At 65.0% G+C, this 53,816-nt stretch carries 61 protein-coding genes (1 of these 61 running past the window's edge); 38 read left to right on the top strand and 23 right to left on the bottom strand.

Going from position 1 to position 53,816, the window contains the following annotated elements; all coding sequences use genetic code 11:
• From NCR35_RS28885 to NCR35_RS28875, 3 genes are all read left to right on the top strand, one after another.
• Positions 1–304, top strand: the final stretch of a protein-coding gene (locus NCR35_RS28885) for an EAL domain-containing protein (RefSeq protein WP_250537324.1). It extends 2,117 nt beyond the left edge of the window; only the last 304 of its 2,421 coding nucleotides appear in the window; its start codon lies beyond the left edge, outside the window; the stop codon is at positions 302–304.
• Positions 282–1,052, top strand: coding sequence for an iron-containing redox enzyme family protein (locus NCR35_RS28880; RefSeq protein ID WP_502800131.1), 771 nt, complete (start codon positions 282–284; stop codon positions 1,050–1,052). Before NCR35_RS28885 ends, NCR35_RS28880 begins: the two co-directional genes overlap by 23 nt.
• An 87-nt stretch (positions 1,053–1,139) precedes the next feature.
• Positions 1,140–1,868: an OmpW/AlkL family protein gene (locus tag NCR35_RS28875; RefSeq protein ID WP_250537323.1), complete on the top strand. Its 729-nt coding sequence runs from the start codon at positions 1,140–1,142 to the stop codon at positions 1,866–1,868.
• A 43-nt stretch (positions 1,869–1,911) separates the two neighbouring features.
• Here the strand turns inward: NCR35_RS28875 and NCR35_RS28870 are convergent, their stop codons facing one another.
• From NCR35_RS28870 to NCR35_RS28850, 5 genes are all read right to left on the bottom strand, one after another.
• Entirely contained in the window at positions 1,912–2,202 is a 291-nt protein-coding gene (locus NCR35_RS28870; protein ID WP_250537322.1) for a DUF3072 domain-containing protein, read from the bottom strand.
• 59 nt (positions 2,203–2,261) lie between these two features.
• Positions 2,262–3,647, bottom strand: coding sequence for a hypothetical protein (locus NCR35_RS28865; RefSeq protein ID WP_250537321.1), 1,386 nt, complete (start codon positions 3,645–3,647; stop codon positions 2,262–2,264).
• Positions 3,644–4,630, bottom strand: coding sequence for an alpha/beta fold hydrolase (locus tag NCR35_RS28860; protein WP_250537320.1), 987 nt, complete (start codon positions 4,628–4,630; stop codon positions 3,644–3,646). Before NCR35_RS28860 ends, NCR35_RS28865 begins: the two co-directional genes overlap by 4 nt.
• Before the next feature lie 68 nt (positions 4,631–4,698).
• Positions 4,699–5,565: an MBL fold metallo-hydrolase gene (locus NCR35_RS28855; RefSeq protein ID WP_206469731.1), complete on the bottom strand. Its 867-nt coding sequence runs from the start codon at positions 5,563–5,565 to the stop codon at positions 4,699–4,701.
• A gap of 37 nt (positions 5,566–5,602) precedes the next feature.
• On the bottom strand, positions 5,603–5,794 hold the full coding sequence (locus tag NCR35_RS28850) for a hypothetical protein (protein WP_250537319.1): 192 nt from the start codon (positions 5,792–5,794) through the stop codon (positions 5,603–5,605).
• A 206-nt stretch (positions 5,795–6,000) separates the two neighbouring features.
• On the opposite strand from NCR35_RS28850, the gene NCR35_RS28845 reads away from it, so the two are divergent.
• From NCR35_RS28845 to NCR35_RS28825, 5 genes are all read left to right on the top strand, one after another.
• Positions 6,001–6,828: an OBAP family protein gene (locus tag NCR35_RS28845; RefSeq protein WP_250537318.1), complete on the top strand. Its 828-nt coding sequence runs from the start codon at positions 6,001–6,003 to the stop codon at positions 6,826–6,828.
• Between the two features lie 36 nt (positions 6,829–6,864).
• A complete protein-coding gene (locus NCR35_RS28840) occupies positions 6,865–7,137 on the top strand; it encodes a hypothetical protein (protein WP_250537317.1) in 273 nt (90 codons plus the stop codon).
• Positions 7,138–7,187: 50 nt separating this feature from the next.
• Positions 7,188–7,409: a DUF2795 domain-containing protein gene (locus tag NCR35_RS28835; protein ID WP_175943669.1), complete on the top strand. Its 222-nt coding sequence runs from the start codon at positions 7,188–7,190 to the stop codon at positions 7,407–7,409.
• Between the two features lie 80 nt (positions 7,410–7,489).
• Positions 7,490–7,951 carry a DUF3597 domain-containing protein gene (locus tag NCR35_RS28830; protein ID WP_250537316.1) on the top strand — a complete coding sequence of 154 codons (462 nt, stop codon included), beginning with the start codon at positions 7,490–7,492 and terminating at the stop codon, positions 7,949–7,951.
• 101 nt (positions 7,952–8,052) lie between these two features.
• Positions 8,053–8,352, top strand: a complete 300-nt coding sequence (locus NCR35_RS28825) for a DUF6723 family protein (RefSeq protein ID WP_241270027.1) — start codon at positions 8,053–8,055, stop codon at positions 8,350–8,352.
• Between the two features lie 25 nt (positions 8,353–8,377).
• On the opposite strand, the gene NCR35_RS28820 is transcribed toward NCR35_RS28825, so the two are convergent.
• From NCR35_RS28820 to NCR35_RS28805, 4 genes are all read right to left on the bottom strand, one after another.
• Entirely contained in the window at positions 8,378–9,085 is a 708-nt protein-coding gene (locus NCR35_RS28820) for an MgtC/SapB family protein (protein WP_250537315.1), read from the bottom strand.
• Between the two features lie 585 nt (positions 9,086–9,670).
• The gene (locus tag NCR35_RS28815) at positions 9,671–10,765 is read right to left on the bottom strand and encodes an L-dopachrome tautomerase-related protein (RefSeq protein ID WP_350029239.1); all 1,095 of its coding nucleotides are present in this window, start codon (positions 10,763–10,765) and stop codon (positions 9,671–9,673) included.
• 17 nt (positions 10,766–10,782) lie between these two features.
• Complete coding sequence (locus tag NCR35_RS28810; protein WP_250537314.1) at positions 10,783–11,808, bottom strand: SDR family oxidoreductase; 1,026 nt, start codon at positions 11,806–11,808, stop codon at positions 10,783–10,785.
• A gap of 73 nt (positions 11,809–11,881) precedes the next feature.
• Positions 11,882–12,787, bottom strand: coding sequence for a LysR substrate-binding domain-containing protein (locus tag NCR35_RS28805; RefSeq protein WP_250537313.1), 906 nt, complete (start codon positions 12,785–12,787; stop codon positions 11,882–11,884).
• 100 nt (positions 12,788–12,887) lie between these two features.
• Between NCR35_RS28805 and NCR35_RS28800 the strand changes: the two genes are divergently transcribed.
• The 4 genes from NCR35_RS28800 to NCR35_RS28785 are packed head-to-tail and all read left to right on the top strand — an operon-like array spanning position 12,888 to position 16,592.
• Entirely contained in the window at positions 12,888–14,036 is a 1,149-nt protein-coding gene (locus NCR35_RS28800) for an NAD(P)/FAD-dependent oxidoreductase (protein ID WP_250537312.1), read from the top strand.
• Entirely contained in the window at positions 14,029–14,322 is a 294-nt protein-coding gene (locus NCR35_RS28795) for a (2Fe-2S)-binding protein (RefSeq protein WP_244851269.1), read from the top strand. Before NCR35_RS28800 ends, NCR35_RS28795 begins: the two co-directional genes overlap by 8 nt.
• A complete protein-coding gene (locus NCR35_RS28790; protein ID WP_250537311.1) occupies positions 14,319–15,767 on the top strand; it encodes an FAD/NAD(P)-dependent oxidoreductase in 1,449 nt (482 codons plus the stop codon). Before NCR35_RS28795 ends, NCR35_RS28790 begins: the two co-directional genes overlap by 4 nt.
• A gap of 27 nt (positions 15,768–15,794) precedes the next feature.
• Complete coding sequence (locus NCR35_RS28785; RefSeq protein ID WP_502801736.1) at positions 15,795–16,592, top strand: ABC transporter substrate-binding protein; 798 nt, start codon at positions 15,795–15,797, stop codon at positions 16,590–16,592.
• A gap of 23 nt (positions 16,593–16,615) precedes the next feature.
• Here NCR35_RS28785 and NCR35_RS28780 read toward each other — a convergent pair whose 3' ends face one another.
• Positions 16,616–17,029, bottom strand: a complete 414-nt coding sequence (locus NCR35_RS28780; RefSeq protein WP_250537310.1) for an NUDIX domain-containing protein — start codon at positions 17,027–17,029, stop codon at positions 16,616–16,618.
• A gap of 180 nt (positions 17,030–17,209) precedes the next feature.
• Between NCR35_RS28780 and glpD the strand changes: the two genes are divergently transcribed.
• On the top strand, positions 17,210–18,757 hold the full coding sequence (glpD, locus tag NCR35_RS28775; protein ID WP_250537309.1) for a glycerol-3-phosphate dehydrogenase: 1,548 nt from the start codon (positions 17,210–17,212) through the stop codon (positions 18,755–18,757).
• Here the strand turns inward: glpD and NCR35_RS28770 are convergent.
• Together NCR35_RS28770 and NCR35_RS28765 are read right to left on the bottom strand one after the other, a co-directional pair.
• The gene (locus NCR35_RS28770) at positions 18,697–19,161 is read right to left on the bottom strand and encodes a hypothetical protein (RefSeq protein ID WP_250537308.1); all 465 of its coding nucleotides are present in this window, start codon (positions 19,159–19,161) and stop codon (positions 18,697–18,699) included. The two genes, glpD and NCR35_RS28770, sit on opposite strands and share 61 nt — an antisense overlap.
• A gap of 26 nt (positions 19,162–19,187) precedes the next feature.
• On the bottom strand, positions 19,188–19,394 hold the full coding sequence (locus NCR35_RS28765; protein WP_284503367.1) for a zinc ribbon-containing protein: 207 nt from the start codon (positions 19,392–19,394) through the stop codon (positions 19,188–19,190).
• Positions 19,395–19,508: 114 nt separating this feature from the next.
• On the opposite strand from NCR35_RS28765, the gene NCR35_RS28760 reads away from it, so the two are divergent.
• The 3 genes from NCR35_RS28760 to NCR35_RS28750 all read left to right on the top strand — a co-directional run bounded on the left by NCR35_RS28760 (position 19,509) and on the right by NCR35_RS28750 (position 21,542).
• Positions 19,509–20,015 (top strand): ferritin-like domain-containing protein, encoded by a 507-nt coding sequence (locus NCR35_RS28760; protein WP_175943696.1) that lies wholly within the window; start codon positions 19,509–19,511, stop codon positions 20,013–20,015.
• Between the two features lie 283 nt (positions 20,016–20,298).
• On the top strand, positions 20,299–21,174 hold the full coding sequence (locus NCR35_RS28755) for a manganese catalase family protein (protein WP_244851279.1): 876 nt from the start codon (positions 20,299–20,301) through the stop codon (positions 21,172–21,174).
• A 113-nt stretch (positions 21,175–21,287) separates the two neighbouring features.
• On the top strand, positions 21,288–21,542 hold the full coding sequence (locus NCR35_RS28750; RefSeq protein WP_175943701.1) for a DUF378 domain-containing protein: 255 nt from the start codon (positions 21,288–21,290) through the stop codon (positions 21,540–21,542).
• A 51-nt stretch (positions 21,543–21,593) separates the two neighbouring features.
• Here the strand turns inward: NCR35_RS28750 and NCR35_RS28745 are convergent, their stop codons facing one another.
• Both NCR35_RS28745 and NCR35_RS28740 read right to left on the bottom strand, forming a co-directional pair.
• Positions 21,594–22,823, bottom strand: coding sequence for a phosphatidylserine decarboxylase family protein (locus NCR35_RS28745; protein ID WP_250537306.1), 1,230 nt, complete (start codon positions 22,821–22,823; stop codon positions 21,594–21,596).
• 70 nt (positions 22,824–22,893) lie between these two features.
• Positions 22,894–24,240 carry an MmgE/PrpD family protein gene (locus NCR35_RS28740; protein ID WP_250537305.1) on the bottom strand — a complete coding sequence of 449 codons (1,347 nt, stop codon included), beginning with the start codon at positions 24,238–24,240 and terminating at the stop codon, positions 22,894–22,896.
• Between the two features lie 194 nt (positions 24,241–24,434).
• Here NCR35_RS28740 and NCR35_RS28735 point away from each other — a divergent pair, with 194 nt between their 5' ends.
• Positions 24,435–25,031 (top strand): hypothetical protein, encoded by a 597-nt coding sequence (locus tag NCR35_RS28735; RefSeq protein WP_244851284.1) that lies wholly within the window; start codon positions 24,435–24,437, stop codon positions 25,029–25,031.
• 69 nt (positions 25,032–25,100) lie between these two features.
• Positions 25,101–25,685 carry a hemerythrin domain-containing protein gene (locus tag NCR35_RS28730; RefSeq protein WP_250537392.1) on the top strand — a complete coding sequence of 195 codons (585 nt, stop codon included), beginning with the start codon at positions 25,101–25,103 and terminating at the stop codon, positions 25,683–25,685.
• A 92-nt stretch (positions 25,686–25,777) separates the two neighbouring features.
• Here the strand turns inward: NCR35_RS28730 and NCR35_RS28725 are convergent, their stop codons facing one another.
• The 3 genes from NCR35_RS28725 to NCR35_RS28715 all read right to left on the bottom strand — a co-directional run bounded on the left by NCR35_RS28725 (position 25,778) and on the right by NCR35_RS28715 (position 27,727).
• Positions 25,778–26,275, bottom strand: coding sequence for a YciE/YciF ferroxidase family protein (locus NCR35_RS28725; protein ID WP_250537304.1), 498 nt, complete (start codon positions 26,273–26,275; stop codon positions 25,778–25,780).
• A gap of 84 nt (positions 26,276–26,359) precedes the next feature.
• Positions 26,360–27,205 carry an NAD(+) synthase gene (nadE, locus tag NCR35_RS28720; RefSeq protein WP_250537303.1) on the bottom strand — a complete coding sequence of 282 codons (846 nt, stop codon included), beginning with the start codon at positions 27,203–27,205 and terminating at the stop codon, positions 26,360–26,362.
• 21 nt (positions 27,206–27,226) lie between these two features.
• Positions 27,227–27,727 (bottom strand): CinA family protein, encoded by a 501-nt coding sequence (locus tag NCR35_RS28715; protein WP_250537302.1) that lies wholly within the window; start codon positions 27,725–27,727, stop codon positions 27,227–27,229.
• Positions 27,728–27,894: 167 nt separating this feature from the next.
• On the opposite strand from NCR35_RS28715, the gene coxB reads away from it, so the two are divergent.
• The 7 genes from coxB (at position 27,895) to NCR35_RS28680 (ending at position 35,672) form a co-directional block, all read left to right on the top strand.
• Positions 27,895–28,851: a cytochrome c oxidase subunit II gene (coxB, locus tag NCR35_RS28710; protein WP_250537301.1), complete on the top strand. Its 957-nt coding sequence runs from the start codon at positions 27,895–27,897 to the stop codon at positions 28,849–28,851.
• A complete protein-coding gene (gene ctaD / locus NCR35_RS28705; RefSeq protein ID WP_250537300.1) occupies positions 28,848–30,809 on the top strand; it encodes a cytochrome c oxidase subunit I in 1,962 nt (653 codons plus the stop codon). Before coxB ends, ctaD begins: the two co-directional genes overlap by 4 nt.
• Positions 30,806–31,450, top strand: coding sequence for a cytochrome c oxidase subunit 3 (locus NCR35_RS28700; protein WP_244851294.1), 645 nt, complete (start codon positions 30,806–30,808; stop codon positions 31,448–31,450). Before ctaD ends, NCR35_RS28700 begins: the two co-directional genes overlap by 4 nt.
• 9 nt (positions 31,451–31,459) lie before the next feature.
• Positions 31,460–31,786 carry a hypothetical protein gene (locus NCR35_RS28695; protein ID WP_250537299.1) on the top strand — a complete coding sequence of 109 codons (327 nt, stop codon included), beginning with the start codon at positions 31,460–31,462 and terminating at the stop codon, positions 31,784–31,786.
• A complete protein-coding gene (locus NCR35_RS28690; RefSeq protein ID WP_250537298.1) occupies positions 31,765–32,763 on the top strand; it encodes a cytochrome c oxidase assembly protein in 999 nt (332 codons plus the stop codon). Before NCR35_RS28695 ends, NCR35_RS28690 begins: the two co-directional genes overlap by 22 nt.
• Position 32,764: 1 nt before the next feature.
• Positions 32,765–34,093 (top strand): cytochrome c, encoded by a 1,329-nt coding sequence (locus tag NCR35_RS28685; protein WP_502801735.1) that lies wholly within the window; start codon positions 32,765–32,767, stop codon positions 34,091–34,093.
• A gap of 322 nt (positions 34,094–34,415) precedes the next feature.
• Complete coding sequence (locus NCR35_RS28680; protein ID WP_250537297.1) at positions 34,416–35,672, top strand: glycosyltransferase family 4 protein; 1,257 nt, start codon at positions 34,416–34,418, stop codon at positions 35,670–35,672.
• Between the two features lie 58 nt (positions 35,673–35,730).
• On the opposite strand, the gene NCR35_RS28675 is transcribed toward NCR35_RS28680, so the two are convergent.
• Positions 35,731–36,840 carry a nucleoside hydrolase gene (locus tag NCR35_RS28675; protein ID WP_250537296.1) on the bottom strand — a complete coding sequence of 370 codons (1,110 nt, stop codon included), beginning with the start codon at positions 36,838–36,840 and terminating at the stop codon, positions 35,731–35,733.
• A 161-nt stretch (positions 36,841–37,001) separates the two neighbouring features.
• On the opposite strand from NCR35_RS28675, the gene NCR35_RS28670 reads away from it, so the two are divergent.
• From NCR35_RS28670 to NCR35_RS28645, 6 genes are read left to right on the top strand one after another with little or no spacing between them, the layout of a single operon-like run.
• Positions 37,002–37,358 carry a CidA/LrgA family protein gene (locus NCR35_RS28670; RefSeq protein ID WP_250537295.1) on the top strand — a complete coding sequence of 119 codons (357 nt, stop codon included), beginning with the start codon at positions 37,002–37,004 and terminating at the stop codon, positions 37,356–37,358.
• Positions 37,355–38,089: an LrgB family protein gene (locus tag NCR35_RS28665; protein WP_250537294.1), complete on the top strand. Its 735-nt coding sequence runs from the start codon at positions 37,355–37,357 to the stop codon at positions 38,087–38,089. Before NCR35_RS28670 ends, NCR35_RS28665 begins: the two co-directional genes overlap by 4 nt.
• 41 nt (positions 38,090–38,130) lie before the next feature.
• Entirely contained in the window at positions 38,131–38,550 is a 420-nt protein-coding gene (locus NCR35_RS28660) for a hypothetical protein (RefSeq protein ID WP_250537293.1), read from the top strand.
• Positions 38,547–39,767, top strand: coding sequence for an Nramp family divalent metal transporter (locus NCR35_RS28655; RefSeq protein ID WP_250537292.1), 1,221 nt, complete (start codon positions 38,547–38,549; stop codon positions 39,765–39,767). Before NCR35_RS28660 ends, NCR35_RS28655 begins: the two co-directional genes overlap by 4 nt.
• The gene (locus NCR35_RS28650; RefSeq protein ID WP_250537291.1) at positions 39,764–40,129 is read left to right on the top strand and encodes a hypothetical protein; all 366 of its coding nucleotides are present in this window, start codon (positions 39,764–39,766) and stop codon (positions 40,127–40,129) included. Before NCR35_RS28655 ends, NCR35_RS28650 begins: the two co-directional genes overlap by 4 nt.
• A complete protein-coding gene (locus NCR35_RS28645) occupies positions 40,129–40,422 on the top strand; it encodes a PRC-barrel domain-containing protein (RefSeq protein ID WP_250537290.1) in 294 nt (97 codons plus the stop codon). Before NCR35_RS28650 ends, NCR35_RS28645 begins: the two co-directional genes overlap by 1 nt.
• 6 nt (positions 40,423–40,428) lie before the next feature.
• Here the strand turns inward: NCR35_RS28645 and NCR35_RS28640 are convergent, their stop codons facing one another.
• Positions 40,429–41,367: an alpha/beta fold hydrolase gene (locus tag NCR35_RS28640; protein ID WP_250537289.1), complete on the bottom strand. Its 939-nt coding sequence runs from the start codon at positions 41,365–41,367 to the stop codon at positions 40,429–40,431.
• A gap of 330 nt (positions 41,368–41,697) precedes the next feature.
• Here NCR35_RS28640 and NCR35_RS28635 point away from each other — a divergent pair, with 330 nt between their 5' ends.
• The 3 genes from NCR35_RS28635 (at position 41,698) to NCR35_RS28625 (ending at position 43,467) form a co-directional block, all read left to right on the top strand.
• On the top strand, positions 41,698–42,861 hold the full coding sequence (locus NCR35_RS28635) for a DUF4382 domain-containing protein (RefSeq protein ID WP_250537288.1): 1,164 nt from the start codon (positions 41,698–41,700) through the stop codon (positions 42,859–42,861).
• Between the two features lie 57 nt (positions 42,862–42,918).
• Positions 42,919–43,080, top strand: coding sequence for a hypothetical protein (locus tag NCR35_RS28630; protein ID WP_250537287.1), 162 nt, complete (start codon positions 42,919–42,921; stop codon positions 43,078–43,080).
• A 147-nt stretch (positions 43,081–43,227) separates the two neighbouring features.
• On the top strand, positions 43,228–43,467 hold the full coding sequence (locus tag NCR35_RS28625; protein ID WP_250537286.1) for an MARCKS-like protein: 240 nt from the start codon (positions 43,228–43,230) through the stop codon (positions 43,465–43,467).
• 21 nt (positions 43,468–43,488) lie between these two features.
• Here NCR35_RS28625 and NCR35_RS28620 read toward each other — a convergent pair whose 3' ends face one another.
• Entirely contained in the window at positions 43,489–43,914 is a 426-nt protein-coding gene (locus tag NCR35_RS28620; protein WP_244851318.1) for a CBS domain-containing protein, read from the bottom strand.
• A gap of 124 nt (positions 43,915–44,038) precedes the next feature.
• Here NCR35_RS28620 and NCR35_RS28615 point away from each other — a divergent pair, with 124 nt between their 5' ends.
• From NCR35_RS28615 to NCR35_RS28600, 4 genes are all read left to right on the top strand, one after another.
• Positions 44,039–45,124, top strand: a complete 1,086-nt coding sequence (locus tag NCR35_RS28615) for a glycosyltransferase family 4 protein (protein WP_250537285.1) — start codon at positions 44,039–44,041, stop codon at positions 45,122–45,124.
• 18 nt (positions 45,125–45,142) lie between these two features.
• Positions 45,143–46,213 carry a glycosyltransferase family 4 protein gene (locus NCR35_RS28610; protein WP_250537284.1) on the top strand — a complete coding sequence of 357 codons (1,071 nt, stop codon included), beginning with the start codon at positions 45,143–45,145 and terminating at the stop codon, positions 46,211–46,213.
• A gap of 15 nt (positions 46,214–46,228) precedes the next feature.
• Positions 46,229–48,028: an HAD family hydrolase gene (locus NCR35_RS28605; RefSeq protein ID WP_250537283.1), complete on the top strand. Its 1,800-nt coding sequence runs from the start codon at positions 46,229–46,231 to the stop codon at positions 48,026–48,028.
• Positions 48,029–48,140: 112 nt separating this feature from the next.
• The gene (locus NCR35_RS28600) at positions 48,141–50,597 is read left to right on the top strand and encodes a glucose/quinate/shikimate family membrane-bound PQQ-dependent dehydrogenase (RefSeq protein WP_250537282.1); all 2,457 of its coding nucleotides are present in this window, start codon (positions 48,141–48,143) and stop codon (positions 50,595–50,597) included.
• A gap of 304 nt (positions 50,598–50,901) precedes the next feature.
• Here the strand turns inward: NCR35_RS28600 and tssG are convergent, their stop codons facing one another.
• The 3 genes from tssG to NCR35_RS28585 form a co-directional block, all read right to left on the bottom strand.
• On the bottom strand, positions 50,902–52,026 hold the full coding sequence (gene tssG / locus NCR35_RS28595; RefSeq protein WP_250537281.1) for a type VI secretion system baseplate subunit TssG: 1,125 nt from the start codon (positions 52,024–52,026) through the stop codon (positions 50,902–50,904).
• Between the two features lie 115 nt (positions 52,027–52,141).
• Complete coding sequence (locus NCR35_RS28590; RefSeq protein WP_250537280.1) at positions 52,142–52,423, bottom strand: PAAR domain-containing protein; 282 nt, start codon at positions 52,421–52,423, stop codon at positions 52,142–52,144.
• Between the two features lie 58 nt (positions 52,424–52,481).
• Positions 52,482–53,462, bottom strand: coding sequence for a DUF6708 domain-containing protein (locus NCR35_RS28585; RefSeq protein ID WP_250537279.1), 981 nt, complete (start codon positions 53,460–53,462; stop codon positions 52,482–52,484).
• Positions 53,463–53,816 lie beyond the last annotated feature (354 nt).

The following is a 53,816-nucleotide window of genomic DNA, read 5'->3' as shown; positions in this document are numbered from 1 at the left end:
GTTCGCGCTCGACGACTTCGGCGCGGGCATGTCGTCGTTCGGCTATCTGAAGCACTTGCCCGTCGACTACATCAAGATCGACGGCGGTTTCATCAAGGACATGCTCAAAGATGCCGTTAATCGCGACATGGTCGCCGCGATCAACGACATCGGCCATTCGATGGGCCGTCTGACGATCGCGGAGTACGTCGAAAGCGAAGCGATTCTGCGCGCATTGCGCGAGATGGGCGTCGATTTCGTTCAGGGTTTCCATGTTGGGCGCCCCGCGCCTTGGGCACAGCATGTCGAACCTATCAACATCTAATCAGGAGAACACGTTGGATCCGACTTTTCAGCGGGTGGGCGATTTGAAAGACATCGCAAGTTACCCGGCCTGGCTCGGCGATGTGCTGGCCGAAACCAAAGAAGCAAAGCTGGCCGTCGTCTCGCATCCCATTTTCGCGGCGATGCGCGAAGCCAAGCTCGAACCGCGTCAGGCAGAAGCGTTCCTCGTCAACGGCTGGCCCGTCGTCGAGCAGTTTCCGCAATACATGGCGATGAACCTCCAAAAGGTCCGCTACGGGCACTCGCGCGGCGAAGACCTGGCGCGGCGCTATCTGACGCGCAATATCCGCGTCGAGCAGAACCACGCGGATTACTGGGTCGACTGGGCCGCCGCGCACGACGTGAGCAAGCGCGACCTGATGAAGGCCAACGGTCCGTCGCTCGCCTATGCGCTCAGCCACTGGTGCTGGAAGAGCAGCAGCACGGACGCGCTCGCGGCGAGCATCGCGGCGACGAACTTCGCGATCGAAGGCGTGACCGGCGAATGGTCCACGCTCGTGTGCAGCACGGACACGTACGCGAACAGCTTCCCGGTGTCGATCCGCCGCAAGGCGATGCGCTGGCTCAGTCTGCACGCGCATTACGACGACGCGCATCCGTGGGAAGCGCTCGAGATCGTCGCGACGCTGCTCGGCAATGCGCCGGGCGTCGACGAAGTGCATGCGGTCAAGCGCAGCATCGCGATGAGCTACGAGTACTTCAAGATGAGCCTCGACTGCTGCCTGTAACCGCGAGCATCGCCGTTACGGCAAATGACGGCCCGCGCAGCGCGAAGGCGCGCTGCGCAGGACCTGTACCCTATCTGGACAAGAAGAATGAAAACGAAGCAAATCGCGTGTGCGGCGGCCGCAGCCTTGTGTGTCGGCGGCGCTCACGCACAGGCGGCGGGAAATATCGTCGTCAACGCGGGGTGGATGCACTTCGCGCCGCAAGATTCAAGCGGCCCGTTCAAGATCAACGCGCTGGGTCAGACGATGACCGCACCGGGCGCGGGCGCCTCGGTCAGCAATGCCGACACCTTCGCGATCACGACGACCTACTTCTTCACCGACCATATCGCCGCTGAAGCGGTGATGGGCGTGCCGCCGAAGTTCAATCTCGACGGCACCGGCTCGCTCGGCGCCATCGGCAAACTCGGCTCGACGCGCGAATGGAGCCCGACGCTTCTGTTGAAGTACTACTTCGGCAGCGCGCAGAGCCGCTTCCGTCCGTATATCGCGGCGGGCGGCGCGTACGTGTGGTTCACGGACGCGAAGCTCACCTCGCCGATGGCGAACGGCGCATTCCTCTATTCGAGCCAGTTCGGCAATGCGCTGACCGGCCCGACGACCGTGAGCTTCAGCAGTTCGTTCGCGCCCGTGGCCAACGCCGGCTTCACGTACAACTTCACGGACCACTGGTCCGCGTCGTTCTCGCTGTCGTACATGTGGCTGTCGGCGCGCGCGCGTCTGGAGACGCAATCGGCCGTCGGCACCGTGCGCAGCGAATCGAAGATCAAGCTCAACCCGATCGTGAGCTTCCTCTCGGTCGGCTACAAGTTCTGACGACGCGCCGCCGCGCTCTCGCGCCGGGCGGCGCTGCGGGCCGTCAGGACTTTTGTCCCCTGCCCGTTTTCGCCTGAAGCTCGTCGATCCTGCGCGACGCATCCGCCTTCGAAAGCGATGCGTCGAACGGCTCCTTCGCCTCTTCCGAAAGCGTCTTCAGATACGACGCCTGCGCGCCCGTCATCGGCTCGTCGCCGGTCACCCACTCGTCGGGGTCCTTCTCGGCGTTCGATGTCGGGGACGCCTTCGGGTTGTCGATACGCGGATCGCTCTGATCGTCCTGATCGTCCTGAGCATCCTGACGCTCTGCGTTTTCGGTCGGTTGTCCTTTCATGGCCGCTTCCTCCTGCGATGTCTGTTAGCGCGTCTTGTCCATGCAAGCTGCGTGCCTCGTCACAACGTACGCATCTGCACGCCGTGACGCGGGCCGTGCGCGCGCAGGCCGGCTTCGAACTGCGATAGCGTCATCGGCGGCGGCGGTTCGGCTTGCGGACCGAGTTCGGCAAGCGCGCGGCCAAAGCGCGCGAACGTCGCGAAGTCGCGCGGATAGCGGCGCGTATCCACGCCCAGGAAGCGCCCTTCTCGCCTGCTTCGTTCGATCAACGCGCGCCACTTTGCAATCGGCGTCACGCCGACGCCTTCGGTGCCGTGCGAGAACAGCATCAGGTCGATCTCATCGAACGATTCGGTTTCCAGGAAGCGCCGCAGCGTTTCGGCGGACGGGTCCGTGCAGAACACGAGCCATAGCGGAATCGCGCGCAGGCGCAGCGTCGTGTACGGGTCCATCAGAATGAACGAATCGACGACGAGCCGCGCCGCATCCACGTTCATGCTGCGATACCAGTCACGAATCATCCGCGCCGCGACGAAGCTAAACGACTCCGGCTCGTCGAAGCGCATTTCCACGACGCGCCAGTTCTTCTCGCGGGCGAGCGCCACGATGCTCCCGGTCAGCGCGGCATCGAAGCCCCATTCGGCTTCGGGCGCGCGCTCGGTGGGCGCGGGCGGTTGCCATCGCGGCCAGCGCGAGCGGTAACGACGCAGATACTCGGTCACGCGCGGACTGCCTTCGAAATACTCGGCCTCGGTCGCGCCGCCGAGCGCGCCGAACTGATACACGGACCGCTCGCTCGTGCGCGTGACCGGCCAGTCGCGCGTGCAGGTGTGGATGTAGATGGTCGCGTTCGGCGCGAGGCTGCGCAGCAGGAACTCGCGATACGCCAGCGGCAACGCGCGCATCTTCAGCCGGAAGTAGCTCATTGCCGCCAACATCAGCCGGTCCTGATTCGGGTCCTGCATGTGATGCACGGCGATGCGCGGATCGGCGGCGAGCAAGTCCTCGACGATGCGCAAGCCTTCGCGAAAGCCGCGCTCGGCGTCGTCGGGATCGGAGAACGGCGCGCGCACCGGACACATGAACGTCTGCGGCAGCCACGGCACGCCCATCGCGGCGGCCAGATGCATGAGCGCGCCATTCGACGAGCCGATGAACGCCGCATCGAACGTCCGTTGCGGATACAGCCCCGCGATCCATTCGCCGATGCCTTCCACATCCAGCTTGCGGGCCGCGTGCGGCGCGATGCCCTCGGTCATGCCGCCGATCGAATACGCCCATTCGCGCGGCCGACGCGGCAACTGGTTCAACGCGGGCATCAGGCTGTCGAAGAGCGGCGACTGGCTCGGACTCGTGAACCGCTCGCCGTGCAACGAGGCCGCGAGCGCCTGCACCATGCCGGCGGCGGAATCGAAACGCGCGATGCCGGGTGGAGGTCTCGTCATGCGCGCGCGGCTCCGTTGTCGTGATTGACGCCATCGACGCCACCGAGCAGAAACGGGCGAATGGCGAGCGCCATGCTATGCGGATACACATAGTTGAGCGTATGCGTGCCGCCTTCGATGACGAGCAGTTCGCCATGCGGCAGGCGCTGCGCCACTTCGCGCGCCCATGCGAGCGGCGCCACCGGATCGCGCGAACCCACGACGACGAGCGTCGGCGCCTGCACCCGCGAGAGCTTGTCCTCGATGCGGTCGCGCACGAGTTCGCGCATCGTCGCAGACGCGCGCAAGAGTCCAGCTTTCGCATAGTCGATGCGCCCGAGCGCCGCCGCCGACCGCGCCCGTTCCAGCCGCCCGTTGCGCCAGTCGCGCAGCATCTGCACGGGCAGAAAACGCGCCGCGCGATCGACCGTCGGCCCTTGCAGCACGAGCTTGTCGACGCAGCCGTGAAAGCGCGCCGCAAAGTCCGCGAGTATCTGACAGCCGAACGAATTGCCGATGAACACGGCCTTGTCGATGCCGCGCGCCGCGAGCCACAGGCGCAGCGCATCGGCGAGTTCGGGCACGGTGAGCGCGCGCTCGCGCGTCGGGCTTTCGCCGAAGCCGGGAAGATCGGGCGCGTGAACGTCGAGGCCGTCGATGGCATCGCGCAGGGCGAGCGCGAGCGGCTCCATGTAGCGGCTGGAAATGACGAGGCCGTGCACCAGCACCACTGGCACCATCGGCACCATCGGCACGCGCGAGCCACGCCCTTCGCGCAGCGCCTGCCGCGAGAATATACGGTAAGGACCGGCCTGCGTCGTGCGCGCGGTGATGCCGGCGTTCGCGCTGGCTTCGGAGAGCGCGGGCGTGCGCTTGAGCCGCTTCCATTCGACGGCCGCCCATGCGGCGAGCGCGCACGTGCCCGCTACCGCGAGCGCAGGCCAGGCGGAGCGTGCGGATCGCGCAACGTGTGCGGATGCGTGTGATCGAACGCGTCGTGTCATGCCCTCGACGAGCGAATCGCGTGCCCGCTCCGCGTCATCGCTTCACGCCATCGCTTCACGCCATCGCTTCACGCCATCACGAGATGCTCCGCCGGAATGCCGGGCGAGCGTCCGGCGAGGCGCTCGAATTCGAACGGATCGTGGCTGCAAAACACCGTCAGCTCGGAACCGGCCGTGCGGCACAGTTCGCGCAGCCGCGCCTGATTGCGCAGCCGGGCCGCGCGGTCCTTCTCCAGCATCCACTGATAGAACGCGAGACCGGGCGTGCAGCGCGGCCGCTCGGCGTCCATCTCGGTGTGGAAGAAATACGCATCGGCGGCGAGCAACAGCCACCGGTCATCCTTGCGCACGGCAATGCCCGCGTGCCCGAACGTGTGGCCGGGCAGCGGCACGAACGCGATGTCGTCGCGAAAGCCCGGCAGCGGCCGCACGCTGTCGAAGCCGCGCCACTTCTCGCCGTCCGCGCGATGCACTTTCCAGTTGCCACGCGTCGACCACTGCTGCGGACGAAACCGCTGCCGGTCGAGCCACGTCTTCTGCGCGAGCGCATAGTCGCGCTCGATTTGCAGCATATGAACGGTCGCCTGCGGAAAATCGTCGAGTCCGCCCGCGTGATCGAAGTCCAGATGACTCATCAGAATGTGGCGGACATCGCTCGCTCTGAAGCCGAGCCGCTCGATCTGCCGCACCGCCGTCATCTCCTCGCGGAAATCGGGCTTCAGCATGAACAGGAAGAACGTGCTCAGGCGGCTCTGCGGATTGGCGACATCGCGCAGGCCGAAGCCCGTATCGACGAGCACGAGGCCGTCGTTCGTTTCGATCAGCAGGCAATGACAGGTGAGTTCGCCGCGACGCAAGAGGCTCGGCGTGCGCCCGTCGAAGAGCTTGCCGCCGAGCGGACAACTCGAAATGCAATTCAGATGATGAACGCGCATGGCGGCTCGATCCCCGCGTTGACCGGTCGCGCGGCGCTTACGACTGTCCGCCGCCCGCGGGTTTCACTTCGGACAAGTCGTCCGCCTTGACTTCGGCTTCGCGCACAGTCGTGCCTTCGTCGTCGGTCTCGGAAATGTCGGTGGTGAAGGTTTCGTCGCTGCCGCCTTGCGCTTCTTCGTTCTCGTCTTGCGACTGTTCCGGCTTGCCGTTTTGCGATGACGTGCTCATGTCGATCTCCTGATGGTTCGGTGTCGGGAAGTGCTCGTTGCAGCGAGCCGTCGCGGCGCCCGTGTCGGCGTCGCATAAGCGGCCCGCGCCGCACGGCCACCGTCAAGCAATCGCGGTGCCTTCGCTCGCAGCGGGCGCAACGCAAGGCGCCGGAACGGTGATTGCTTCGTTCACCCGAGGAGCAACGCGAGCGAACGGAGGCATCGATGCGCAACCGGCGTGAACTGTCGAACGAATTGAGCGGAGCATGCGAATCGTGCGGATCGCGTGGCTCGGACGCCTTCATGCCGCTCGCGGCGGGCGTCGTGGCCGGTCTCGCGGCGGCGGCAGGCGTTCTGATCGGACGCCGCGCGAATGCCATCGCGCGCGTGGGCGAAGGTCATTCGGCCAAGCATCGGCTGCTCGATCTCGCATCGGGCGTCATGCAGCCGAAGTATCCGCTTCAGGCCATGAGCACATGGCTCAACGGCTTTCACATGTATGCGGACGACATGGGCCGTCAGGTCGAGGCGCATCACTTCTGCATCCATCTTCGGCACGACTTGCACCAATGCGTGATCTTCGATTCGAACCGGCCGGACGCGCGTCTCATCGGCATCGAATACATCATTTCGGAAGAGCGGTTCAGGCAGTTGCCGGCGGAAGAGAAACGCCTGTGGCACAGCCACCACTACGAAGTGAAGTCCGGCACTCTGATTGCGCCGGGCATTCCGGAACTCGCCGAGCGCGCCTATTTTCAGGACCTCGTGTCGACGTACGGCAAGACGTTTCATACGTGGCAGATCGACCGCGATGAATTTCCGTACGGCCCGCCGCAATTGATGATGGGCTTCACGCAGGACGGTCAGGTGAACGAGGCGATGGTCGCCGAACGCGACGCGCGTCTCGGCGTCTCGTCCGAAGACCGCAAGCGCAGACGCTACGGCATTCCGGTGCCGGACATCGCGGAGGGCGCGAATGCGTGGGAAAGCGGCACGTCGGTGCAGACGACGCTCGTCGAAGTCCCGTTCAGGGACGTGAGCGGGTCGTCGTGATTCCATAACGAAGCACGAAGCACGGAGGACGAAAGCATGGTCAGGAACAGGAACAGCACAACCCGGGTTGCGACGCTCGCCGCGCTGCTCATCGCGCTGTCGCTCACGGCGGGCTGCAAGCGCGGCGACGACGCGGGCAGCGGAGCGGGCAGCACAGCGGGCAGCACAGCGGGCGGCGGCGCGGCAAGCGATACGTCGGCGGCGGCCGCATCGGCGTCGATGGGCTCCGCACCGATGGCGTCGGCGCCGGCTGCGGCGAGCTTCCCCGCGACCGCCGCGAGCGACGCACCCGCAGGCGCGAGCCAGTAGTCAGGCGGCTGCGGCGTCAGTCGCGGCTGGAACCCCACTTCACAGGAGAAATGAGAATGGCGAACAACCAGTCCGGCGGATCGAACAGCATGTTCATCGACATGCAGAAGGCGCTGAAAGGCATCGACTATCCCGCCGACAAGCAGACGCTCCTCGACACCGCTCGCAGCAACGGCGCGAGCGAGGAGGTCACGAACGCGCTCGACGCGTTGCCCGATCAGGAATACGAAAGTCCCGCAGCCGTATCGAAGGCGGTGGGTCAGGAGAGTTGAAATTCTTTCCTCCGCCGCGTCGGCCGCGGCTGCCGCAGCGCGGCCGGCGCGCATTTTTATTCTTTCGATAGGAGAACCTGATGAGCATTTTCTCGACCATTCTGAACAAGATCTTCCCGCACGATCACCCGGCCGCCACCGCATCGGGCGGCGCGACACCGCCTGCCGCGACCAATGCAACCGGCGGCGCACCCGCAGCGGCGCAGGCCAGCCCGGCCGCGACGTCGGCGGCGCCGGCCACGTCGGGCGCCGAGCCCGCGCGTCCGCCCGTCACGCCGATGCCTGAAGTGGATGTCGAAGCGATCCTCTCGCAGAAGCAGCAGCAGAACGGCGCGAATCTGAACTGGCGCACGTCAATCGTCGACCTGATGAAGCTGCTCGGCCTCGACAGCAGTCTTCAGGCGCGCAAGGAACTCGCATCCGAGCTGCACTACACGGGCAACACGGACGACTCCGCATCCATGAACATCTGGCTGCACAAGGAAGTGATGAAGAAGCTCGCCGAGAACGGCGGCAAGGTGCCGGACGACCTGAAGAGCTGACGCCTCTCGCGGCCGGTTCCGCACTGCTCCGCGTGGTCATCGGAGTTCGGCACAGCGAATGCTTAGGACCTGCGTCGACTCCTTTCTCAATGATCCCGGCCATGAAAGAACCGGTCTCGCGACGCGCGAAGCTCGTCTTGTTCCCGTGGAAGAAGGACCATGCGGCCAAGCCCGGCCTCAACGAAGACGACTACGCGGTGTACGCGTCGTATCGGCCGCACGTGAGCGGCGGCTTCGTCGGTACGCTGAAGGTCGTGCGGCTGACGGATGCGCGCCTGCTCTATCCCTTCGACGGCGCCGAGGAACTCGGCCCGTTCGATTCCAAGGACGCCGCGAAGAACGCCGCGCAGACGCGCGGCAAGCAGATCGTCGACGCGGATCTCAAGACGCCTGAACTTTGAACGACGCCGCGCGCCGCGTGGTGGATCATCGCGTGAGGGACCATTCGGTCTGCGCCGCGCCTGCCTTCATCGCCCATTCGGCGAACGGCGGCAATTCACGCGCGTTCGGCGCGCCGTACCAGCGGACCTCGTAACGCTCTTCGACGCGATCCCCCGGCTGTCCCGACGCGCCCGCCACGGCGGCGAGACGGCAGCCGCGCGCGCGCATCGATTCGACGAGCGCTTCCTTCGAGAAGCGTCCGGGCTCGTAGGTGATCTTCAGTTGTGCCTGATTTTCGCGCGGAATCCGCACTTCGATTGCCTTCATGAACCACAGCACGATGATGCCGAGCACGACGCCCGCGACGCCGAGCCCGAGTTGCCCGCCGCCGAAGCACAGGCCGACGACCGTCACGAACCACAGCGTCGCCGCCGTCGTCACGCCTTTGACGAGTCCGTCCTTGCGCATGATCGCGCCCGCGCCGATGAACCCGACGCCCGACAGAATGCCGAGCGGCAGGCGCATCACGTCCAGTTGAACGAAGGACTCCGGCGTCTTGCCCGACTGCGACAGCAGCGCGTTGACTTCGAGCATGGAGAGGCACGCGGCGAGGCAGACGAGCAGCGTCGTGCGTAGGCCCGCGACCTTGCCGGATTCGCCCCGGTCGAAGCCGATCAGGGTGCCTGCCACCGCGGCCAACAGCAGGCGGATGAAGACGTCGCGCCATTCGAGGGTGAGCGGCATCAGCCCCATGGTCGTTCTCCCTTTTTGTTGTGGTTTTGGGCCGGGCTTGTTTGCGGCCCATGTGGGGGATGTCAAGCAAATGTCGAACCAGAGGTGTTTGGGGAGTTCGAAGGGCGGGCTTGGTTCCGCGATTCGATGCGCGAGCTTTGATGCGACGCGACGCGCAGAAGGCGGCATGCGGTGCGATCGTGCCTCAAGGACGTAGCGAACGTGCGAACAGCACGCGCGGACGTTTCCGGTACGCGAAACCGGTTGCGGATCGGCGCGTGCGGCGAGCAGCCTTACCACAGCGACTTACCACCTAATGCTCTCGCATCAGCAGGCGCTTCGGGCCGTCAGCGACCGGCTGGAATACGCGAGCTCAGTCTCAGGGCTTCGCGTCCGGCGAGCCGCATCATCAAAGCGAATCGAGGCCTACCGCAGGCGCATAACACGAGCGCGACCGCAAACCCAGTGCGGCCAATGCGGCGACTCATGCCACTAGTCGCCCTCGCCAAGCTGGCTGCCACCGAATTGCAAAGCGGCGCGACGCAATGCGCCGCACCGACCTACCTCCGCCGAATCGCATACAACGAAGTCGGCAGCGCGATCGGGTTATCGGGCTTGAACCAGCTCATGTCCGGAATGCGCGAGTCGGGTCACATACACGGTGCCGTCCGGTCCTTGCGTGAACGTGTCGGGCCAGCGCAGTTGCGGATCGCGCAGCAGCGTCCAGAGCCGATCGCCCTCGCGCACGCGCACCGCGTGATCCTCGACGCCCGACACGTACAGCCGGCCGCGCCGGTCGAAGAGCAGCCCGTCCGCCGGACCGTCGATGCCCACCGTCTCCACGCGCGACGACACCTGCTGCGCGCTCAGTTGCGGATTCTGCAGCGCGTCGGTGGCGATGCGATACAGCGTCTTGCCCTTCACCGCCTGCCAGTACAGATAGCGGCCGTCGGGCGTGAGCGCGATGCCATCGGCCGAGAAGTTCACGCCGCGGCCATCGGTCTGACGCAGCGGCTTGCCGTCGACGGTCACGGTCACGGTCTTGTCCGCCTGCGTGCTCGGATCGCCGTCGAGCAGTCGCCGCGCGACGCCCGTCGTCCGGTCGATCACGACGATCGCGCCGCGCGCCCCGGAGTCGGTGATGTAGACGAAGCGGCCATCCGGGCTCAGGCGCACGTCGTTCAGATAGCTGCCTTGCGGCGCGATGCTCTCGTCGAAATGAAACACATGCGCGATCTGGTTCGTCGAAAGATCGATCTGCGCGAGCTTCGGCGCGCCCGGCACGACGAGCGACTGCGCCGGCGCGCCGGGGTCCAGCACCCAGAGATTGCCCTGTTTATCCGCCACGACCGACTGCACGCACACCCAATGATCCTCAGGCGGAACTTCGTCGCGGCGCGCGTTGCGCCATGCGTTCCACTCGGCATCGGGGAACGGCCGCAGGTCGCCGCTCGCGCCGAGTTCCGCCACCGAGATCGGCGCGTCCTCCGTCCAGCGCGGGAAATTGACGAAGGTGCGGCCGGTCGGCGAGACGGTCACGCCCGTGACCTGATGCTCGAACCGCGCGACGAGTTGCAGCCGCGCGCCGCCGTGGTGCTCGCTCGCGGCGAGATCGCCGGATGGGTCCTCTGCGAGCGCGGGTTGCGCAACGAATGCAAATGCGAGGCTTGCGGCGGCGACACAGCGGCTCAGTCGGTACATGGTCGGCTCCTGCTTAGTCAATAGGCGTCGCGCGTCTGGCGCACATAGCGCCGCGCCATCATCACGAGCAGCACGGCAGCCGCGCCGGTCAACGCCGCGCGTGCGCCCGCCGGTTGCAGGCGCGCGCCGGTGTACAGGCTGAATTCGCGCACCCGGCCGTTCTTGCCCGAGCGTTCGCGCAGATCGCCGCCGCCTTCGTAAAGCGCATCGCCGCTTTGCCTCGGTTCGCCCTTCACTTGCGCCTTCACGCCGAGCAGGCTCGTGATCGCGTCGTAAAGACGCGGCGCGCTCTGGCCGAAGCTCGCCATCGCCCGCGACGCGCCGCCGACATAGATATCGCGCTCCGGATGCACGGCCGCGTGAAGAATCGCCTTCGCGGCGACGTCGGGCGCATAGACCGGCGGCGGCAGCTTCGGCTCTTCGTCGAGATAGTTCTTCGCGTGCTCGACGAACAGCGTGTCGATGCCCGCGGGCTTGATGAGCGTCACCGACACCGGCGCCTTCTCGTTCTTCAGTTCGAGGCGCAGGGAGTTCGTGAAGCCCTTCACCGCGTGCTTCGATGCGACATACGGCCCTTGCAGCGGCACCGCGACATCGGATAGTTCGCTGCCCAGATTGATGAGCGCGCCGCCGCGTTCGCGCAAGTGTTTCAGCGCCACGCGCGAGCCGTTCACGACGCCCCAGTAGTTCGTCTCGAAGAGCTTGCGCTGGTCTTCGAGCGACACATCGGCGATGCGGCCGTAGACCGAAACGCCCGCGTTGTTGATCCACGTATCGAAGCCGCCGAAGCGGTCGATGGCGGCATCGGCGGCGGCCTGAAGCTGGGTTTCGTCGGCGACGTCGGCGGCCGTGTACGCGACGGCGGGCGCGCCCGCGCTAGTGAGTTCGTCGGCGAGCACGGCAAGCGCGGTTTCGTCGCGCGCCACGAGCATGAGACGCGCGCCGGCCTTCGCCGCGTGCCGGGCGGTGGCGAGACCGATCCCGCTCGTCGCGCCGGTGAGGACAATCGTCTGTTGATCGAGAGGCTTGAGTTTGATTCGCATGGCAGGTCCGGAAGGTGGGTATCCGGTTGCATGCAGCATCCCGCGTTCCTTGGCACGTCTGACGGTCGACGCGTCAGCCCGCAATGAGCGCTGAAAAGGCTTCGCGCATGTCGCTGACGAATGCATCGCATGCGACGGAAAGCGGCTGCGAAGCGGGCGTGACGATGTAGAAATGATCCGGCACGGCGGGCTCGAACGGCTTCACGGCCACGCGCTGACGCGCATACGCGGCGGTGACCGGATCGATCAGCGCGACGCCGGCGCCGTTCGCCACGAGCGCGACGATGGCCTGCGAAAGCTGCGCCTCGATGACTAGATCGCGGCTCACGTCATGATCGACGAAGACGCGGTCGATCGCGCTTCTTGCATCGAAGCTCAGTGGAAACGAAATGAAGCGCTCGCCGCGCAGATCGGCGGGGCGCAACGCGGGCTTGCGCGCCAGCCGATGTCCGCGCGGCACGATGCAGCGCATGACGGCATCGGCAAGACGCTCGCTGCGCACCGCGTGATGCGGAATCGGCTCAGCGATGAGCCCGACATCGCACTGTCCGGACGCCACTTTGTCGACCACCGTGGTCGCGCTGTGCGCGAGCAGCGTCACGTCGATGCCCGGATGCGTCTCGACGAAGCGCGCGATCACGGCGGGCAGCAGATCGAGCGCGACCGCGGGCGATCCGGCCACGCGCAGCGACCCGCGCCGCATCGCGCGAATCTGCTGCGCCGCCTGCGTGATGCGGTCGAGTCCGACGAACGCGCGCTCGACTTCCTCGAACAGCACGCGCGCCTCGGCGGTCGGCACGAGCCTGCCCTGCTGGCGCTCGAACAGCACGAACCCGACGCGGCTTTCGAGATCGGCGATCAGACGGCTCACGGCGGGCTGCGAGACATGCAGCGACGCGGCGGCGCGCGTCACCGTGTGGCGCAGCATCACGGCCCGAAAGGCTTCGATCTGGCGCAGGCGGAGGTCGGAGGCGGTCATAACACTGGATTATAGATGACGAAACATTCGGCATTTGACGCCGTTTTTTGCCCGCCGCACTCTTGCGCCGGATACATAGCGGATGCGGGAAAAGCAGCGAATGCAGGAATCGACGCCCCATAACACTGGACGACTCGCCTTCGATGTCGTCGTGATCGGCGGCGGGCTCGTCGGCATGGCGATCGCCTACGGGCTCGCGCGCGGCGGCCAGCGCGTGGCCGTCTGCGACGGCGCGGATGCCGCGTTTCGCGCGGCGCGCGGCAACTTCGGCCTCGTGTGGGTGCAGGGCAAGGGCGGACGATGCCTGCCGTATGCGCAGTGGTCGCGCGAATCGTCCGAACGCTGGGGCGCGTTCGCCGCGCAGTTGCGCCGCGAAACGGGCGTCGAGACGGGGTTCGAGCGGCCGGGCGGCATCGAGCTATGCGAGACGGTCGAAGAACTCGAAGCCGGCCAGCGCCTGCTCGAATCGCTGCGCGCGCAGGACGCCTCGCTCGACTATCACGTGCTCGACCGCCACGCGCTCAAGCAGCGCATTCCGGCGGCATCCAGCGCGCTGGCGGGCGGCCTCTATTCGCCGAACGACGGCCACGCGAGTCCGCTCTACTCGCTGCGCGCGATGCAGCAGGCGTTTCAGCGCCACGGCGGCGTCTACCTGCCGCGCAACGAAGTGCGCGAGGTCCGTCCGCGCGCGGGCGGTTTCGAGGTGGCCGCCGCGTCGGGCGTGCTGGACGCGGGGCGGGTCGTGCTCGCCGCCGGTCTCGACAATCTGCGTCTCGCGCCGATGGTCGGCATGCACGCGCCAATCACGCCGCTGCGCGGACAGATCATGGTGACGGAGCGCCTCGCGCCGTTCCTTGACTATCCGACGCTCGTCGTGCGGCAGACGCCCGAAGGCTCCGTGCTGCTCGGCGACTCGGCCGAGCACGCCGGTTTCGACGACGGCCAGACGCGCGCCGTCATGGCCGACATCGCGCGCCGCGCCCGCACGGCGTTTCCGGTGCTCGCGCACGCGCGCATCGTGCGGGCGTGGGGCGCGCTGCGGATCATGACGCCCGACGGCCTGCCGGTCTACGAGGAATCGCGCGCGCATCCCGGCGCGTTCCTCGCCATCTGTCACAGCGGCGTCACGCTCGCCGCCGCGCACGCCGACGTCATCGCGCCGTGGATCGCGGGCGGCGCAAAGCCGCCGGTCCTGCAGCCGTTCGTCGCCACGCGCTTTTCGAATTCGACCGATGCACACCATGTTTGAACCTCTCACCGCTCGCCCTGCCGCGACTGTCCGCATTCATATCGACGGCGCCGCGCGGCACGTTCCGAGCCATTACTCCGTCGCGGCCGCGCTGCTGGAAAGCGGCCAGGCCGCTTGCCGCGCGACGCCCGTCACCGGCGCGGCGCGCGGCCCGTTCTGCATGATGGGCGTGTGCTTCGACTGCCTTGTCGAAATCGACGACGTGCCGAACCAGCAGGCGTGCATGACGCGCGTGCGCGAAGGCATGCGCGTGCGCTCGATGGCCGGCCGCGCGAGGCTCGCATGACGCAGACGACCTGCGATCTGCTGATCGTCGGCGCGGGGCCGGCCGGCATGGCCGCCGCGATCGAAGCCCGCGCGGCGGGCCTGTCCGTCGCCGTCGCCGATGAAGGCGAAGCGCCCGGCGGACAGATCTATCGCAATGTCGCCGCATCGCCGCTCGCCGACGCACGCGTGCTCGGCGACGACTATGCGGCGGGACGCGCGCTCGTCGAACGCTTCGTCGCAAGCGGCGCGCGGCATCTCGCGCGGTGCGTCGTCTGGCAGATCGCGTTCGAAGAGGGCGTCGTCGCAATGCTCACGCGCAGCGCAAACGGCGCGGAAGCGGGCGGCACGCTGGAACTGAAGGCGCGCGCCGTGCTGATCGCCACCGGCGCGCAGGAGCGTCCGTGGCCGGTGCGCGGCTGGACGCTGCCGGGCGTGATGGGCGTCGGCGCGGCGCAGACGCTTTTAAAATCGGCGGGACTCGCGCCTTCGCAAGACGCGGTGCTCGCGGGCAGCGGACCGCTGCTATGGCTCTTCGCTTCGCAACTGATTGCGGCGGGGCGCAGCGTTCGCGCCATTCTCGATACGACGCCTGCGGGCGCGTTCAGGCGCGCGCTGCCGCACGCCCTGCCCGCGCTGCGTGCCGCCGACTACCTCGCCAAAGGCCTGCGCATGATGCGCACGGTCGCGAAAGCCGGAATCGCCGTGCATCGCGGCGTGAGCGATGTGTCCATCGAAGGCGAGACCGAAGCGCAACGCGTGCAGTTTCGCGATGCACGCGGCGCGCGCCATGCCATCGATACATCGCTCGTGCTGCTGCATCAGGGCGTGATTCCGTCGACGCAACTCGCGCGCTCGCTCGGCTGCGAGCACGAGTGGGACGCGGCGAGCGCCTGCTGGCGTCCGCGCACCGATGCGAGTGGCCGCAGCAGCATCGACCGCGGGTGGATTGCCGGCGACGGCGCGGGCATCGGCGGCGCGAAGGCGGCCGCGCACGCGGGCACGCTCGCGGCGCTCGACATCGCGCGGCGGCTCGGTGCCATCGACGACGCGACGCACGCCGCGCAGAGCCGCCCGGCGCAACGCGCGCTGCGCCGCCACCTCGCGGTGCGCCCGCTGCTCGACGCGCTCTACACGCCGCCCGCCGCGCTGCGCCGTCCCGCCGACGGCGACGTGATCGTCTGCCGCTGCGAGGAAGTGAGCGCGGGCGAGGTCCGCCGTATCGCGGCGCTCGGCTGCCAGGGGCCGAATCAGATGAAAGCGTTCTCGCGCTGCGGCATGGGGCCGTGCCAGGGCCGCTGGTGCGGCGCGACCGTGGGCGAACTGATCGCCGACGTGCAGCAGCGCAGCGTCGGCGATGTCGGCTATTACCGCATCCGCGCGCCGATCAAGCCGGTCACGGTCGAACAACTGGCCGATTCCATCACGCTCGACGACGACTTCGCTCGCGGCGACTTTCCCAGCTAGTCAACCACACCACACGGAGCCAACACGATGACCCCACACTCGAGGAAGATTCTCGCCGCCGCCGCGCTCGCCATGATGACGGCGGCCGCCTCTTTTTCCGCGTCCGCGAAGGAATGGAGCACCATCCGCATGGGCGTCGATCCGACGTATCCGCCGTTCGAATCGGTCGCCAAGGACGGCGCGGTGCAGGGCTTCGACATCGACCTCGGCAACGCGCTCTGCGAGCGTCTCAAGGCGAAATGCGTCTGGGTGCAAAGCAGCTTCGACGGCCTGATTCCGGGCTTGCAGGCGCGCAAGTTCGACGTGATCCTCTCGTCGATGGCGGCGACGGCCAAGCGCCGTGAGCAGATCGACTTCACGGACCGGCTGTATCGCAATCAGACGCGCCTCATCGCCCGCGCCGATGCGCACTTGCTCCCCGAAGCCGCGAAGCTCGCAGGCAAGCGCGTCGCCGTGGAGCAAGGCACCGTGCAGGAGACGTATGCACGCGAGAAATGGGCGGCCGCAGGCGTCGAGGTGGTGCCGTATCCGAGCTACGATCAGGCGTACGCCGATCTCGTGGCAGGCCGGGTCGATGCCGTGTTGATGGACGCCGTGCAGGGCCAGCTGGGCTTTCTCGCGACGCCGCGCGGCAAGGGCTTCGCGTTCGCGGGCGACGTGGTGTATGACCCGAAGATCATGGGCGACGGCGACGCCGCCGGCGTGCGCAAGTCCGACGCCGACCTGCGCGACGCGCTGAACGGCGCCATCGCGGGCATGCTGCGCGACGGCTCGTATCGCAAGATCGAGGCGAAGTACTTCGACTTCGACATGTACGGCAAGTAACCGGCGAGGCGCGCGTGGCGCGTTCACGCCCGCGCGCCGCTCTCCCCGAACGCGAAATGGCGCCGGCGCGGCCCGCCCGCGCGATGCATCGTCAGCGCGACGATCTCGCGCGTGGGAATGCTGGTCGCGAGCGTTGCGACCTGCCTCGCGCTGAACCACTCGCAGCGCGTGATCTCGTTGCGCGGCAACGGAATCGCGAGGTCGCCGATCACCGCGCCGAACACGTGATGGTGCTTGTTCGCGCCGCCGAACAAAAACAGATACCGCAGTTCGCCGACGACCAGTCCGGTCTCTTCCTCCAGCTCGCGCCGCGCCGCCTCTTCCGGCGACTCCTTGCGCCAGATCGTGCCGCCCGGCAACGCCCAGCGCGAACGCTTGCGCGCGACGAGCAGAATCTTCGTGTCGCGCGTGCAGATGATGGTCGCTCTCTCTTTCATCGTCGTCGGGCGTTCCGGCTTGGCAGCAGCGCGCGGCGGCACATTGGCGCCGCGCCGATTTCCTTGCACAATCCGTTAGCCATAACCATGCCGCGACGCGCGGCGTCTAACCGAACGGGCCCGCAAGTCGCCGGTAGCCCGCCGACGCAGACTAAACTAGCTGCATCAAACGGAGACAGCATGGTCGAGCCTTCGCAGTGGGACGTTCTCGTAGTGGGCGGCGGCATCAACGGCGCGGGCATCGCGCGGGATCTGGCCGGGCGCGGCGCGCGCGTCATGCTCGTCGAACAGGACGATCTCGCGCAGCACACGTCGTCCGCGAGCACCAAACTCATCCACGGCGGTCTGCGCTATCTGGAATACCGCGAATTCGGGCTCGTCCGCAAGGCGCTCAAGGAACGCGAGGTCCTGCTTTCCATTGCGCCGCATCTGATCGCGCCGCTGCGCTTCGTGATGCCGCACGTTCCCGCGCTGCGCCCCGCATGGATGATCCGCGCGGGCCTCTTTCTCTACGATCATTTGAGCCGCCGCGCGGTGCTGGAAGGCTCGCGCGGCGTCGATTTGCGCACGCATTTCGCGGGCGCACCGCTCGTCGATTCGATCACGCGCGGCTTCATCTATTCCGATGCCGCCGTCGACGACGCGCGGCTCGTCGTCCTCAACGCGCTGGACGCGCAAGAACGGGGCGCGCAGATCGCGACGCGGACGCGCTTCGTGGCGGCATCGCGGGGCGAGCGGGAATGGCGGGTCGAACTGAGCGATGCGTCCGGTCATCGGCGGGAAGTGGCGGCGCGCGCCATCGTCAACGCGGCGGGTCCGTGGGTCGGCGCGCTCGCCGCCGGCGATTCCGCCGCGCGCCCGATGCGGCTCGTGAAGGGCAGTCACATCGTCACGCGCAAGCTGTTCGATCACGATCACGCGTACATCCTGCAAAACGACGACCGGCGCATCGTGTTCGCGATTCCGTGGCAACGCGAGTACACGCTGATCGGCACGACGGACGTCGACTATCAAGGCCCGCTCGCGGACGTGCGCATCGCCGACGACGAGATCGAGTATCTGTGCGCCGCCGTGAACCGCTATTTCCGCAAGCCGGTGACGGCCGCGGACGTCGTCTGGTCGTACGCAGGCGTGCGGCCGTTGCTGGCGGACGGCGCGGACGATGCGGCTTCGGCCACGCGCGACTATCGGCTGGAACTCGATGCGCGCGGCGCGCCGCTCGTCACCGTGCTGGGCGGCAAGATCACGACGTATCGCCGGCTCGCGGAAGAAGCGGCCGAGCAGCTCGCCGCGCCGCTTTCGCTGACAGCGCCTGCGTGGACGCACGCCGCGCCGCTTCCCGGCGGCGACATGCCGAATGCGGACTTCGCGCGTTTTTTGAAAGCGTTTCGCGAGCGGCATCGCTTTCTGCCTGCGGAGCTGGCCGAACGCTATGCGCGCGCATACGGCACGCGCGCCGACGCCATGCTCGATGGCATCGACACGATTTCCGCCATGGGACCGATGCTCGCGCCGGGACTCCATGCGGCGGAAGCCGCCTATCTGGTGGCTCACGAGTGGGCGCAAACGGCCGACGACATTCTCTGGCGCCGCACGAAGCTCGGCATGCACGCTAGCCCGGCCGACGTCGAGCGGCTGAGCGCGTGGCTCGCCGCGCGCGATCGGAATCAGCGCGATGCGCTGCGCAACAGCCCCGCGAGCGCAAAGCCCGCGCCGAGCGCGACGTAAGTAAGCGCGAGCTCCTGATTCGACAAGTGCGCTTCGTAGCCCGGCGTCAGGCGCTTGGGCACGACATGGTAGTCGACGACATACGCGACGGCGCTCGTCGTGGCCGCGGAAGCCGCAACCTTCGCCGGCGACGGACGGCGGCCGCAGAGCGTTTCGAACAGCACGCCCCAGAAGACCGCGCTGCCCAGGTGAATGCCTGCGCCCGTTCCCGTGTATCTCGCGCTGACACGCTCCTCGCGCGGCGCGGTATCCGGCCATAGACAATGCGTGACCGCGTTCATCACCGCATAGGGACGATGCCCCGACTTCGCCGCCAAGGCCGCGGCGACCGCAGCCGACGCGAGTCCCGCCGCGCCGCCCGAAGCAAGCGCGCGCATCAGTGCGCTATCCGATCTCGAATACATGCGTGCTGCCTCCGCTCAAGGGGTGTCTAACTGCTCTTGTTACCCGGCTCGCGAACGCGCGTCGAGTACGTGTCGTTGCCGCACTTGGGGCACTTCGACTTCGGGCACTTCGGAATGGTGTGGCCTTTCGTGACATGCGTCGAATGATGGCACCTGGCGCAGCGGAAATCGCCGGTCTTCTCGGCCTTCTCGCCTGAATGCGCTGACATGGTTGCCTCCGCTTCGGACTCCATGCTTTCTATGTCTTCAGCAAGCGTTATTCCGATTGATGGACACCTCGCGGCACAGCGATTGCGCGTCATCCGTTACGCGCGGTGAAGCGCGTTTCCCTCGCTAAGGAGCACGTGATGACCGAACCCGCTGAACATTTGTTGGACTGGCTACGCGATGCGCACGCCATGGAGCAGCAAGCCGAACAGATGCTGCGCGCGCAATCCGGCCGCCTCGAAAACTATCCGCAACTGAAGGCTCGTATCGACCAGCATCTGGAAGAAACGCTCGGGCAGCAGAAGATCGTGCAGGAATGTATCGAGCGCCTCGGCGGCTCGACCTCGATCATGAAGGACCTGACCGCGAAGATGATGGCCTTCGGGCAAGCCGCCGGCGGCATGACGCAAACCGACGAAGTGGTGAAGGGCGCGATCATGAGCTATGTGTTCGAGAACCTCGAGATTGCGTCGTACACGTCGTTGATCGCGGCAGCCGAGCGTTGCGGCGACGCGCAGACCAAGGCCGCCTGCGAGCGCATCCTTCCGCAGGAACAGGCGATGGCGCAGTGGCTGCTCGAACATATTCCGTCCATCTCGACGCAATATCTGGAGCGTTCCGCCGCAGGTCAGGAAGCGAAGAAGTAAGCGACGCGTGTCGCGACCGTTGAGTGGCACGCCCGTTGCTGAAAGGAAAACGCCCGCCCGTTCGTATGTCCGAGCATGCGACGGGCAGGCTTCACTCGATACCGCGGCAACTCCACGCCGCATCACGCCAGCGCGAATCTTCTGCGCTGAGGCTCGCAGCAGCACGACTGCAAGTGACGTCACGACGCCCTCACTGTCGCTGCGAGTTAGAAGCCTCTTGAAACCTCGTTCGGGTGCCGCTTGCGCCGCAAGCGCCGCTCGTCCATAACCAGGAGCCGTTGATATGTTCGTACATAACAAACGCCTGCAATATACCGTCCGCGTGGCAGCCCCGAATCCCGGCTTAGCCAATCTGCTCCTCGAGCAGTTCGGCGGCCCGCAAGGCGAGCTTGCCGCCGCCATGCGCTACTTCACGCAAGCTGTGACCGAAGACGATCCGGGCCGCAAGGACATGCTGTTCGATATCGCGACGGAAGAGATGAGCCACCTCGAAGTGATCGGCAGCATCGTCGCGATGCTGAACAAGGGCGCGAAGGGTGCGCTCGCCGAAGCGGTGGAGCAGGAAGCCGAGCTGTATCGCTCGATGACGGGCAACGGCAACGATTCGCACACGACCGCGATTCTGTACGGCGCGGGCACGCCGCTCACGAACTCGGCCGGCGTGCCGTGGACGGCGGCGTATATCGACACCATCGGCGAGCCGACGGCCGACTTGCGCTCGAACATCGCGGCGGAAGCGCGCGCAAAGATCGTCTATGAGCGGCTCATTAACGTGACGGACGATCCCGGCATCAAGGACGCGCTCGGCTTCCTGATGACGCGTGAGATCGCGCATCAGAAGTCGTTCGAGAAGGCGCTGCACTCGATTCAGCCGAACTTCCCGCAAGGCAAGCTGCCGGGCGTGCCGGAGTTCACGAGCGTGTACTTCAACATGTCTAAGGGCGACGACGCACGCGGCCCGTGGAACGAAGGCGGCGATTGGAAGTTCGTCGAGGACCCGCAGCCCGCAGTCGATGGCGGCGACGGCACGGCGACCGTGCAGGTGTCGGAGCAGGACGTCGAGACGCTGCAGGCGATGGCTGCCCGCACCGCGTCCGACCCGACGGCCGATCCGACGACCGGCGCGGACCTCGGCGCAGGACAGGCAGTGAGCAAGTAACGGTAATTGCAGGACGCCGGCGTCGCTGAATGAGCAGCGGCGCTGGCGAGATTCCAACGCCGTTCATGGACGGTTCATTCAATGTAGCACTTTTGTCAACGTGGAGTTTAGTTATGCCAACTGTCACTTCGAAGGGAACGGTCGCCGTTCATCGCAGCCCGGTGGACTGGCTTGCAGGCGCGCTCGTCATTATCGGCGCGCTGAACTGGGGCCTCGTCGGCCTGATGAATTTCGATCTCGTCGCGGCCATCTTCGGCGCGGGATCGCCGGGCGCGCGCATCGTGTATGTACTCGTGGGACTGGCAGGACTGTATTCGCTGATCCGGGCTTTCATGCCGGCGCGCGAGCATGGCCTTGCGCATCACTGAACGGCGCGCCGCGCGTGTGTCAGCGCGCGGCGCACCTTTCGCGTCACATCGTCATCGCGCGGTACAGAGATGCGCGTTGACCTTGACGGGCGCTGCATTCTTCTCGAACGGCGGTTGCGGCACGAAGCTCTGAATCACGCCGGGCCTGAAAATCAGGCAATACGTGGAGCCGCCGTACTGGAAGTAGCCCAATTCGTCGCCCTTTTTCACGCGCTGGCCGGGCAGTGCATCGATCATGCACGAGGACACGTCCGCCATGCCGATGAATACGCACGCCACCTCGCCGATAGCGGGGTCGTCGCTCTCGATCACGACCACCGCCCGCGCCGCCACCGCGCTGATGTAGCCTTGCGAGTCGTTCAGGCTGCTCGGCTCTTCCCCTTCGGATTCGGCGTCGGAATAGTAGGTGCCATCGACCAGATACGACTTGGTGATGTTGCCGCTTACCGGCGCATGCCAGCGGTGATAGTAGAACGCGCTCAAGAATGCCTGATAGATTGTGCCGCCGACGAAGCGCTTCGCCAGTTCCATCTCCTTCGCGGTGAAAATTTCCTGTAGCGAGTAAGGCTGCGACTTGATCCAGAACGAGTCCTGGAGTTTGACGTCGTGCTTGATCGCATAAGGCGATGCCTCGCATGCGCTCACGATAACCTTGTCGTTATCCGGCTCGGCGACGGGCCGCGCGCCGGGCCTGAACTCGCGCGTGAAGAAGTGGTTCCACGACGAGAAGCCCCAGTAGGGCTTGTCCGGATCGCACAGAAACTGCGAGAGGCCGATTTCCTTATCCGCCTCGGGACTGAACCAGCCGTTCGGCGACGACGTGTTCAAATGCGTACGCGAATACGGCCCGCTCAGGAAACCGGACCACACATTCAGAATGCGCTTCACATGCCTGTTGAACGCGGGGTCGCGAAAGAGCGAGTAGCCCGAAGGCATCACCATCGGCCAGTCGAGCAATGCGTTCACCGGGCAATGAATCAGGCTCTTTTCGCTGAAGGGCGGCGCGTAGGTGAGCATGGCATCGAGCAGGACCACGAATTCGTCGATGTCGGCGTACGCGAGTTCGTAGCCTTCTTGCTTCGCCTGCTCGATGGCGCTCGTGAATTCCATCCGCACCACCGGATCTTCCCGTATGAAGGCGGCGAATTCTTTGACCACGCTATGCATCTCGGCCTTGCCGGCGCGCTCGCGTGCATGGGCCGCGAAGTTTCTGCGAAAGCTCGCGATCGCTTCCTCGCCGTCGGGCAGCCAGCCGCCCAGTCGTCGCTTTTCCTTCGTCATGTGTCTTGCCTCCGTGGCTTGCTGTAGGTCTCGCGAACGCAGCACCTCGCATGCCGCAATCTTTCGAGGCTTACCACGCAAGCAAACCGGTCAGCTCGCGCAAGCGGATGGTTTCGAGTTGCCGGACGGCTTGCCGGATAGCAGTGGAGCGGCCAGCGTCCAGCCGGCCCGCCGTCAGGCGTTCGAACTTGGCATCGATCGCGCTCCAGTCCATCGGACGCGTGTGGAAGCCTTCATAGTCCGCTTGCTCGCCGCCGATGATCGCGTCGTTCGTCATCACGATCTGCATCGACACCGGCATTTCATCCGGAATGCGATTCGTATAGTCCGCGTTCGGCGCGACGTTCACGCGTCGCAAAAGGCTCTGCACGTCGTCGCGCCGTATGCGCTCATCGGCGAACTGCGCGGGCCACACTTCGCCGTCGAGCAGGGCGACGGCGATCAGATACTTCAGGTTGTGATCGGCCTGCTCCTTGGTCCAGCACTGATCCTTCGGACCATATGCGCCGCCGCCCAGCACCTGATACGCGCCGTCCGCCACCTGCACGTTCACCTCCGCGATCTTGTGCGCATCGATCTCATGCTGCTTGCGCAAGCGGATGGCGAGATCCACGGCGCTTTGCGACTGGAACTCCGCGTTGTGCTTCTTGATGGACACTCGATGCGGCGCGTCGAGCCGTTCGCGGCACCAGTCGAGCGGCCGCTCGGCTCCGGTGAGGTGAAAAAGCCCCATCGGTCCTTCGAAGACGCCCATCGGGCCGGTGATGCCGTTGCGCGCAAGGAAGGTGTTGAGAAGCGCGCGGCTCGCCGCTTCGCCGGATGCGAGTCCCTTCCACTCCGACACCGGCTCGGCCTGAATCGCGGCGAGCGACACCGCGCCGACGCCCGCGAGCGCGAGCGCCTGCGCGCAGCGCCATTCGTCGAGCGCGAGAAGGCTCGACGCGCCCGCCGCCACCGAGAATGCAAGCGGCGTCGTGTAATTGATGCCCGCGCGCATCGTGGGTATGTCGAGCAGGCGCGTCTGCACCTGATACGCGATGGCGAGCGCCGTGAGAAACGCGGCGCCGGTCGCATCCGCATATTCGCCGGCTGCGACGAGCGCGCCGATGTTGTCCGCGGGATGGCAGACCTCGCCGCGAATCGCCGTGTTGTCCATGAAGTCGAGATAGCGGACGAGGCAGCCGTTATACAGCGCGGCCCGGTCCGGCGCGCCGCATCCGCCGCCGATGAACGTGACGAGCGGCGGGCCGCCGAACTCGGTCGCGAGGCGGCGCACCTTCAGCATCGGCGGATGTCCGATCGCACCGATCGCGCAGCCGAGCGCATCGACGATGCTGCGCTTGAGCCTGTCGAGCGCCGCGTCGCCGATATCGCCGATATGCACGCGGCCGATGAACGCGGCAAGCCGTTCGGTCATCGACGGTTGCTCTGCTATGTCGTTCGCCGTCGCCACCATGACGGTTCCCCTATTCCTCTTGGCAATGGCTGCGTTCGAGCATTGCACGTACCACTCGTCACGGCGGAATGCGGTTTGCTTGAATGTTCGCGCTCAGGCGCGACGCGTGCGTCCGGGCGCCGCACCTTCCTCCGCTTCCTAAGAAGAGGTAAATCATGAGTGACCCCTTCCCCTTTCCGAAGTCTCCCGCCAACGACGTCTCGCGAAGAAGCAAACCCACCGCCGTCGCTCGCGGCCTCGGCTGGTACAGCCTGGCGCTCGGCGCAGCGCAACTGCTCGCGCCGAGTTCCGTCGCGCGCGCGGCCGGCGTGCGCACGAGCCCGATGCTGATGCGCCTCTATGGTCTGCGCGAGATCGCCTGCGGCATCGGCATTCTCGCCTCGCGCGATCCCACGCCGTATCTGTGGGCGCGCGTCGGCGGCGACGCGCTCGACATAGCCACGCTCGTCACGGCATCGGACAGAACGAGCCCGCGCGCACTGGGCGCGCTGTTGAACGTGGCGGGCGTGACCGCGCTCGACATTCACGCGGCCACGGCGCTCTCCTCCCACGCCGAAGACGAGCGTCGCGAAGCGCAGTTGCGCGGGCAGCGGTTCGCCTCGATGTATCGCAACCGCAGCGGCTTTCCGCGCTCGCCGGAAGCCATGCGAGGCACGGCGCTGCGCGACTTCGAAACGCCGCGCGACATGCGCGCGCCCGACGAGATGCTGCCGTACACGCATGCGCAGTACAAAAAGGCGAAAGGCGCCTGACGCCCGCCGGCAAGACAACTTTCCCCACCATCGAAGCACGCGCGAATACGCGAAGGAGTCATCGTGGACATGTCATCCTGCTCGCCCTCCATCACGACGATGATCCGCATGGATCACACGCACGTCATGGCGGCGTTCCATCGTTACCATGCCGATAGTCCGTGGTGGCGCAAGCGCGCCATCGTCGAGCTGGCCTGCACGGCGCTCGAAATTCATGCGCAACTCGAAGAAGAGATCTTCTATCCCGCGCTCGCCGAAGCAATCCCGGGCGACGACACGCTGGAAAAGAGCAAGCCCGAGCACGACAAGATGCGCGAGGACATTGCGAAGTTGCGCGCGATGGGCCCGGACGACGCGTCCTACGATGCCCGCTTCATGCAGCTGATGCGCGAGGTCATTCACCATGTGGCCGACGAAGAGACCGTGTTGTTGCCGACGGCCGAGCGCGCGCTGGCTTCGCGATTGTCGGAACTCGGGCAGCAGATGACGAAGCGCAGGATGCAACTGGTCGCGCAGAAGCGTCCCGCATCGATTGCGGTGAACACGGTCGGCACGTTCCCGCTGGCTTCGCTCGCGCTGATATCGCTCGGTACGCTTGCCGTCGCGCAAATGCTGCGGCCGTCGCCGTCGCGCCGGGCGAGGGACTACGCGTAAGGCTGCGGCACTTATAAGACAAAAAAAAATACGCGCCGCGGATGCGGCGCGCTCGTTCCTGCTCAGGTAGCGACGACGAGTGTGGGGACTCGTCAGCCAGCCGCCTTCACTTCCTCGGCCATCTGCGTCTTCGCGAGTTGCGTGAGCTTCTCGTCGGTGGACTTTTCTTCCTGCAACGTTTCGAGCAGCAGGTTCATCGCTTCTTCCTGGCCGAGCTGCTTCGCCAGCGTCGCAAGCGTGCCGTACGTCGCGATCTCGTAATGTTCCACCTTCTGCGCTGCTGCGATCAGCGCGGCATCGCGAATCGGGCCTTGCTCGAAGTCTTCGATCTGCTCCTGCCCTTCCTCGACGAGCCCTTCCATCGCCACGCACTTGATGCGCTTGAGCTTGACGCCGCACAGTTCGACCACCTTGTCGATCCGTTCGATCTGACCGTTGGTTTCTTCCAGATGCTGCTGGAATGCCTGCTTCAGCTGCTCGTGCGTGCTCGCGCGTGCGAGCTTCGGCAGCGCCTTCGTCAGTTGTTTCTCTGCGCTATAAACGTCGGACAGTGCGTGAATGAACAAGTCCTGCATAGTCTTCGATGCCATCGATGCCTCCGTTTCAGGGTGAGTGGGTTCGCACCGGCCGGTGGGCCAGCCGCGCATGTCTATCGCGCAATCGCCATTCCAGTCTCAGACGCGCGGCACTTCGAGGGGCAGCGCGCGCTTGTGGCGCGTCGCCATGTAAAAGCGACGTATGGTCGTAAGCACGTCTTCACTTACGTCCTTGCCTTCGAGAAAGTCGTCGATGTTCTCGTAGCTGATGCCGTAGCTGTCTTCATCCGGCTTCTGCGGCGTGAGCGTTTCGAGGTCCGCCGTCGGCACTTTCATCACGAGCCGATCGTCCGCGCCCATCGACCGCGCGAGCGCGCGCACGCGGCGCTTCGTGAGTCCCGAGAGCGGCAGGATGTCCGCGCCGCCGTCGCCGTACTTCGTGAAGAAGCCCATCAGCGATTCCGCCGCGTGGTCCGTGCCGATCACGACGCCGCGCCGCGCCCCGGCTATCGCGTACTGCGCGATCATGCGCTCGCGCGCCTTGATGTTGCCGAGAACGAAGTCTTCCTGGAAATCGTCGGTGTATTGCGCGCCGCCTTGCTTGAGCGCCGCCATCATTTCGTCCGACGGTCCCTTGACGTTGACCGTCAAGGTCTCGTCCGGGCGCACGAATTCGAGTGCGGCCTGCGCGTCGTCTTCGTCACGCTGCGAGCCGTAAGGCAGCCGCACCGCTACGAAGTGCGCCTCGTAGCGGCGCGCGCGCAGCCGCTCGACGGCGAGTTGCGCGAGACGCCCGGCCGTGGACGAATCCACGCCCCCGCTGATCCCGAGCACATAGGTTCGCAGTCCCTGCGACGTCAGATAGTCGGACAAGAAGGCGACGCGCCGCTCGCGCTCGGTATCGGCATCGAAGTCCTGGCTGACACCCAGCTCTTGAGCGATCTGCTGTTGCCACTGCCTCCATTCGCTTTGGCTCTGATCCATCTTCGTCCCCCAACGGTTTGATCAATGTCTCGGCAGACGGTCGAAGTAATGCTCGAGGCGCGAGATGGCGTAGAGCGCCGCCGAGCGCCGAACTTCGTTGCGTTCGCCATCGAAGACCTTCGTCTCGCTGAACGTGACGATCTGGCCGTCGCGCAGCTTGTACGACCATGCAAAGCATTGCGTGCCCGCTTCGGGGCCGTCGCCGGGCGGGGCATCGGCCACGCCCGTGTTCGAAACCGAGACGGTCGCGGAGCAGCCCTCCTGCTTCAGCGCGCCCTCCGACATCTCGCGCGCCACTTCCTCGCTCGTGAGGCCGTATTGCTTCATCGTCTCCTCGCGCACGCCGAGAAAGCCGGCCTTGCCCGAAGGCGAATACGTGACGAACCCCACGTCGAGGCAACTGCCGCTGCCCGGCACTGACGAGATGAGCGACGCGATGTAGCCCGCCGTGCACGATTCGGCTGTCGCAAGCACCAGGCCGCGCGAGGTGAGGAAAGAAACGACTTGTCGTGGTACGTCCATGTTTACTGTCTCCTTGTTCCCGCTGCCAATGAGCTTGCAGGCAAGTGCAAAGCAATCGCTGCACCAAAGAGCAACCGTTCGTCCATGGAATGTCTATTGCTTCGTCCGATCCACACGTCCCCGAAGCCGTATGAAAACGATAATCCGAACAGTCGAAAAAAACGGCCATGCAGAGCGCTCTTAGTCCGGCAGGCATTCAGGCAAGCCGCGTCCTTGAGCTATGGCACCTCACGCTCACTGTGTGCTGCGTGGTGTTCGCCTGCGTGCTGCTCGCGTGCCTCTTCGCGCTATTGCGCGCGCCGCGCGGCAATCAGACGACGCCCGCCGATATGACGAAGCGCGAGCGGCCGGAGCGCGGCATCAACCGCTTCGTGATCGTGGGGACCGTGTTGTCGGCGCTGGGGCTCGTCGGCCTGCTGGTCGCCGATGTCGTCACGGATCGCGCCTTGTCGCGGCTTCCGGTCGACAACGCGCTGCATGTGGAGATGACCGGCTATCAATGGTGGTGGCAGGCGCGCTATGCGCCCGAAGGCGGCGCCGATGGATTCGCGGTGGCGAACGAGCTCCATGTGCCGGTTGGCCGGCCGGTGGTCGTGTCGTTGAAGGCCGCAGACGTTATACATACATTCTGGGTGCCTAATTTACATGGCAAGAAGGACATGATTCCCGGCCAGGACTCGACCATCACGTTTCGCGCCGACCGCGCGGGGACGTATCGCGGGCAGTGCGCGGAATTCTGCGGCTACGAGCACGCGATGATGGCGTTCTCGGTCGTGGCCGATCCGCCCGATCAATATGCAGCGTGGGCCGCGCGGCAACGGCAGACGGCGAGCACGTCGAGCGACGCCCTCGCGATGCACGGACGCGACGTCTTCCTGAACGGCGACTGCGCCCGCTGCCACACCGTGCGCGGCACGCCGGCCAACGGCTCGGTAGGTCCTGACCTCACGCATCTGGCAAGCCGGCAGACGATAGCGGCCGGCACCATCGTCAACAACGCGCACAACCTCGCGGCGTGGATCACGAATCCGCCCGCTCTCAAGCCCGGCGTCATGATGCCGGCGACGCAACTCGCCTCCGGCGATCTCCAGGCCCTCGTCGTCTGGCTCGGAACTCTCAAATGAGCGCGCCCGCTTCTTCCCGCTTCGGCCCGGCCGATGACAACGGCTCCCGTCCCGTCGACGGCCCGCACGCCTCGCCCGCCGTGCGCGAAACGCTTGCCGCGACGTGGAGCGATCCGCCCGGTTTCATCGGCGCGCTTTCTGCAATCAATCACAAGACGGTGGCGCGCCGCTTCATCGTGACGACGTTCGCCTTCTTCGTGCTCGCCGGGCTTCTCGCGCTCGCCATGCGCATGCAGCTCGCGCGGCCCGATCTGCGGCTGATCGGCCCGAACCTGTACAACGAACTTTTCACGATGCACGGCACGACGATGATGTTTCTCTTCGCCGTACCGGTGATGCAGGCCGTCGCGGCGTATCTCGTGCCGCTCATGATCGGCGCGAGAAGCGTCGCGTTTCCGCGCATGAACGCCTACGCGTACTGGGTGTTTCTCTTCGGCGGCATCCTGCTGTTCGCCTCGCTTGCGGTGAACAGCGCGCCGGCCGCCGGCTGGTTCAGCTACGTGCCGCTCGCGGGCCCCGACTATTCGCCGGGCAAGGGCTCCGACATCTGGGCGCAGATGATCACGTTCACGGAACTCTCGGGCCTCATCGAAGCGGTCATTCTCATCAGCACCATCTTCAAGATGCGCGCGCCCGGCATGTCGCTCAACCGCATGCCGCTTTTCGTGTGGGCCACGCTGGTCACGCAGTTCATGGTGATCTTCGCGATGCCTTCGGTCATGCTGTGCAGCACCGCGCTCATTCTCGACCGGCTGGTCGGCACGCATTTCTATAACCCGGCGAAGGGCGGCGACGTGCTGCTCTGGCAGCATCTCTTCTGGTTCTTCGGGCATCCGGAGGTCTATCTCGTCTTCATCCCGCCGCTGGGCTTCATCTCGTCGATCATTCCGACCTTCGCGCGCCGCCCGGTGTTCGGCTATCCCGCGATGGTGCTCGCGCTCATCGCCACCGCGTTTCTCGCGTTCGGGCTGTGGGTGCATCACATGTTCGCGACCAATCTGCCCGAGCTCGGCAAGAGCTTCTTCACGGCGGCGAGCCTGACCATTGCGATTCCGTCGGCCATTCAGATCTTTTGCTGGATCGGCACGCTCTGGACCGGCCGCCTGAATCTGCGCACGCCGCTGCTCTTCGTGCTCGCCTTCTTCTTTATTCTCGTGATGGGCGGGATGACCGGCATCATGGTCGCCTCCGTTCCGCTGGACCTGCAAGTACACGACACGTACTTCGTCGTCGCGCACTTGCATTACGTGCTGCTGGGCGGCGCGGTCTTCCCGCTCTTCGGCGCGTTCTTCTACTGGTTTCCGAAGTTTGCGGGCCGCATGCTGTCCGAGCGGCTCGGGCGCTGGCAGTTCTGGCTGTTCTTCATCGGCTTCAACGTCACCTTCTTCCCGATGCATCTGCTCGGCCTGCAGGGCATGCCGCGCCGCGTCTGGACGTATCCGCAGGGGCTCGGCTGGGACGGCATGAACCTCATGTCGACCATCGGCGCATGGATCATCGCGGTGAGCGTGCTGCTTTTCATCGTCAATGTCGTGCTCACGCTGCGAAGCAAACAACCCGCGCCTGCCGATCCGTGGGGCGCGGGCACGCTCGAATGGAGCGTGCCGTCGCCGCCGCCGCCGCATAACTTCGATGCGATTCCGGTCGTGCACGGGCGCGATCCGCTGTGGGAACCGGCGGGCGAGCCGCGTTTCGTCGGCGGACTGGCTGCCGATGCGCGCGAAGTGCTCATGACGAGCGTGCTCGATGCGAAGCCGGATCATCGACCGCTCTTTCCGTCGCCTTCCATCTGGCCATTCATCAGCGCAGTGGTGACGACGATCCTCTTCATCGCCTCGATCTACTCGCCGTGGGCCATCGTGTGGGGCTCGCCGCCGGTCGCCGCGGCGATGATCGCGTGGTTCTGGCCGAAGCGATCGAGCAATGCGTTTGCAGCCGCACGGGAGCAGCGCCCATGAGTACCGCCAGCAACCTTCGGAACGCGCAGGCGCGCCCCGACGAAGCGCACGCCTCCGAACTTGACGTGCGCGGGCTTCCGACGTTCGCGTTCGGGCATCGCAGCGTCATGTGGTGGAGCACGGCGGGGCTGATGCTGATCGAAGGCACGGTCTTCGGCATCGCGGTGATGATGTACTTCTATCTGCGCACGCATGCGCCCGCCTGGCCGATGGCCGCGTCCGCGCCCGAGTTGCGCTGGGGCACGCTCAATACGGTGGTGCTGCTCGCCAGCATGTTGCCGAACCAGCTCGCCAAGCGCGCCGCCGAGCGCTTCGACCGCGGACGCGCGAAGCTGTGGATGACGGTGTGTCTCATCGCGACCATCGTGTTCATGGTGCTGCGCGGCTTCGAATTCGCGACGCTCAACGTCAGTTGGTACACGAATGCCTACGGCTCGGTCGTGTGGCTGCTGCTCGGCCTGCACACGACGCACCTCGTCACCGATTTCATCGATACCGCCGTGCTGACCGTGCTGCTATTCACCGGCCCGTTCGAAGGCAAGCGGTTCGTGGATGTCAGCGAGAACGCCGTGTACTGGTACTTCGTCGTACTAAGCTGGCTGCCGATCTACGGCGTCATTTACTGGGCGCCCCGCTTTTGACTTCCGACCATGCTCACCTGGCCCGCCCTTCTCTTCGCACCATCCGTCCTGCTCGGGCTATTGAGCGTGAACTACGCGCTCGTCGAGCCGTCGTGCCATTTGCAAAGCATGCTCCTGTTGCACGGCATAAGCGTGGCGAGCCTCGCGGTGAGCGTCATTTCGACACTGCTCGCCTTCGGGCGCTGGCGCAGCGCGCGGCGAGAAGCCGATCCGTCGGCGCCCACGGTGCGCTCGCGCGAAGGATTCATGGCGGTCGTGGCGACGGGAGTGGGCACGCTCTCGTCGATCGGCATCATCTTCATCTCACTACCGCAATGGCTGCTCTCCGCTTGTTGACAAGGACGGCGGCGGGCGTCGCCGCCCTCACGTTCGCCGATGCCGCGTTCGCGCACGTGGCCCTGGCTGACACGAGCAGCGTCCCGGCGAGCTTCGGCTGGACGTTCGAGCCGTGGGTCGTCGCGTGTCTCGCGTTGAGCATCGGGCTGTATCTCGCGGGCTACGCGCGGCTTCGCGTGCGCGGCGCGCGCGGACGGCGCGACCGCGCGCTGCGTCTCGTCTCGTTCGTGACCGGCTGGATCGCGCTCGTCATCGCGCTGGTGTCGCCGTTGCATACGTTGAGCGAGGCGCTCTTTTCTGCGCACATGCTTCAGCACGAGATCTTCATGCTCGTGGCCGCGCCGTTGCTGGTGATCGGCAGACCGCTCGCGGTGTGGCTGTGGGCCTTTCCTCCGCGTGCGCGCCAAGGCATCAGCGCCGCGACGCGCAGCGCGTGGATCAACACGCCGTGGCGATGGCTGACGATGCCTGCCGTCGCGTGGGTGCTGCATGCGGCGGCCTTGTGGTGCTGGCACGCGCCGCGCTTTTTCGAAGCCGCGCTGGCCAGCGAAGGAATTCATACGCTGCAACACGCGAGCTTTCTCGGCACCGCGCTGCTCTTCTGGTGGACCGTGTTTCGTCCCGCTTCAGAGGACGGCTCGCGTTCCCACAGCGCGCACGCGATGCTGTCGCTCTTCACCACGATGGTCCACACGGGCGCGCTCGGCGCGCTGCTGACGCTCGCGCCCGAGGTCTGGTATCCGTCGCTCATCGAACGCACGCTCGCGCTCGGCTTCGATCCGCTACAGGATCAGCAACTCGGCGGACTCGTCATGTGGGTGCCAGGCGGTCTCGCCTATCTCGTCGGCGGGCTGCTGGTCGGCGCGCGCTGGCTCACGAGGCGGCCTGCATCGACGCTCGCGCCCGCCACGTCCGCCTCGCCCGCCGCGCGCCCTGCGGCGTCAACCACTCGCCTGCGGGCGCACGAGGAGTCCTGAGATGCGCTCGTTCACGAGAAGACGCCTGCGCAGATCGCTTTCGATGCGAGGCATCGCGGCCGCATCGCTCGTCATGCTCGTGGCGATGGCGGAAAATGTCGCGGATGCGGCGGAACAGGCGCCCTCGCCCGAATTGATCGCACGCGGCGCGTATGTCGCGCGAATCGGCGATTGCGCCGGTTGCCACACCGCGCCCAAAGGCGGCGCGCCGTACGCGGGCGGGCTCGGCGTCAATTCGCCGTTCGGCACCATCTACAGCAGCAACATCACGCCCGATCCGGAACTCGGCATCGGCAAATACAGTTACGAAGATTTCGTCCGCGTGATGCGCGAGGGCGTCGCGCCCGGCAACAAGGGACTGTATCCCGCGATGCCTTACGCGTCCTTCGTGAAGATGAACGAAGACGACTTGCGCGCGCTCTACGCGTACATGATGCACGGCGTGCCGCCGGTGCATTACAAGCCGCCGCCGACGGACGTGTCGTTTCCGTTCAACCAGCGTTGGGCGCTGCGCGTGTGGCGCTGGGCTATCGCGCCGAAGAAGGTCTTCGAGCCGCGGCCCGAGCGCGATGCCACAAGGAATCGCGGCGCGTATATCGTGCAGGGACCCGGCCACTGCGGGGCGTGCCACACGCCGCGCGGACTTGCGTATCAGGAGCGCGGCTACGACGAATCGTCCAAGACATATCTCTCGGGCGCGGTCACCGACAACTGGTACGCAATGAACCTGCGCGGCGATCCGGGATCGGGACTCGGGCGCATGTCGACAGAGGAGATCGCATCGTTCCTGAAGACGGGTCATGGCGGCGACAAGACGATCGCGTTCGGCACCATGGTGCAAACCATCGAGGACAGCCTGCAGTATCTGAGCGACGACGATCTCACCGCCATCGCCACGTATCTCAAGACGCTGCCCGCGACCGGCGCCGCCGATGGCACGTTCGACCCATCGCTCGCGCCGCCGGGGCGACTCAAGACGCGCGCGCCGGACACCCCGCCGGGTCAGGGCGCGGCCGTCTACGCGACCTTTTGCGCGCAATGTCATCTCGATACCGGACAGGGCGTGCCGAAGGCATTCCCGAGGCTCGCGGGCAATCCTGCGGTCATCAGCGAGGACACGACCTCGCTCATCCGGCTGATTGTCGAAGGCGGCAATAGTCCGGACACCCAACACGGGCCACCACGGCAAAACATGCCGGGCTTTGCGGGCCGTCTGTCAGATTTGCAGATCGGACAGGTGCTCTCTTACATTCGCTCCTCGTGGGGAAACGACGCACGGCCTGTCACGACCAACGACGTCGCGTCCTTTCGTAGCAAGATACACAAGTAACATCAGTTACAACTGCGGGTAAATGATGCACATCGTCGAACCATTCAATCAGACAAGCTTGCCGACCAGATCATCGGACAAAAAGACTTCGTTCCACTAAATACGGCTTGCATTTCCTTACGTTTCGCTTTGAGCCTTCTCAAGCTTTTTGGCTTATCCTAAACTCTTGCTTACGAGTAAGAGCGAAACGTGGACCTGTGGATTCCGAGATCGTCTTCGGGGGAAGACGACCACAGTTAGCGCACTCGTCGCCCTTGCCGCATCGCCTCACGGGTGACGGCCAGAGTGCCTCTAGAAGAACGACAACATCACTTCCAACGCCGTGAAAATTCTCATCGTCAACACGTTGTATTACCCGGACAAGGTCGGTGGAGCCGAGGTATCGACGCAACTTCTCGCCGAAGGCCTCGTGAGAGCCGGCATGGAAGTCAGCGTGGCCTGCGCGACGGGAACGGGCATGGACAGCATTTCCGAATTGAACGGGGTGAAGGTCTATCGTCTGCGTAACGCCAATCTGTACTGGCCGCATCGGCCAAAAAAACGCTCGCGCGTGGCGAGGTTCGCCTGGCACGCGCTCGATGTCTACAACGTCGTGATGTCGCGCAAGCTCGCCGGCATCATCGCGCAAGAAAAGCCGGACGTCATTCATACCAGCAATCTCGCGTGTCTCTCGGTGGACGTCTGGCGCGTGGCGCGCAACGCGGGCGTGCCGATCGTGCATACCGCTCGCGACTATTACCTGATGTGCCCGTCCACGACAATGTTCTCGGACGCCGAGCCTTGCAAGCGGCAGTGCGCATCGTGCGCGCTCTATTCCGCGCCGAAGCGCGGCGCGTCGGCGCGTGTGGAAGTGGCCATCGGCGTCAGCCGCTTCGTGTTGCAAAAGCATCTGGACAACGGATATTTCCCGCATGCGTCGCGCACGGCGGTCGTGAGCAACTGCTATATCCCGAGCACGGACGGCGCGGCGCTCGCCAACAAGCGGCGCTATGAAGGCGGCCCCGTGCGGCTCGGCGTGCTCGGACGCGTGGCGCGCGACAAAGGCTCGGAGGTCGTGCTCGAACAACTCTCGGCCGACCACACGCTCGACTGGACGCTCGCATTCGGCGGCAATGGCGAGGCCGGCTACATCGCATCGCTCAAGACGAAGTATCGCGACCCGCGCGTGCAGTTTCTCGGACACGTGAAGGCGAGCGACTTCCTCGACAGCATCGACATTCTCATCGTCCCTTCCATCTGGCACGAACCGTTCGGGCGCGTGATCGTGGAAGCGTACTCGCACGGCTTGCCCGTCGTCGGCGCGAACCGGGGCGGCATTCCCGAAGTCATCGAGCCGCGTTCCGGTCTCGTGTTCGACATGGATCGGCCGGAGACGCTCATTCAGAAGATCCGCGAAGCCATCGAACTGCTGAAAGAGCCGTCCGTGCATGACCGGCTGCGCAAACACGCCGATACCTTCAACCCCGAAACGATGGTGAACGCGTATCTCGACATTTACCGCAGCGCGCTCGAAGGCGCGATGACGCGAAGCGCCGAGCCGGTCGCCGCCGCCATCACGCCCAAGGCCCACATGGATTGATGACCGCGCAACGCGGTCATCGCTCATTGGCCGTCAGTCATCGATCATCGATCATCGATCATTGAAACTTCACGGGCACCGGACTCGTCAGCAGGTTCACGTAAAGATTGAAGAACCTGGCGTTATCGTACTTCGTCACATAGGTGATCTTGAGCGGTGAAGCGCCGGGCGCGGGCGCGTCCGGATACACGCGCACATGCCCCTCATTTTCGCCCGGCGTGGTGTCGATATCGAGGTACGCGCTCTGCGTTTCGGTCGCGTAAGTCGGGTCGAGAAAGTAAGGCATTGTCAGCGTGTCGTAGATATTCGTATTGCTCGCGAAAGCATTCGCGTTCGCGACGGCATAGACCTTCGTGACGGGCGTCTGTCCGGTCGGCGGATTGACGATCTGGTTGTAGATGCTTTCGGTGAGCGGCACGGTGTTGGTCACATCGAGCGGAATCACGCGCTGCGGAATGGTCGTCTGCAAGAGCGTGCGCACGGCCACCGGATCGAACCACCAGTTCAGTTCGCCCACGGCGTTCGCGTTGCCCGGCACGTTCATCGCGCCGCCCATATAGACGATCTGCTTGATGAGCGGCACGATCTCGGGCGCCTTCTTCACGGCGGTCGCGAGGTTCGTCGGCGGCCCTACCTCGATGATCGTCACCTGGTTCGGATAGCGTTTGATGCGGTCGATCATGAAGTCCGCGGCCGCTTCCGCTTGCAGCTTGGTCGACTGCGCGAAGCCGTCGGGGGGCGCGGTGAGCTGCGACGCGTCGGTCGGCTCGGGACGCATCCACGCGCCGAAGTAACCGTTGGGATTCGCGGCCTGCTGCGCGCGAATGCTCGCGACGTCGTACTGAAGCGGATAGTTCGCGCCGCCGTACACGCCGACCCGGTTCTGCACGCCCATGCGCTCGACGGCCTTCAGCGCATCGGCTTCTTCCTGCAACAGCCAGTCGTTGCCCGTCACGACGCACAGGCCGAGCAGATTCACCTTGCCCTGCCCCATCAGCTGGCTCGTCATCGCGAAGAGCTGGCCGTCATCGCCCATCGTGTTGAAGTCGGAATCGATGATGACTTTCGGTGCATCGTTGTACGCATCGTGGTGATCCGAGCCGCCGCAAGCGGCCACGAGGCAGGACAGAAGCGGCGGAATCAGCGGAAGCAGTCTGCGGGGCGCCATGTGTGTCTCCTTGTGTTTGAACGTTCTGGATGGCCGCGCTGGCAAGTGGCCTGATTCATTCTAGGAGCATTCACTGCGTTCGGCGGCGCGATCGTCGATGCCTGCGGGAGCGCACTTTGCTGGCATCGCACACCGCGCAATGAACGTCGACAGGTCCCGCCATGCTTCTTTCCCTTGCCGTGCTGCTGCTCTTCCAGTGTTTCGGGGAAGGCGTCTCGTATGTGTTCCGGCTTCCCGTGCCGGGGCCGGTCGTCGGCATGTTGCTGCTGCTCGCGTTTCTGATCGCGCGGCCGCGCGCCGCCAACACCATCGAGCCGACCGCGAACGAACTGCTGCGTCATCTCTCGCTGCTCTTCGTTCCGGCAGGCGTCGGCATCATGGCGTCCGCGAGCGCCGTGCGCGGCGATCTCGTGGCGGTCGTGCTGGCGATCATCGTGAGCACGACGCTCGGCATCGGCGTGACGGCCGTCGTGATGCGCGCGCTGATGCGCCGGCAAGCGGGAGACGAACCGTCATGAGCGCGATCCCACGGCTCAACGCGATATGGGTCTACCTCGCGGCCTCGCCGCTCCTCGGCCTCACCATCACGCTCTTCGCGTATCTGATCGCGCAGTCCGTCTATACGCGATGCCGTTTCAATCCGCTCGCCAATCCGGTGTTGATCGCGGTGGCGCTGATCGTCGCGGTGCTTCAGATCAGCGGCACGCCGTATCCGACTTACTTCGAAGGCGCGCAGTTCGTGCACTTCCTGCTGGGGCCCGCGACCGTTGCGCTGGCGCTGCCGCTCTACCGGCAACTGGGCAACCTGAGGCGGCTCGCCGCGCCGCTTTTCGTCGCGCTCTTCGCCGGGTCGATGACCGCGATCGTTTCGGCGGTCGCCATCGCGTCTTGGCTCGGCGCATCGCGGCAGACCATTGCATCGCTCGCACCGAAGTCCGCCACCACGCCCATCGCGATGGCGGTGGCGACGTCCATCGGCGGCATTCCGTCGTTGACGGCGGTGCTCGTCATCTCGACGGGCGTCTTCGGCGCCGTGTTCGCGCGCGTGATTCTCAACGCGCTGCGCATCGCGGAACCGGAAGCGCGTGGCTTCGCGCTCGGCGTGGCTTCGCACGGCATCGGCACGGCGCGCGCCTTTCAGGTCAGCCAGCAGATGGGCGCGTTCGCCGGGCTCGGCATGGGACTCAACGGCATACTCACCTCGTTTCTCGTGCCGGTGATCGTGCCGGTGCTCGTGCGCTGGCTCTGAACGGAGGCGACGAAGGAACGCGCCTTGCTCGCTGCGGCGCCATGAAGCCCATCCGTTCACTGTCGCTTGCGCCGCTCGTCGTCGCGATCGCGCTGGCATGCGCTGCGTGCTCGTCATCCGACGATGCCGCCTCCGATGCGCGCATCGTGCTGTCGTACGCGCGCTCGGCGTCGCAGTCGATGGACTCGTGGCTCGACGGCACCGCGCCGTCGTCGTACGCCAGACGCTCGGTCGATTCGGCCAGCGAACAGATCGGCAAGATCGCGGGCGACCTGCAACGCGCCCACGCGCCCGCCGATGCCGCCTCGCAAGTTCACGCGGTACAGGCCGCCTTCGATACGGCGCGCAATGCGCTCGATTCCGGCGACCGCGCCCGCGTCACCCAAGCACGCTCGACCATGCATGACGCCGCGTCCCGCCTCGACGCGTGGCTGCGCGCGCAACCCGGTGACGCGTCATGAAGAAGCTGCTGGAGATATCGCTCGGCATCGTGACGAGCATTGGCGGCTTCCTCGAAATGGGCGAGATGTCGACCACCGCGCAGGCCGGTGCCGCGTTTCACTATCAACTGCTGTGGACCGTCGTGCTCGGCACGGTCTGCATCGCGTTCCTCACCGAAATGTCGGGACGCTTCGCGGCGGTGAGCGGACACACCATCGTCGATGGCATCCGCGACCGCTTCGGCATCAAGCTGCTCGCGCTGCCGCTCATCTCGACGGTGATCGTGAGCTTTCTCGTACTGAGCGCCGAGATAGGCGGCGTCTCGGTGGCGCTTGAATTCGCAACGGGCATCTCGTATCGATGGTGGGCGCTGCCCGTCGCGCTGCTCTCGTGGCTTTTCTTGTGGCGCGGCACGTTCGGCATGCTGGAGAAAGGCATCTCGCTGCTCGGCCTCGTCACGCTGTGCTTCGTCGTCGCGATCATCCGGCTGCGGCCCGAATGGACCCAGGTGGCCGCCGCTGCGGTGCCGAGCCGTCCGCACGGACACGCCGCGACGTACTGGTTCATGGCCGCGAGCATTCTGGGCGCGTCGCTTTCGCCCACGCTCTTTCTATTCTATTCGTCGGGCGCAATAGAAGACCGCTGGGACCGCAGCTATCTCTGGCCCAATCGCGCGATCGCCGCACTGGGCATGCTGTTCGGCGGCGTGATCTCGGCGGCCGTGCTGCTCGTCTCGGCGCAAGTGCTCAACGGGCGCGGCATTCTCGATGTCGAAGACTTCCATCAACTCCCGCTGCTTTTGGTCGATGCGTTCGGCATGTGGGGATTCGTGCTCTTCGTGGCGTCGCTCGGCATTGCCTCGCTCGGCGCGGCGCTGGAAGTGGCGCTGCTCGAAGCGTATCTCTTCGCGCAGGCGTTCGGCTGGAACTGGGGACAAGACTGCCCGCCGCGCGCCAATCCCGGCTTCTGCCTCGTCTATACCTGCGCGCTCTTGCTCGGCGCATTGCCCATTGCCGCCGGCGCCGATCCGCTCAAGCTCACGGTGTTCTCCATGGCGCTCACCGCCGTCAACTTGCCGTTGATGGTGGTGCCGTTCATCGTCCTGATGAACGACGAGCACTACATGGGCGAGCATTGCAACGGACCGATCTCCAACGTGGCGGTGATCGCCATTACCGCGCTCGCGTTCGTGCTCGGCATCGTCACGATACCGCTCGAATACTTCGGAGGCACATGATGGACGTCGTGCACGATATTCTCGACAAGCAGCTCGTCGACAAGAACGGCGTGCGCATGGGACGCGTGGATGGCCTCGTCGCCGAACTGCGCGACGGCGAACTGCCGAGGCTCGTGTTCATCGAAACGGGCACGGTCGTGATGGCGCGGCGCTTCGGCAGGCGGGCGCATCGGCTGATGTGCGCGTTGCTCACGCGTATCGGCGCGGGCCACAAGACCACGCCGTATCGCATCGCGTGGAAGGACGTGCGCAAGGTCGCCGTGGATATCGAACTCGACGTGGATTCCGACGACACGCCCGTGCACGACTGGCAACGCTGGCTGCGCGAGCGCGCTATCGGCCGCATTCCCGGAGCGCGCTGATGCAGACCGTCAATCTCGATGAACTCGTCGGCCTGCGCGTCACCGCGATGGACGGCCGGCGCGTCGGCCGCATCTCCGCGCTGCTGGCCGAAGATCGCGGCGGCGACTGCGTGATCGCCGCAGTGCGCATCGAGACGCATGGCTTCGCGAGTCGCGTGATGCGCTGGATGGCGATGGCGGTCTCGCCTGCATCGTTGCGACACAGGCTTGCGCAGAAGCCGCTCGATGTCGCGTGGGAGAAACTCGACTGGGCCGACCTGCGGCAGCCGCGCCTGCGCGAAGAGGCGCGTTGATCCGCGTCACTCGCTCGCCATGGCCTCGATCGCATCGGCGATGCGGCCTGCTTCATCGTAATGCAGCATGTGTCCGCGATCCGGCACCACCGCGATCGTGCTCTGCGCGATATCCTGGTGCAGCCTTCCCGACTGCGAATCTGCATCGACGATCGTGTCGTCCGCGCCGGCGAAGATCCGCACCGGCACTTTGATCTCGCCGTATCGCCGCGACAAGTCATGCGCCGCCGGCACCATGTGGCCCGCGTCTTCACCGATCGCGCGCATTTGCGACGGACGCAGCAGCAACTCGCGCGGCTGCATCTCGCGAAAAACGTCCGGCACCGGCTGCGGCGCGAACATCAGGCGCAGGTTCGGATCCATCATCAGGCGCGCGGCAATGGGCGAAACCGTGTAGCGCATGACATCGCCGATGACGGGTATCGCGGCGGGCGCCGTGAGCAGCACGTCGAAGCGCGCGCTCGGATAGAAATAGCCGCTGATCAGCGCGAGGCCGCGAATGTCGATGCTCGGATCGAGCGCCATGGAGAGCGCGGCGAGACAGCCGAGCGACTGCCCGACGACGACCGCCCGCGTCAGTCCCATGCGCTTCAGCGCCTGTTGAAAGAGCGCCGCCTGCGCTTGCGGCGTCCATGCGCGATCGCGCGGACGTTCGCTGAAGCCGAAGCCGGGGCGATCGAACGCAATCACGCGATGCCGTTGCGCGAGCCGGTCGAAGAGTCCGCTCGCCACGTAGTCTTGCAACATGACGAGATTGCCGTGCAAGAGCACGATGACCGGGCCTTCGCCTTCGTCGATGTAATGCAGACGCACGCCATCCACGTCGATGAAGCGTCCGACGGCAGGATGATCGCGTTCGGCGCGGCGGGCGCGCAGCGCGGCCCACGCGGCCACGCCGAGCGATGCAGCCGCGACGGAGCCCGCAAGCAGTTTCCCCGATGACAAAGAGCTTGATGTTCTCTGACGCATGATTCCCCGATGATCTGTAATCGAGCGCGAAGCGCGCAAAGGGATTGAGTGAGCAAGTCCCATGCCACGCGGGCCCAGCGCATCACCGGGCATTTTATTAGTGGTACTGATTGTCTTTTCCTGGCAGTGAACCCGTCGCAGCCGTCCCCAAATGACGACCGCTTACTTGCGCAAGCGCAATCGGAGCCTCCGTTTCGCATTTACGAATCGACGAACAAGTTACAGTTGGTCCCGCCCGCCGTTACAATCGTCTAATGAATTGGCGTTAAGCTGCCGTCACTTCCAACTACAAAAAAAGGTGAAGCGATGAAGCGAGGATCTTGGCGAACTCTCGGCCTGGCGGCAGCAATCTCGATGATGGTCGCTGCTTGCGGAGGCGGCAGTGACGGCGGATCGGGCACGCCGACAGGCACGCTGCACGTGGCGATGACCGATGCCCCCGCATGCGGCTTCGATCATGTGTACGTCACCGTCTCGCAGGTGCGTGTGAATGCAAACGCGCAGGCCACGGACAGCGACGCTGGCTGGACTACCATCGTCCCGTCTTCGCCGCAAAGGATCGACCTGCTCTCGCTGACCAATGGCGTCCTTGCCGATCTCGGTCAGGCCGCGCTGCCGGCTGGTCAATATCAACAAGTGCGCCTCGTGCTCGCGCAGAATTCGGGCAACTCGCTGGCCAATTCGATCGTGCCCACGGGCGGCACAGAACAGCCACTCGCGACGCCGAGTGCGACGCAAAGCGGCTACAAGATCATTCAGCCTTTCACAGTCCAGCCGAACACACTCGTCGATCTCGTGCTGGACTTCAACGCCTGCAAATCGGTCGTTGCGCGCGGCAACGGCTCTTATGCGCTGAAACCGGTCGTGACTGCGACGCCGACGACGGTGAGCGGGCAGATCTCCGGCTATGTCGCGACTGCCGAAGCGGGCGCCACGGTGTATGCGGAGCAGGGAGGCAAGGTCGTCCGGGGCACCGTCGCCGACAGCACCGGCAAGTTCGTTCTCGCGCCGCTCATTCAAAGCTCGACGCAAGGCAACTACGATGTCGTTATCGTGCAGAACAACGTTGCGTCGGGCATCGTGCGCGCGGTGCCGGTCGTCGTGAACGCGACCACGACGGTTTCGACGCCGGCCGCGCCTATCGCCCTGCCCGCTTCGTCGATGAGCAGCGTGAGCGGAACGGCCACTCCGTCCGCGAACGCGCTCGTGCGCGCATTGCAGACGATCGACGCCAGTCCCTATGAAATCGCGTCTGTTAATGCGAATCTAGACACCGGCGCATATCAGCTGTTCCTGCCTGCGGCAGCGCCTCTGGTCAGCACCTATGCGGGATCGCTGCCCTTGAGCTTCGCCGCAGTGCCTGCGGCAGCCGGTCAGTACACCGTGGAGGCGAATGCCGCGTCGGGCGCAACACAGTCGGCGCCGGTCAATGCAACGACGAGCCAAACGAACCTAAACTTCAGTTTCTGATGACCATCGAAGGGGCCGCCCGCATGGCAGGCGCCCCTTCATTTTTCGGAGTGTTTGATGAGGAAATTTGTCGTTCTCACGTCATTGCTGGTGACTGTCGGCATGCTCGGCGGGTGCGCGGTGTACGTACCCGATGCACCCTATGTCACGGTCAAACCGCAAGGCGGTCTGGGCAACGGATTCTGCCCGCCGGGGCAAGGAAAGAAGGGCAACTGTTGACGCGGTCGACCGCGTGAACGGGCCTTGAACGCACATAGGTGGTGGGCGGTGCGCCAGTTCGCGAGGGCGCAACCGGCGCGCATGAGGCTGGCCTCGGAACGTCGCTTGCTGCCGTCCGAGACCAAGCAACCGACCTCGCGAGGCCCGATGATGAATCAAAAACCGCAAGACCCGCAGAACGCCGTATCGGAAGATGGCCATATCGAAAGCCAGCCGATTCCCGGCCACAACGAAAACATTCCGACGAACCCTGCCGACGATCCGAAGCGCGGCCCGACCGAAGACCGCGCGCCGGACGCCACGCCCGATACCAAACCCGGCACGCCGCCCGGCTCGCAGAGCGAGAGCGACCGCTTGAAGACGCCCGAGGACGGCAATCCGCTTTAGATCGCACGCGGCTTATCCGTCTTATCTGTCCGGGACGGACGGCGTCGAAATAGCCTGAATGGTCGAGGACACTTCGCCGTCGGAATAGATCGCGATATCGCCGAGCGCGAGCATGCCGACGAGGTTCTTCTCGCTGTCCACGACAGGCATCCGGCGAATCTGCAACTGCTCCATCCTGCGCATGGCGTCGTGAATCTCGTCGTCTTCGAAGCACCATTCGACGGGTTCGCTCGCCACCTCCTGCACCGCGCACGACGACTCCTTGCCCACCGAGACCGCGCGCACCACGATGTCGCGGTCGGTCACGACGCCCTTCAGGCGCGTGCCGTCGCACACCGGAAGCGCGCCGACGTTGAGTTCGTCCATCAGTTCGGCTGCGCGGCGAATACTCTCGTTGGGCGCAATGGTCTGAACGCCGCGTGTCATTACTTCGGCTACCTTGGTCATGACTTCCTCCTCGCTTTCATGGCACTCCCGACGCAGCATGCAGCGTGCCGTTGTCTCGCCCGGCGCGCACGCGTCGGCCTGTTGATTGCTAACCCAAGCGCATACGGTCAATGCGGAACGCACAATGAAAATCGCACAGGTCGCACCGCTCTACGAGAGCGTCCCTCCTATCGCATACGGCGCCACCGAGCGCATCATTTCTTATCTGACGGAAGCACTGGTCGCCCTCGGGCATGAAGTCACGCTGTTCGCCACGGCGGATTCGAGAACGCGCGCCCGCTTGCATGCCAGCGCGCCGACGGCGCTCTGGCGCGACGAACGCGTGTGGGATACGACGAGCCATCATCTGCGCCAGCTCGAAGCTGTCATCGAACGTTCATCGCAATTCGATGTGATCCACTTTCACACCGAGCCCATTCATCTGCCGATGCAGCGCTTTCTCGCGTGCGCATCGCTTACGACCATGCACGGGCGTCTTCTTCCCGCGGATCACGGTCCGCTCTTCGAGACCTTTGCGAATGCGCCGCTCGTCTCGATCTCCGACAGCCAGCGCCGCGGCGCGCCGCACGCGAACTGGCGGGCCACCGTGCATCACGGCCTCGCGCTCGATGAGATGCGCTATTCGCGCGAAGGCGGCGACTATCTGCTCTTCGTCGGCCGCGTGATGCCCGAAAAGCGCATCGACCGCGCCATCGAGATCGCGCGTCGCGCGGGGCTGCCGCTGAAGATCGCCGCTGCCGTGCATCCGGGCGAGCGCGCGTACTTCAAGGAGACGATCTGGCCGCTCATCGCGGAGTCGGAGTCGTTTGTCGAATATCTCGGCGAAGTGGGCGGCGAGACGCGTCGCGCGCTCTTCGCGAACGCACGTGCGCTCGTCTTTCCTATCGACTGGGAAGAACCGTTCGGCCTCGTGATGATCGAGGCGATGGCCTCCGGCACGCCGGTCGTCGCGTTCAGGCGCGGCGCGGTGCCCGAAGTCATCGAGCATGGCGTGAACGGCTTCATCGTCGACGATGTGGACCAAGCCGTGCGCGCCGTTCACGAGATTGGCGCGATAGACCGCGCGCGCTGCCGCAAGACGTTCGAGCAGCGCTTCTCGTCCGAACGCATGGCGCGCGACTATCTCGCGGTCTATCACAATCTGCTTCAAAGCCGTGCGAGCGCGGACGCCTTCATCACCGCTGCCGACACCGACGCGCTGGAAGCCTAACCAATCACACGAACCACCATGCGCATCGCTCAAGTCTCGACGCTTTATGAAAGCGTGCCGCCCCGGCGTTACGGCGGCATCGAACGGATCGTGTCCTATCTCAGCGAAGAACTCGTGGCATTGGGTCACGACGTGACGCTTTTCGCGAGCGCCGACTCGCGCACGAGCGCGAAGCTCGTCGCGGGAAGCGACTGCGCGGTGCGGCTCGTCGAGGACACCGCCGATCCGCAAGCCTTTCACTTTGCGATGCTCGAAGACGTGGTCGCCGCGTCGAAGCACTTCGACATCGTGCATTTCCACACGGATTACCAGAGCTTTCCGTTCGCGCGCCGCATGCAGTGCGCGCATGTGACGACGCTGCACTGGCGGCTCGACGTGCCCGGGCTCGAACCCATGTACCGCCGCTTCGCCGATATTCCGCTCGTCTCCATCTCGAACGCGCAGCGCGCGCCGCTGCCGTGGCTCGCGTGGGCGGGCACCGTGTATCACGGATTGCCGGACACGCTCTATCCGTTCCATGAACGCGCGGGCGACCATCTCGCGTTCGTCGGACGGATCGCGCCGGCGAAAGGCCCGGATGCGGCTATTCGCATCGCGCGTCGCGCGGGCATGCCGCTCAAGATCGCCGCGAAAGTGGATGAAGCCGACCGCCCGTACTTCGAAAGCGCGGTGGAGCCGCTCGTCGAAGCGCCGCTGATCGAATACGTCGGCGAGCAGGACGATGCGGGCAAGAGCCGCATCATCGGGCAAGCGCGCGCGCTGCTCTTTCCGATCGACTGGCCGGAGCCGTTCGGCCTCGTGATGATCGAGGCGCTCGCGTGCGGCACGCCCGTGATCGCGTTCGGGCGCGGCTCGGTGCCGGAGATTATCGAGGATGGCGTGAACGGCTTCGTCGTGCGCAACGAGGACGAAGCGGTGGAAGCGCTCGCGCGTCTGCCGCAAATCGATCGCCGCCGCTGCCGTGAAACCTTCGAGCGGCGCTTCACGGCGGAGCGCATGGCGCGCGATTACGTCGATGTTTTCCAGCGTCTCGTCGATGCCCGCGCGGCCCGTTGCACGCCGCCGTCGCTCGTCGAGCAGGACGCCTAACCAGAGGACACACGCATGCGATTCATGGTGCTTGCCAGCGATTACGACAACACGCTCGCCGAGAACGGCCGCGTCTCCGAGGCTACGTGGGACGCCATCGACCGCCTGCGCGCGTCGGGGCGTCACATGATCCTCGTCACGGGCCGCGAGCTCGACGATCTGCTCACGTTGTGCGACCGCGTCGACCGCTTCACGCTGATCGTCGCGGAAAACGGCGGCGTGATCTATTCGCCCGTCACGCGCGAGCGCAAGCTGCTCGCGCCGCCGCCGCCGCCCGTGTTCGTCGAGGCGATGAAGAAGGCCGGCGTGCGCCATCTCGGCGTGAGCCAGACGCTCGTCGCCACCGTGCGGCCTTACGACGAACAGGCGCACGCCGCCATCCGCGATCTCGGGCTGGATCTGCACGTCGTCTATAACGGCGACGCGGTGATGGTGCTCGCGCCGGGCGTCAGCAAGGCGAGCGGCCTGCTCGCGGCGCTCGATGAGCTCTCGCTGTCGCCGCGCAATGCGGTGGGCGTCGGCGACGCGCAGAACGATCACCCGCTGCTCGATGCGTGCGAGATGTCGGCGGCGGTGAGCAACGCGATTCCCGCGCTCAAGTCGCATGCGGATATCGTGCTGAAGAGCGAATGCGGCGCGGGCGTGACCGAACTGATCGACGCGATTCTCGCCGACGATCTCGCCGCCGCGAGCGAGCGCGTCACGCGGCGCAACGTGCTGCTCGGAGAGCGCATCAACGGCGCTTCGCAGCAAGAAGGAGGCGAGCCTGAAACGCTCGCGCCGCAACGGACCGTCGCGCTGATCGCGGGGCAATCGGGCGGAGGCAAGTCCACGCTCATCACGGGCCTGATGGAGCGGCTCGTCGCCGCCGGCTACCAGTTCTGCGCGCTCGATCCCGAGGGCGACTTCGATACGTTCGAGAACGCGCTCCCCATCGGCGATGCCGAGACCGCGCCGAAAGCCGACGACGTCACGCGGCTTTTGCATCAGCCGAGCCAGTCCGTGCTCGTGAATCTGATGCGCGTCACGTTCGCGGACCGGCCCGCGTACTGCGCGAGCGTGCTCGCGCACATGCAGAAGTCGCGCGCGCTCACCGGCCGCCCGCACTGGATGCTCTTCGACGAAGCGCATCACTTCTTTCCCGCGAGCATCAACCCGGCCGACGAAGTGTTGCCGGACCAGCTCGCGCCCGCGCTCTTCGTCACCGTGCATCCGGAGCAGCTTTCGCCGCGTCTCCTGGATCGCGTGACGATGTTCATCGGCGCGGGGCCGGGCGCGCAGACTTCGCTGGAAGAGTTCGCGCGCGCGGCGGGTCACGATGCGCCCGTCGCGCTGCCCGACGACATCAAGCCCGGCCAGGCGCTCGTGTGGCGTCGCGAGGCGGACGGCGGCGGCTGGGGCGAGCCGGTCGTCGTGCATGTCGAGCCCGCGAAAACGCAGCGCCGCCGTCATGTGCGCAAGTATGCGGAAGGCATGCTGATCCCGGAGCGCAGCTTCTACTTTCGCGGCCCCGACGACAAGCTGAACTTGCGCGCGCACAATCTCGTGCTCTTCCTCGAACTCGCGGAAGGCGTCGATGAGGACACCTGGATGTTCCATCTGCGCCAGGGCGACTATTCGACGTGGTTCCGCGACGTGATCGGCGATACGTCGCTGGCGGACGAGGCGCAAGCCGTCGAAGCCAACGAGGGCCTTTCGGCGAAGGAGAGCATCGAAGCCATTCGAAAGGCCGTCGAACAGCGTTATACGCAGCCGGAGAATCCGGTGCTGCCGAACATCCTCGCGCCGGGATCGAAGGACGGCGATGGCGCATAAATTGCTGCACTGCGTCGCGTAACGCGTATAGCGCCTGGCATCGGATAAAGGTTCGATGTCAGGCGCAGTTTGCGTCGCATGTCCCTGAAGGTGCCCTAAGCAGAGGTGTTGAATGAATACGAATTCGCCGCCAGCGCGGTCGCCCGCCGGCCCGTCGTCGCCATCGCCATCGAACACGCGATCGCCGTCGCCCGTCGTCAAATGGCTGACCGTGCTGTTTCTCGCGTTGTCGGGTCTTTATCTCGGCGGCGTCGGCATATGGCTCGTCGCCATCGGAGGCTCGCCGTATTACGTCGTCGCGGGCATTCTCATGCTGGCGGTCGCGTGGCTCATCTGGCGGCGCAATACGCTCGCGCTGATCGTGTACGCGGTGCTGCTTTTCGGCACGCTGATATGGGCGGTCGCCGAAGCGGGCTTCGACTTTTGGGCGCTCGCGCCGCGTCTGGACGTGCTCGTCATCGTCGGCATCTGGCTGCTGCTGCCCTTCACGTATCGCCTGTATATGAACCCGGTGCGCCGGGGCGGCCTCGCGCTCGGCGCGGCGCTCGTTCTGGCCGGCATCGCGCTCGTGTATGCCGCGTTCAACGATCCGCAGGAGGTGAACGGAACGGTGAGCGCGCAGGCGTCGGGGGCCTCGGGTGCGTCTTCCGCGACCGGCGGCCGTCCGGGCGACTGGCTCGCGTACGGCAATTCGCAGCACGGCACGCGTTATTCGCCGCTTTCGCAGATCAACGACAAGAACGTCGGCAATCTGCAAGAAGCGTGGTCGTTCCGCACGGGCGACATGAAAGGCCCGCACGATCCGCTCGAAATCACCGATGAGGTGACGCCGCTTGCCGTCGACGGCACGCTCTTTTTCTGCACGCCGCACCAGAACGCGATTGCGCTCGACGGCGCGACCGGCAAGGAGAAATGGCGCTTCAATCCGGACCTGAAGCCGGACCCGAGCTTTCAGCACGTGACCTGCCGCGGCGTCTCCTACTATGAGACGCCTGCGGTCGCAGAGGCGCGTCAGACGAACAGCCTGTCGTCGCTGCCGGCATGCGCGCGCCGCGTGATCCTTCCGGTGAACGACGGGCGTCTCTTCGAACTCGATGCCGCGACCGGCCAGCGTTGCGCGGGCTTCGCCGCCAACGGCATGCTCGACTTGCAGCATTTGCAGCCGGTGAAGACGCCGGGCATGTACGAGCCGACCTCGCCGCCGATCATCACGTCGAAGGTCATCGTCATGGCCGGATCGGTCACGGACAACTACGGCACGCGCGAGCCGTCGGGCGTGATTCGCGGCTTCGACGTGGACACAGGCAAGCTGCTCTGGGCGTTCGATCCGGGCGCGCGCGACCCGAACGCGATTCCGAGCGATCAGCACAGCTACACGATGAACTCGCCGAACTCGTGGGCGCCCGCCGCTTACGATGCGCAACTCGACATCGTGTATCTGCCGATGGGCGTCTCGACGCCGGACATCTGGGGCGGCAATCGCACGCCGGAACAGGAACGCTATGCGAGCGGCCTGCTCGCGCTGCATGCATCGACCGGCAAGCTCGCGTGGTTCTATCAGACGGTGCACCATGACCTGTGGGACATGGACTTGCCCGCGCAGCCGACCATCGCGGATATCAAGGATTCGAATGGCAACATCGTTCCCGCGATCTATGCGCCGGCAAAGACGGGCAACATCTTCGTGCTCGACCGCCGCACGGGCAAGCCGATCGTTCCGGCGCCCGAGCAGCCGGTGCCGCAGGGCGCGGCACAGGGCGACCGCCTGTCGCCGACGCAACCGTTCTCGCAGCTCACCTACCGGCCGCAGAAGAACCTGACGGGCGCGGACATGTGGGGCGCAACGATGTACGACCAGCTCGTGTGCCGCGTGATCTTTCATCGGCTGCGCTATGAGGGGCCGTTCACGCCGCCGTCGGAGCAAGGCACGCTCGTGTTCCCTGGCAATCTCGGCATGTTCGAATGGGGCGGCCTTGCCGTCGATACGGACCGACGCATTGCGATTGCGAATCCTATCGCGCTGCCGTTCGTCTCGAAGCTGATTCCGCGCGGACCGAACAACCCGATGGAGCCGCCGCAGGGCGGGCAGGCGGGCACCGGCGCGGAGACGGGCATTCAGCCGCAGTACGGCGTGCCGTTCGGCGTGACGCTGAATCCGTTCCTTTCGCCGCTGCGCCTGCCTTGCAAGCAGCCGGCCTGGGGCTATGTGTCGGCGCTGGATCTGGAGACGAACAAGGTGATCTGGAAGAAGCGCATCGGCACGACGCGCGATGCATCGCCTATTCCGCTTCCGTTCAAGATGGGCATGCCGATGCTCGGCGGCCCGATGACGACGGCGGGTCACGTGTTCTTTATCGGCGCGACGTCGGACGATTATCTGCGCGCGTTCAGCACCGATACCGGCGAGGAGTTGTGGCACGCGCGTCTGCCGGCAGGCGGACAGGCGACGCCGATGACGTATGAGGCGAACGGCAAGCAGTACGTGCTGATCGCGGCCGGCGGGCATGGGTCGTTTTTGACCAAGCTCGGGGATTATGTGATTGCTTATGCGTTGCCGGAGAAGAGGTGAGGGGCTGTCGCTCGTTCTTTTGGGGCGAGCGGCAGCGGGCAGTGGTGTGAGCGCGGAGGGCGTCGCATGATCAGAGCTATGCATTTGCTGGCCTAGTGGCCGAAAGTGCGATCGGGCTTGCAACGTTGAACCGGGTTGCAAGGCGCCACCGCCGAAGCGACAGCAGCCGCACTAAAGTTTGTCCCAATGAGCGCGGTGCGAGCTTCGGCGGCGCGCTGCATGGTTTCGACGTCGGGATTCACAACGGTGGAGACGAAGTGGCTATGCTCAGTGTCCTCCGACCCAACGAAGCGGAGACAGTCGGTCAGATGGGTCGTCGACAAGTCCGACCCGAAGTAAACGACGCAGCCGAATGTTCCTGTTGCGCGCTTGCTCGCCGCACGGCGTTTTCCCGCAACTGACGCATGTATTGTTCGGGTTCGAAGCGCATGCCGGTAATCGGCACGTCGGCTGGCGATTGACCCAGCCAGCTCGACCAGCCGAGTTGCTGCGGGCCGCCCAGTACTGCAGGCGGCGCGCTATCAGGTTCGATCTGCAACTCGAGTTCCCAGTCGTACTCTTCGCTGACGAACGCCCTCACCCATTCAACGAGGCGCAGCAAGTCCGAGCCGCGTGGCGTGAACCGCTGATAGTCCTCGATCTGCAGTGGGCCGACCACGATGCGAAAGCGGTATTGGCAATCTGGCGATTGCTCGCCCAGCATGGCACCGGCGCTCAGGTACGAAGACATGCGCTGTTCGCCCATGATGCTTCGGTTCTGCTCGGGAATGACCATCCAGTGAAGCTGGTACTCCTCGATCTTGAGCGGCACGCCGAAATAGGCGGCCAGTGAAGCGCGCAGGCCGTCCACGTTGCGGGCTCCGCAGGCGAGATGCGAAGCGGCCGACAGCCGCGCGTGTTCGGGCAGGAAAGGTACTCGGTCCCGCCTGAGCGCGTGGCCGGACACACTTGCCGTATAGAGCGAGAATCGCTCGTGTGTGGCGCGGTCGAGGCTCGCCGTCGCCTGTGCCGACGCCCACGCCCGATACAGCAGAGAGAGCGAGCGGTGATGGAAGATGTTCAGGAAGTTGCTTAGCGTCGGATCGCGACGGCTCTCTTCACGCTCACGGGCGATTTCCGTGACGTGTATCGGCAACGATCCATTCGGGCCGAGCATGCCGAGTCCGAAAAGACGGATGTGCAGCGTGCCGTTTTTGAGTTCGGCGCTCGCCACTTCGCACGGCGCGAAAATCAGGCTCGGACGTTGGCCGATGCGGAACGGCTCAGTCGCGGGCAACTGCGCAAAGCCGATGGCTTCGACGGACAAACGCGCGCCGACGCTGCGCATCAGCGGAAGGAAACCATACCGCCACGGCTCCGTTTGCAGACGATCGACGTGCGCGAGCGACGGCTTCGTATCGGCCAGGTGCGCCTCGAATGCTCGCTCCATTGACTCTCTCACTTGTTGAAGGCAGGTATTGCCAGGTTGTAGCGGGGCGCAGGCGACCTTGAGTCAGCTACGCACCGACAGGCGACGAACGGGTTGAACATCTCGACTCAGACCGTCAGTCGCCCACCTCCGCGGAAACGCTCCCGATTAGCGTACAGCCGCATTCGGTATGGTGTCCATGCAAGGCAACACGCTGACCGCCGATCATGAAAGTCGGATGCGCTTCGATGATCTTGTTGATTCCATGCGGACGGCCGTCCGGGTACTTCTGCGGACAATCGACGAGGTCGTGCAGGCGGGCAACGCTGCGTCCACCGATCTTGTGGGTCGACGAACCCGTGATCACTTTTCCGGCGTGGTCGGTGGTATCCCCGACAAGGATGATTCGAAGACTCATATAAGTCACAGACGGCGGTAACGTGGGAGGCGATATTTGAATGCGATGCCGAGACAGGTCATTGACTGATCTGGTCGAGAACGACGCTGATGGGATCCGTGGGAAACTTGGCCGGATTCTGCGCAGCCGTGCGCTGATAGGGATCAGAAGGATCGATCCTGCACTGCGCTTCGATCTCAGCCGGCCATTGCGGAATCTTGCTGGTCCTCATCGCGAATAGCCGGCCGATCGAGATGAGCCAAACCACTGGTGCGGAGATGTATTTGACGAGGCGCGGCAACCCATTGAGGTATAAATTCAGTGCGAAGAGCCCCTCGCGATACGTTTCGCGGCGAGTAGCGATGTCATGACACCAGAACACATCGCCATAGACGGCCTTCGGACCTTCCTCCATGTAGCGGCGTACGAACTCCCAGCAGTTCTTCAATTGTCGCGGATCTTCACTGTCGCAAGGCAAGGCGAAAGTCCATTCCACGGTTTGTCGATCCGCCTTCAGCGCGTGGCCACGGATGTCCCATATTTGCGGCCCTGACCCGGGCGTGAAGGATCTCTTGCACCGACTAATCGTGAAGAAGAGATCGTCCCACTTGGCTGAACGAATCACGCCGTCCAGGCAGAAGACGTAGACCATGCGTTTGGGGTAGTTGAACCGGATCGGGAAATGCGTCCAGCGATATGACTCTTTCAAGAGCATCCAGATTAAATAAGCCCACAGCGGACAGCAAACAGCGTAGCAGATACCCATGCCTATCAAGTCTGTTGAAGTCGGCACTAAGTGCCATTCAGGAACTGATAATGCAACAGTGGGCATCAACAGCGTTAGCGAAACAAAAAACAGACTCCCGAATGTTACATAACCACGGTAGATGAACCAACGATCAACCAACTCCATGAAGGTGGAGTTGAATTTGATCGTCGACGCGTTGTAGAACGGCCTAACGTCGATTCGTTCTCTCTGCCGCAGCTGGTTCTGTCGCTCTTCTGCTGTCAGCACCCTGTTCACAGGGTAGCTCGTTTGAGAGATGTCTTTGTAGTTCATTCGAAAACCCAAATTCAAAGGGAACGCGTTCATTTCTTGCTGGAAGTCCGAGCAACGGTTAGCTTCGTCCGTCCCCAATACGCATCGCTTCAGCGATGCAATTACTTTGCCGTCTCCGAGCTTAGTAATGAGAACCTGTGCAACAACGCAGCTTCGTTGAGCGAGATTCTCACAGTTAATCTCAAACTTCTGCGACCACTAACTAACCGGCCATCAATCATGACTGATCTGGTCGAGAACGACGCTGATCGGATCGGTGGGAAACTTGGCCGGATTCTGCGCAGCCGTGCGCTGATAGGGATCAGAAGGATCGATCCTGCACTGCGCTTCGATCTCAGCCGGCCATTGCGGAAT

Source organism: Caballeronia sp. AZ10_KS36 (assembly GCF_023631105.1).
Lineage (GTDB): Bacteria > Pseudomonadota > Gammaproteobacteria > Burkholderiales > Burkholderiaceae > Caballeronia.
Note: the sequence above shows the minus strand (reverse complement) of the source record. Positions and strands in the feature narration are given on the sequence as shown.

Excerpts from the sequence above, each read along its gene's own strand:
- NCR35_RS28880 (WP_502800131.1), top strand. The coding sequence starts at position 282 with ATGTCGAACCTATCAACATCTAATCAGGAGAACACGTTGGATCCGACT.
- NCR35_RS28875 (WP_250537323.1), top strand. The coding sequence starts at position 1,140 with ATGAAAACGAAGCAAATCGCGTGTGCGGCGGCCGCAGCCTTGTGTGTC.
- NCR35_RS28870 (WP_250537322.1), bottom strand. The coding sequence starts at position 2,202 with ATGAAAGGACAACCGACCGAAAACGCAGAGCGTCAGGATGCTCAGGAC.
- NCR35_RS28865 (WP_250537321.1), bottom strand. The coding sequence starts at position 3,647 with ATGACGAGACCTCCACCCGGCATCGCGCGTTTCGATTCCGCCGCCGGC.
- NCR35_RS28860 (WP_250537320.1), bottom strand. The coding sequence starts at position 4,630 with ATGACACGACGCGTTCGATCACACGCATCCGCACACGTTGCGCGATCC.
- NCR35_RS28855 (WP_206469731.1), bottom strand. The coding sequence starts at position 5,565 with ATGCGCGTTCATCATCTGAATTGCATTTCGAGTTGTCCGCTCGGCGGC.
- NCR35_RS28850 (WP_250537319.1), bottom strand. The coding sequence starts at position 5,794 with ATGAGCACGTCATCGCAAAACGGCAAGCCGGAACAGTCGCAAGACGAG.
- NCR35_RS28845 (WP_250537318.1), top strand. The coding sequence starts at position 6,001 with ATGCGCAACCGGCGTGAACTGTCGAACGAATTGAGCGGAGCATGCGAA.
- NCR35_RS28840 (WP_250537317.1), top strand. The coding sequence starts at position 6,865 with ATGGTCAGGAACAGGAACAGCACAACCCGGGTTGCGACGCTCGCCGCG.
- NCR35_RS28835 (WP_175943669.1), top strand. The coding sequence starts at position 7,188 with ATGAGAATGGCGAACAACCAGTCCGGCGGATCGAACAGCATGTTCATC.
- NCR35_RS28830 (WP_250537316.1), top strand. The coding sequence starts at position 7,490 with ATGAGCATTTTCTCGACCATTCTGAACAAGATCTTCCCGCACGATCAC.
- NCR35_RS28825 (WP_241270027.1), top strand. The coding sequence starts at position 8,053 with ATGAAAGAACCGGTCTCGCGACGCGCGAAGCTCGTCTTGTTCCCGTGG.
- NCR35_RS28820 (WP_250537315.1), bottom strand. The coding sequence starts at position 9,085 with ATGGGGCTGATGCCGCTCACCCTCGAATGGCGCGACGTCTTCATCCGC.
- NCR35_RS28815 (WP_350029239.1), bottom strand. The coding sequence starts at position 10,765 with ATGTACCGACTGAGCCGCTGTGTCGCCGCCGCAAGCCTCGCATTTGCA.
- NCR35_RS28810 (WP_250537314.1), bottom strand. The coding sequence starts at position 11,808 with ATGCGAATCAAACTCAAGCCTCTCGATCAACAGACGATTGTCCTCACC.
- NCR35_RS28805 (WP_250537313.1), bottom strand. The coding sequence starts at position 12,787 with ATGACCGCCTCCGACCTCCGCCTGCGCCAGATCGAAGCCTTTCGGGCC.
- NCR35_RS28800 (WP_250537312.1), top strand. The coding sequence starts at position 12,888 with ATGCAGGAATCGACGCCCCATAACACTGGACGACTCGCCTTCGATGTC.
- NCR35_RS28795 (WP_244851269.1), top strand. The coding sequence starts at position 14,029 with ATGTTTGAACCTCTCACCGCTCGCCCTGCCGCGACTGTCCGCATTCAT.
- NCR35_RS28790 (WP_250537311.1), top strand. The coding sequence starts at position 14,319 with ATGACGCAGACGACCTGCGATCTGCTGATCGTCGGCGCGGGGCCGGCC.
- NCR35_RS28785 (WP_502801736.1), top strand. The coding sequence starts at position 15,795 with ATGACCCCACACTCGAGGAAGATTCTCGCCGCCGCCGCGCTCGCCATG.
- NCR35_RS28780 (WP_250537310.1), bottom strand. The coding sequence starts at position 17,029 with ATGAAAGAGAGAGCGACCATCATCTGCACGCGCGACACGAAGATTCTG.
- glpD (WP_250537309.1), top strand. The coding sequence starts at position 17,210 with ATGGTCGAGCCTTCGCAGTGGGACGTTCTCGTAGTGGGCGGCGGCATC.
- NCR35_RS28770 (WP_250537308.1), bottom strand. The coding sequence starts at position 19,161 with ATGTATTCGAGATCGGATAGCGCACTGATGCGCGCGCTTGCTTCGGGC.
- NCR35_RS28765 (WP_284503367.1), bottom strand. The coding sequence starts at position 19,394 with ATGGAGTCCGAAGCGGAGGCAACCATGTCAGCGCATTCAGGCGAGAAG.
- NCR35_RS28760 (WP_175943696.1), top strand. The coding sequence starts at position 19,509 with ATGACCGAACCCGCTGAACATTTGTTGGACTGGCTACGCGATGCGCAC.
- NCR35_RS28755 (WP_244851279.1), top strand. The coding sequence starts at position 20,299 with ATGTTCGTACATAACAAACGCCTGCAATATACCGTCCGCGTGGCAGCC.
- NCR35_RS28750 (WP_175943701.1), top strand. The coding sequence starts at position 21,288 with ATGCCAACTGTCACTTCGAAGGGAACGGTCGCCGTTCATCGCAGCCCG.
- NCR35_RS28745 (WP_250537306.1), bottom strand. The coding sequence starts at position 22,823 with ATGACGAAGGAAAAGCGACGACTGGGCGGCTGGCTGCCCGACGGCGAG.
- NCR35_RS28740 (WP_250537305.1), bottom strand. The coding sequence starts at position 24,240 with ATGACCGAACGGCTTGCCGCGTTCATCGGCCGCGTGCATATCGGCGAT.
- NCR35_RS28735 (WP_244851284.1), top strand. The coding sequence starts at position 24,435 with ATGAGTGACCCCTTCCCCTTTCCGAAGTCTCCCGCCAACGACGTCTCG.
- NCR35_RS28730 (WP_250537392.1), top strand. The coding sequence starts at position 25,101 with ATGTCATCCTGCTCGCCCTCCATCACGACGATGATCCGCATGGATCAC.
- NCR35_RS28725 (WP_250537304.1), bottom strand. The coding sequence starts at position 26,275 with ATGGCATCGAAGACTATGCAGGACTTGTTCATTCACGCACTGTCCGAC.
- nadE (WP_250537303.1), bottom strand. The coding sequence starts at position 27,205 with ATGGATCAGAGCCAAAGCGAATGGAGGCAGTGGCAACAGCAGATCGCT.
- NCR35_RS28715 (WP_250537302.1), bottom strand. The coding sequence starts at position 27,727 with ATGGACGTACCACGACAAGTCGTTTCTTTCCTCACCTCGCGCGGCCTG.
- coxB (WP_250537301.1), top strand. The coding sequence starts at position 27,895 with ATGCAGAGCGCTCTTAGTCCGGCAGGCATTCAGGCAAGCCGCGTCCTT.
- ctaD (WP_250537300.1), top strand. The coding sequence starts at position 28,848 with ATGAGCGCGCCCGCTTCTTCCCGCTTCGGCCCGGCCGATGACAACGGC.
- NCR35_RS28700 (WP_244851294.1), top strand. The coding sequence starts at position 30,806 with ATGAGTACCGCCAGCAACCTTCGGAACGCGCAGGCGCGCCCCGACGAA.
- NCR35_RS28695 (WP_250537299.1), top strand. The coding sequence starts at position 31,460 with ATGCTCACCTGGCCCGCCCTTCTCTTCGCACCATCCGTCCTGCTCGGG.
- NCR35_RS28690 (WP_250537298.1), top strand. The coding sequence starts at position 31,765 with ATGGCTGCTCTCCGCTTGTTGACAAGGACGGCGGCGGGCGTCGCCGCC.
- NCR35_RS28685 (WP_502801735.1), top strand. The coding sequence starts at position 32,765 with ATGCGCTCGTTCACGAGAAGACGCCTGCGCAGATCGCTTTCGATGCGA.
- NCR35_RS28675 (WP_250537296.1), bottom strand. The coding sequence starts at position 36,840 with ATGGCGCCCCGCAGACTGCTTCCGCTGATTCCGCCGCTTCTGTCCTGC.
- NCR35_RS28670 (WP_250537295.1), top strand. The coding sequence starts at position 37,002 with ATGCTTCTTTCCCTTGCCGTGCTGCTGCTCTTCCAGTGTTTCGGGGAA.
- NCR35_RS28665 (WP_250537294.1), top strand. The coding sequence starts at position 37,355 with ATGAGCGCGATCCCACGGCTCAACGCGATATGGGTCTACCTCGCGGCC.
- NCR35_RS28660 (WP_250537293.1), top strand. The coding sequence starts at position 38,131 with ATGAAGCCCATCCGTTCACTGTCGCTTGCGCCGCTCGTCGTCGCGATC.
- NCR35_RS28655 (WP_250537292.1), top strand. The coding sequence starts at position 38,547 with ATGAAGAAGCTGCTGGAGATATCGCTCGGCATCGTGACGAGCATTGGC.
- NCR35_RS28650 (WP_250537291.1), top strand. The coding sequence starts at position 39,764 with ATGATGGACGTCGTGCACGATATTCTCGACAAGCAGCTCGTCGACAAG.
- NCR35_RS28645 (WP_250537290.1), top strand. The coding sequence starts at position 40,129 with ATGCAGACCGTCAATCTCGATGAACTCGTCGGCCTGCGCGTCACCGCG.
- NCR35_RS28635 (WP_250537288.1), top strand. The coding sequence starts at position 41,698 with ATGAAGCGAGGATCTTGGCGAACTCTCGGCCTGGCGGCAGCAATCTCG.
- NCR35_RS28630 (WP_250537287.1), top strand. The coding sequence starts at position 42,919 with ATGAGGAAATTTGTCGTTCTCACGTCATTGCTGGTGACTGTCGGCATG.
- NCR35_RS28625 (WP_250537286.1), top strand. The coding sequence starts at position 43,228 with ATGATGAATCAAAAACCGCAAGACCCGCAGAACGCCGTATCGGAAGAT.
- NCR35_RS28620 (WP_244851318.1), bottom strand. The coding sequence starts at position 43,914 with ATGACCAAGGTAGCCGAAGTAATGACACGCGGCGTTCAGACCATTGCG.
- NCR35_RS28615 (WP_250537285.1), top strand. The coding sequence starts at position 44,039 with ATGAAAATCGCACAGGTCGCACCGCTCTACGAGAGCGTCCCTCCTATC.
- NCR35_RS28610 (WP_250537284.1), top strand. The coding sequence starts at position 45,143 with ATGCGCATCGCTCAAGTCTCGACGCTTTATGAAAGCGTGCCGCCCCGG.
- NCR35_RS28605 (WP_250537283.1), top strand. The coding sequence starts at position 46,229 with ATGCGATTCATGGTGCTTGCCAGCGATTACGACAACACGCTCGCCGAG.
- NCR35_RS28600 (WP_250537282.1), top strand. The coding sequence starts at position 48,141 with ATGAATACGAATTCGCCGCCAGCGCGGTCGCCCGCCGGCCCGTCGTCG.
- tssG (WP_250537281.1), bottom strand. The coding sequence starts at position 52,026 with ATGGAGCGAGCATTCGAGGCGCACCTGGCCGATACGAAGCCGTCGCTC.
- NCR35_RS28590 (WP_250537280.1), bottom strand. The coding sequence starts at position 52,423 with ATGAGTCTTCGAATCATCCTTGTCGGGGATACCACCGACCACGCCGGA.
- NCR35_RS28585 (WP_250537279.1), bottom strand. The coding sequence starts at position 53,462 with ATGAACTACAAAGACATCTCTCAAACGAGCTACCCTGTGAACAGGGTG.